Here is a 40,837-nt window from a genome sequence, read left to right as displayed (position 1 = left end):
CGACCCCTGCGCCGCCATCACCGACACCGGCGCAAAATTCTCGCTGGCAATCATCTCCAACGTCGACTCCTGCCGCTCCCGCTCCGCATCCAGCGCAGCCGCAACATCAGGATCAACCTCGGACAACGGGGCATTGAGCAGATTCGTCATGACCAGCCCTTCGGTAGCACATGGGAGCTTCGGCCACGAGACTACGGCCCACCCCTGAGGCACTGACAGACAGTGGGTGATCGTCCCAGCGGGTGGACGCCGAGGAAGGGTTCGCCGGGGCGGTCCGTTGGGGCGGACAAGGCCCCGCGCCCGCGGGAGCACGTTCCGACCTCGACAGGAGGCATCCATGGCACGTGTCGTCATCGTCGGCGGCCACGGCAAGGTCGCCCAGCAGCTCATCCACCAGCTCAGCGACCGCGGCGACACCGCGGTCGCCACCGTGCGCAACCCCGACCACGTCGCCGACGTGGAGCGGCTCGGCGGCCAGGCCGTGCAGGTCGACCTCGAGCAGGACGGTCCCGAGCGGCTGGCCGAGGTCTTCCAGGGGGCGGACGCGGTGGTGTTCTCCGCGGGCGCCGGCGCGGACGGCGAGGTCGAGCGCAAGCGGACCGTGGACCTGCAAGGGTCGCTGAAGAGCATCGCGGCCGCCGAGCAGGCCGGCGTGTCGCGGTTCGTGCAGGTGTCCGCCATCAGCGTGGACCGCCCGGTCGACCCGGGGGCCTCGGAGGTGTGGAAGGCCTACGTCGCCGCGAAGCGGGACGCCGACGCCGCGCTGCGCAGGTCGAGACTGGACTGGACGATCCTGCGACCCGGCGGGCTCACCGACGAGGAGGGGACCGGGCGGCTCCAGCTGGCCGACGAGGTCGAGCGGGGGTCGATCCCCCGCGCGGACGTGGCCGCCCTCATCGTCGCGGTGCTCGACGAGCCCACGTCGGTGGGCCGGCAGTGGGAGGCCGTCAGCGGCGACCAGCCGATCGCCGACGCCCTCGCCGCAGCCCTCGCCTGACGTCACCTCCCCCGACCGGGCACTGCTGGCGCGAGCCACCCGGCGCGCGCCGCGCCCCGCGCGCTCGCGCCAGCACTGCCCGGTTCGTCAGCGTGAGGTGAGCAGCGCGGCATACCGGTCGAGGTCGACGTTGCCACCGGAGACGATGACGCCGACCCGCTTGCCCGCCAGCTCGGGCGCGAGGTGTCGCAACGCCGCCAGCCCGAGGCACCCGGTCGGCTCGGCGACCGTCTTGAACGTCGCGGCGAGCATCCGCATCTGCTCGACCAGCTCGTCATCCGTGGCGGTCAGGATGTCGGTCACCCGCTCCCGGATGATCGCAAACGTCAGCTCGCCCAGGCTGGGGGTCTGCGCGCCGTCGGCGATCGTCTGCGGGGTCGCGATGGTGACCAGCTCGCCGCGGCGCAGAGCCTGGCGACCGTCGTCCCCGGCCTCCGGCTCGACCCCGTAGACGGCGCAGTCCGGCGCCAGGGCCCCCGCGCTGAGCAGCGAGCCGGACAGCAGCCCGCCGCCCCCGAGGGGCACGAGCAGTGCGTCGAGCGGACCGGTCTCCTCGAACAGCTCCAGGGCGGCGGTGCCCTGCCCGGCGATGATGTCCGGGTGGTCGAACGGCGGCAGCACCGTCGCGCCCCGCTCGGCGGCGATGCCGCGGCCGATCTCCGTGCGGTCCTCGGCGTAGCGGTCGTAGCTGACCACCTCGGCGCCGTAGCCCTTGGTCGCCGCCACCTTGGTCGCCGGCGCGTCCAGCGGCATGACGATAGTCGCCGGCGTCTCGTGCAGCCGGGCCGCGAGCGCCACCGCCTGGGCGTGGTTGCCGGACGACCACGCCACGACGCCCGCGCGGCGCTGCTGCGGGTCCAACCGTGAAATGGCGTTGAACGCGCCGCGGAACTTGAAGGCGCCGACCCGCTGGACGTTCTCGCACTTGAGGTAGACGTGCAGTCCCAGCTCGGCGTCCAGCCGCCGTGCGGTGAGCACGGGCGTGCGGTGGGCGTGCCCGCGGATCCGCTCTGCGGCGTCCCGGACGTCGGCGAAGGTGGGCAGGGCGATCGGCTCGGTGGACTGGGGGTCCCGCTGAGGGCCCGGCTCGGTCGGCTGGGGATCTCGCTCGGTGGGCTGGCGGTCTGGCTGGGTGGTCACGCGGCCCAGTCTGCCCGCACCGGCCCGCGCCCGGCGCCGACCCGCCACCCCGCTCGATCGTTGCCCCGCATCATCGCCGTCGATCATTGTGACCTGATGGCCGCTATGGCGTGCAGAACGTCACAATGATCGGGGGCGGTGATCACCCCGGCCACCCCGGCCGCCTCGGCCGCCCCGTCAGCCCCACACCTCGGTCGCGGTCTCGACGATCAGCGCCAGCTTCGCCTTCTCCTGGTCGATGGTGAGGTCGTTGCCCTCGACCGTGGAGGAGAAGCCGCACTGCCCGGACAGGCAGAGCTGCTCCAGCGGCACGTACTTCGCGGCCTCGTCGATGCGCCGCTTCAGCTCGTCCTTGGACTCCAGCTCCGGCCGTTTGGTGGTCACCAGGCCGAGCACCACCAGCTTGCCCTCCGGCACGTAGCGCAGCGGGGCGAAGCTGCCCGAGCGCGGGTCGTCGAACTCACAGAAGAACCCGTCCACCTCGAGCCCGCCGAACAGCGCCTCGGCGACGAAGTCGTAGCCGCCCTGCGCCGTCCACGACGAGCGGTAGTTGCCGCGACACATGTGGGTGGTCACGGTCAGGCCCTCCGGCCGCCCGGCGAGGGCGGCGTTGATCTGGCGGATGTAGCGCTCGTGCTGGTGCTCGGCGTCGGCGCCCTTCTCCTGCAGCGCCGCCCGCTGGGCCGGGTCGTTGAGGTAGGCCAGGCTCGTGTCGTCCAGCTGCAGGTAGGTGCAGCCGAGCTCGGCAACTCCCCGCACCTGCTCGGCATACGCTCCCGACAGGTCGTCCCAGAACTGCTCGTCGTCGGGGTAGACGCTGCGGTCGATCGCGGCCGGACCGCCGCGGTAGTGGACCATGCTCGGCGAGGGGATGGTCAGCTTGGGAGTCCCCGAGGTGGCCACCGACTTCAGGAACGAGAAGTCCTCGCCGAAGATCGTGTGGTCCAGGCCGACCCTGCCGTCCACCGTGAGCGCGGCCGACGTGAAGTCGAGGTCGCCGGCGGCATTGTGGAAGTGCACCTCGATCTGCTGGTCCGTCCGGTGGATGCCCTGCAGCTGGTAGATGAAGTCCATGTGCCACGAGGTCCGCCGGAACTCTCCGTCGGTGCGGGTCTGCAGGCCCAGCCCGGCCTGCATGGCCACCACGTCGCGGATCGCCTCGTCCTCGACCCGGCGCAGCTCCGCGTCGTCGATCCGGCCGGCGGCGTGGTCCTCCCGGGCGCGCAGCAGTTCCGGTGGCCGCAGCAGGCTGCCCACGTGGTCGGCGCGGAACGGCGGGGTGGTGCGGGTGGTCATCGGGGGCTCCCTTCGCTCGTGCTCACAGGTGCTCGTCTCACGACAGCTGCTCTCCCAGCAGCTCGTCGACCCAACCGGCGTCGTAGGACCGGAAGTGCTCGACGTCGTCGACACCCGGGTTGGCCGCGAACGGCCCCTCCGCGGTCCAGAAGTGCGGGCTGCCCTGGACCTGCCCGTCCCCGGCGACCGCGAGGTCGGCGAAGACGGCAGCCCGTCCCGTCCCGGCGTGCAGTGCCGCCATCAGCCGGTCGGCATCCACCCCGGCGCAGCCGCGGGCGACGTCTTCGATGACCGGCAGCATGCTCACGCACCGCTGCTCGACGAAGTATGCCCGGCGCAACGCGGCATCCAGCGCGTCCGCGGCCTGCAGGCCCTGCACCTTGGCGGCCTGCACGGCCTCCATCGCGGGCAGCGTGGTCACCGGGTAGGCCCACTCCGGCCCGGTCCAGGTCGACCACCCCAGGTCGCTGCGCACCGCGGTGATCCGCTCCACCTCCTCGTCGTGCATCGGCTTGGCGGTGGGTTCCCCGTTGAGCAGCTCCAAGGGGAAGCAGCGGTGGTCGATGCGCAGGTCGGCGCCACGCTCCGCGGCCTGCCGGTGGAGGGTCTGCAGCGCCATGGTGGCCCAGGGGCAGGCGATGTCGGACCACACCGTGACCACGCCCGGCGTCGAGTTGTTCGGTGCCATGCCAACACCCTGCCCCACCTACCGCCCGCCGCAACACCGGCCGCCCGGTGACAGCCCCGACGCCCTGCCGCGACCCCCACACGACGAAGGCCCGCCCCGGCACGTGGCCGGGACGGGCGTCCTCGGGTGTCACGCCTCACCGGGCGAGGCGGCTGGCGGTGGCGGTGGGATTTGAACCCACGGTGGACTTCCGCCCACAAACGCTTTCGAGGCGTTCTCCTTCGGCCGCTCGGACACGCCACCGCCGGGCAGGCTACTAGACGCGGTGCGCGGCGAAGAAATCGAGCAGCACCTGCCCGCACTCCTCCTCGCGCACGCCGCCGACGACCTCCACCCGGTGCGTGGCGCGCCGGTCACGCACGACGTCCCACACCGAGCCGCACGCGCCCGCCTTCGGGTCCCACGCCCCGAACACGATCCGCTGCACCCGGGCGAGCATGGCCGCCCCGGCGCACATGGCGCACGGCTCGAGCGTCACCACGAGCGTGCAGCCCTCCAGCCGCCACTCGCCCACCTCCCGCGCCGCAGCTCGTATGCCGAGCACTTCCGCGTGCGCGGTCGGGTCACCGTCCACCTCGCGCCGGTTCCAGCCGGTGCCCAGGGTCCGGCCGTCCGGCCCGACCACGAGCGCCCCGACGGGGACGTCACCGGAGGGGAGGGACTGCTCGGCGAGGGTGAGCGCTCGACCCATCCACTCGGCATACCGGTCCCGCGGGGGCACGGCACTCGAACACGACGGAGGGACGGCGGGCACACGGTAAGTTTCCCGCATGCGTGTCCACGTCGCCGACCACCCGCTCATCGCCCACAAGCTCACCACGCTGCGCGACCGGCGGACCGACTCGCCGACGTTCCGGCGGCTGGCCGACGAGCTGGTGACGTTGTTGGCGTACGAGGCCACCCGGGAGGTGCGCGTCGAGCCGGTCGACATCCAGACGCCGGTGGCGCCGACCAGCGGCATCAAGCTGGCCTCGCCGAAGCCGCTCGTGGTGCCGATCCTGCGGGCCGGGCTCGGGATGCTGGACGGGATGGTGCGGCTGCTGCCGACCGCCGAGGTGGGCTTCCTCGGCATGGTGCGCAACGACCAGACGCTGGAGGCGCACACCTACGCCAACCGGCTGCCCGACGACCTCGACAAGCGGCAGTGCTACGTGCTCGACCCGATGCTCGCGACCGGCGGAACGCTCGCGGCGGCGGTCCGCTACCTCGTCGAGCGCGGCGCCGATGACATCACCGCCATCTGCCTGCTGTCGGCGCCGGAGGGTCTCAAGCGGCTCGATCAGGAGACCGAGGACCTGCACGTGCCGGTGACTCTCGTGACCGGGGCGCTCGATGAGCGGCTGGACGAGAACGGCTACATCGTGCCGGGTCTGGGCGACGCCGGCGACCGGCTCTACGGGGTCGTCGACTGACCGTCGAACTCGACCGACCGTCGACCTCGACTGACCGTCGGACTCGACTGACCACGCCGTGTGTGGCGTTTCGCCCCGGATCCGAGGCAGGAAACGCCACACACCGGGTGGTTGGTGGCCGGTGGGCGGGCGGGTCAGGGGCGGGAGCCGCCGACCAGGCCGAGCTCGAGGCCCTTGAGCACCGCGCGGGTGCGGTCGCGCACGCCGAGCTTGAGCAGCAGGCTCGAGACGTGGTTCTTCACCGTGCCCTCGGCCAGGTGCAGTGCCGCGGCGATCTCGCGGTTGCTGTAGCCGCCGGCGAGCAGCCGCAGCACCTCTCGCTCCCGCTCGGTGAGCGGGGTCGCCGGGCCGACACGGGCCTCCTCCGCCCGTGCCGGCGCACTGGCACCGTTGACGATCCGCTGCAGCAAGCCCTCGGTGACCGCCGGCTGCACCAGCCGCCCGCCGGCGGCCAGCGTCTCGATCGCGCCGACCAGCTCGGCGAGGCTGACGTCCTTGAGCAGGTAGCCCTGCGCTCCCGAGCGCAGCGACTCCAGCACCAGCTCGTCGTCGTCGAAGGTCGTCAGCACCAGCACGGGCGGGCGGAAGTCCTTGCCCACCAACGCCTTGAGCACGCCGATGCCGTCCAGGCGGGGCATCCGCAGGTCGAGCAGGACCACGTCCGGGCGCAGCTCGGCGATCCCCGCGAGCGCCTCCTCCCCGTCGCCGGCCTCTCCCACGACCTCAAGACCTTCGGCGAGGGCGAGCAGGCTGCGGATCCCCTGCCGCACGAGCGTCTGGTCGTCGACGAGCAGCACCCGGATCGGTGCTGTCAGGGGGTCGCTCATGCCACCACCGGCAGCCGCGCCTCGACCCGGAACCCGTCGCCGCGACCACCCTCATAGCTGAGCCGTCCACCCAGCGCCGCCAGCCGCTCCTGCATTCCGGACAACCCGTTGCCCGCGGTGAACTCGCCGACGCGGTGCCCGTCGTCACGGACCCGCAGCACCGTCTCTCCATCGACCACGGCGAAGTCGATCCACAGCTGGTCGGCGTCGGAGTGCCGCATCGCGTTGGTGATCGCCTCCTGCACGCACCGCAGCAGCACCTCGCGCTGCGCGTCCGACACCTCCGGTATGCCGTCACTCACCTGGACGGACACCTGCGGCTTGGGGACGGCAGCAGCCATGTCCTGCAAGGCGGTCCGCAGATCCGGGGTGGAGTCGCGGAGCTGGCCGACCACCGTGCGCACGTCGCGCAGCAGCTCCTTGGCGATGGTGCGCGACCGCTCGACCGGCTCGACCGCGGCGCCGTCGGCGAGGTGTGCCGCCGCCTCGAGGTTGACCGCGAGCGCCGTGAGCTGGTGACCCACGAGGTCGTGCAGGTCGCGGGAGATGCGCAGCCGCTCGGCGGACCGGCTCGTCTCGGCGAGGCGGACGTGCGCCTCCGCGAGCTCCGCATTCGCCTGCTCCAGCTCCTGGTTGGCACGGCCCACCTGCCGGCGGCCGTCGACGAGCAGCGCCGCGAAGACCATCCATGCGCCGTAGAGCACCACCCCGACCAACGGCAGCATCGACGTGGTGTTGCTGAGGTAGCCGAACGCCAGGATCGCCACGAGCGTTCCGATGACCGGGAACGTGACCCGCAGCGGCGTCACGTAGGACACCACCATCGCGAACACCACCATCGGCAGCGGCGCGAGCGGGTAGTCCGGCGCGATCAGGAAGAGCGCGACCGTGGCGGCCGCGATCGGCGGGAGGAGCCACCGCACCTGTCGCAGGTTGAGCGGGGAGAACTGTGTGGTGAAGATGCAGACCCCGGCCACGACATAGCACAGCCACCACCACGGGTTGCCCCGCACACCACCGGCCATGTCCGGGGAGAGCGCCGGCGCGCCGACGACGAGCCACATCACCACGCTGGCGATGTCGAAGACCCGCTCCACCCGGCAGCTCACCCCTCGAGCGTAGGCCGTGCCAAGCCGTCTCGACAGGTGCCGGAAGTCATGGGTGGGAGTCATGACCTGCGGCACGCGCGCGGCATACGTCCTGGTTCCTACGTTCATGGGCATGCAGGTGATCGAGGCGCGCGGGTTGCGCAAGGTGTATGCCGACACGACGGCGGTCGACGACGTCGACCTGACCGTCGGGCCGGGTGAGGTCGTGGCGGTACTGGGGCCGAACGGGGCCGGGAAGACGACGACGATCGAGCTGTTGCTGGGGCTGCGACGCCCCACGGGAGGGACGGTGCGGGTGTTCGGCCAGCCGCCGGAGCACCCGGCGGTGCGCGCCCGGGTGGGGGCGATGCTGCAGGACAGCGACGCGCCCGACTCGCTGACCGTTCGCGAGCTGGTCGACCTGGTCGGGCACTACCACCCGTGGTCGCTACCCGTCGACGAGGTGCTCGAGCGGGCCGACCTGGCCGGCGCGGCGCGGCTGCGGGTCGGGCAGCTGTCGGGCGGGCGGCGGCAGCGGTTGTCGTTCGCGCTGGCGATCGTCGGCGACCCGGACCTGCTGTTCCTCGACGAGCCGACGTCGGCGCTGGATGTCGGTGCGCGACAGGCGTTCTGGGTGCAGATGCGCGAGCTCGTCGGCTACGGCAAGACGGTGCTGTTCTCGACGCACCAGCTGCACGAGGCCGACCAGCACGCCGACCGGGTGGTCCTCGTGCACCGCGGTCGGGTGGTCGTGGACGGGCCGCCGGCGCAGGTCCGGGCCACCGTCGGCGGGTCGACGGTGCGGCTGCGGACGGACGCGCCGGCCGGCTGGGTCGAGGCGATGCCCGAGGTGCGGCACGTGGCGGTCGAGGCCGTCGCCGGTCCCGGCTCCGACGGGCTGGCACGGCTGGTGGTCCGGGCGACGACCGCCGAGCCGGTGCTGGCGCGGGTGTTCTCGGGCGGGTACGCCGTCGCGGGACTCACCGTCGCCGAGGCCAGCCTCGAGGAGGCCTTCCTGCACCTGACGGGGGACGACGAACCAGGCGACCAGCCGGTTGCGGCGGCCGCCTCACGGGAGACGGGAGTGTCGGCATGAGCGCCCCGGAAAGACTCGAGATCGGTCGGGAAGTCCCGAGTTCTGCGGGAAAGTCCCGAGATCGACGACGGGGGAGCACCTGGCGGCTGCTCGGCACCCAGGTGCTCGCCGAGGTGCGCCGGTTCCGGCGGGTGCCGGAGTACGTCATCGGCGTCGTGGCGATCCCGGTGATCCTCTTCGCGATGTTCGGGCTGCCCGGCGGCCACACCCGCCTGCCCGGGGGGACGGCGGTGGGGGCGCTGACGCTGGTGTCGTTCGCCTGCTTCGGGGTGGTGAACCAGGCGCTGTTCTCCTTCGGCGCCGAGCTCGCGGGCGACCGCGGCAAGGGGTGGCTGCGGCGGCTGCGCGCGACACCGATGCCGATGTGGGTCTACTTCGCGGGGAAGCTCGCGATGAACCTCGTGTTCACGGCGGCGATCCTGGCCGGGACCGTGGCGGTGGCGCTGGTCGGGGGGATCCGGCTGGACGCGGCACGGGTGCTGCTGGTGGCGGTGGTGCTCGGGTTCGGCTGCGTGACCCTCTCGCCGATGGGCGCGGCGATCGCGTACTGGGTCCGGCCGCGGGCCGCCTCGACCATCGCGAACCTCGTGTTCCTGCCGCTGTCGTTCGCCTCCGGGCTGCTCTACCCGATCGGGGCGCTGCCCGGGCCGCTGCAGCAGTTGGCGCCGTGGCTGCCCACCTACCACCTCGGCCACCTGGCGTGGACCGCGATGGCCGCCCGGCCCGAGGACCTCGGCGTGTTCGGCGGCTCGGGGGCCGAGCACGCCGGGTCCGGTGCTGGTGCCTTGGGGATCGACGGGCTCGGCGGCACCGCCCACGTCCTGCTCGACGTGGCGGTGCTCGTCGGGTGGGCGCTGGTGTGCGCGGCGGTGACGGTGGCCGGCTACCGCCGGGACCTGGACCGCGAGCGCGACTGACCTGCGACCGGGGCGACCTGCGAGCCGGAGCGACCCGCGAGCGCGACCTGCGCGACACCGCCGCCCACCGACCTGCCCGAGGCCAACCGAACGAGACCAACAGAACGAGACCAACAGAACGAGACCAACCGAACGAGACCAAGCGCACCAGACCAACGGAAGGGGAACCGACATGTGGCACCAGCGCAGCCGCACCCGCACACGAGTGCTGACCGTCCTCGCAGCGCCGAGCGTGGCGCTCGCGGCGTGGGCGGTCGTCCGGGGGCTCGGCACGGACCTGGTGACCGACGACGGTCGGGCCGTCGGCGCCGCCTCCGTGGTCGTCGTGTCCCTCCTGGCCGCCCTCGCCGGCTGGGGCGTCGTGCGCCTGCTCGAGCGACACACCCGCCGTCCGGCCCTCGGCTGGGGCCTGGTCGCCTCGGCGACGCTGTCACTGTCGATCCTCGGGCCGAGCACCACCGCGAGCGGCGCGGCGCTGGTCGGGCTGGTGCTGCTGCACCTCGTCACGGCGGCGGTCGTGATGGGCGGGTTCAGCGCCTCGTTCGGCCCCGCGTGGCCGGCGCACCACTCCTGAACCGTCCGCTCAAACGTCGGCTCAGCTCCTGAACCACCCGCTCCCGCGCCCCCCGGATCACCGGTCGGTGCCTCGGCGCGCCTGCGCCGGGGCACCGGCCTGCTTTGGCAGCATGGTCCGGAGGTGCGGCCCGAGCTGCCCACCGCACCACCCGGCATACCGCCACCGACCGACGACACCAACCGGACCAAGGAGCCGATCGTGCACAACGTGAAGAAGGTCGTGGGCTGGCTCCTCGCTGCCTTCCTCATCTACGCGATCTTCACCTCGCCCGGCCGCGCGGGCGACATCGTGCACACCTCGTGGGAGATCGTCTCCCAGGGCTTCTCGAGCCTCGGCAGCTTCTTCGACGCCGTCCTGAACCGGGGTTAACGGGTGCGGGCGCAGGCTGCCCTCGCCGACCGCCGGGTGCTACGGCGCTACCTGCTCGACGGGGAGCACGTCATCACCGCGGTGCACCAGCACTGGGGCAAGGTGGCCGAGCCGGTCCTGACCGCCCTCGCCGCGCTCGTCGTGGTCCTGTGGCTCGACACGGTGATGCCGGGCAACCTCGGCCTGATCGTCTCCGTGCTGTGGTGGGCCTGGCTCGCCGTCGTCGCACGGATGGTCTGGCGGCTGCTGGAGTGGCGGCACGACTGGTTCGTCGCCACCGACAAGCGGCTGCTGCTCACCTACGGCCTGATCACCCAGAAGGTGGCGATGATGCCGCTGAAGAAGGTCACCGACATGACCTACAACCGGTCGCCGCTCGGCCGGCTGCTCGGCTACGGCACCTTCGTCATGGAGAGCGCCGGGCAGGACCAGGCGCTGCACCACATCAACTTCATCCCCCGTCCGGACCACACCTACCGCTCGATCTGCGCCGAGATCTTCGGCGTCGAGGACCATGACCGGGTGGACACCGAGCCGTTCGAGGAGGACGACCGCTTCGGTCACGGCAGCGGTATGCCGGGAGCCGGCTGGGCTGCCCGCGCCGACGACGTGCCCGGCCAGGGGCGTTCGAACGAGTGGCGGGCGCGCGAGTGGCACTCGACCGAGGAGGCGCACCGCTCGATCGGGCAGGACCCGTCGCAGCCGATCCCGCTGCGCCGCGAACACCCCGGGCGGTCGCTGTACCGCAGCCCGGACCCGGACAGCGGCCGGTCGCGACACCGTGACGAGGACGAGACCGGCCCCCTCCCCCAGCCGCCGTGGCCGCCCGACGAGGACCTGTAGCGGACTTTGTAGTGTCCTCGCGTGGCAGTTCGCGAGATCACCGTCGTCGGGCACAAGGCCCTCCACCAGAAGACCCGTCGCGTCAAGGAGGTCACCGACGAGCTGCGCGTGCTCGTGGATGACCTGTTCGACACGATGGAGGCCGCCGACGGGGTGGGTCTGGCCGCGAACCAGGTGGGGGTGCGGCTGCGGCTGTTCGTCTATGACCTCGAGGAGGACGGCGAGCGTCACCGCGGCCACGTGATCAACCCGGTCCTCACCACCGGCGAGCTCTCCCCCGGGCCTGCCGACCCGGACGACGACACCGAGGGGTGCCTGTCCGTGCCGGGCGAGGGCTTCCCGCTGAAGCGGGCCGACTGGGCCAAGGTCACCGGCACCGACCTCGACGGCAACCCGGTCGCGATCGAGGGCACCGGCCTGCTCGCCCGCTGCCTGCAGCACGAGACCGACCACCTCGACGGGCGGCTCTACATCGACCGGCTCGCCGGCACTTGGCGCAAGCAGGCGCAGCAGGCGATCAAGGAGCGCGGGTGGGAGCGTGACCGCATCCTGAAGTGGGACCCCTCCACGCAGAAGGCCGACCGCGTCTGACGCGACGGGCACGGCACGCGACGGGCACGGCACGCGACGGGCAGGCATACGGCTTATTGCAAACGACTTGCAACAAGGACCCTGCGTCCCTACGGTCGAACCCGTGAGTGTGCAGACAGCCCCGCGACGCACTGAGGACTCCAGCGGCGGAGGGGTCCGCTGGCACGCCACCGGCGCCGAGCGGCGCAGCCTGTTCGGCATGGGCGGGTTCATCCTGCTGCTGCACGTCCTCGGCTGGGGCGTGCTGCTCGCCTTCGTCGCCCCGCACGGCTACGACGTCGGCGGCCAGCTCTTCGGAGTGGGCCTGGGCATCACCGCCTACACCCTCGGCATGCGGCACGCCTTCGACGCCGACCACATCGCCGCGATCGACAACACCACCCGGAAGCTCGGTGCGGGCCCCGACGGCCGCGGCCTGCCGCAGGGCCGGCGCCCGATGAGCGTGGGCTTCTGGTTCAGCCTCGGCCACAGCTCGGTGGTCTTCGTCATGGTGGCGGCGCTGGCCTTCGGCGTGCGCGCGCTCGTCGGCTCGATGGAGAACGACCAGTCCGGCCTGCAGCAGGTCACCGGCGCCTGGGGCACCTCGGTGTCCGGGGTCTTCCTGATCCTCATCGGTCTGGTCAACCTCGCCGCCCTCATCGGCATCCTCAAGGTCTACCGGCAGCTGCGCCGCGGCCACTACGACGAGGCGGCCCTCGAGGAGCAGCTCGACAAGCGCGGCTTCGTCAACCGGTTCCTCGGCCGGGTCACGAAGGCGGTCGACAAGCCCTGGCACATGTATCCGGTCGGCCTGCTCTTCGGCCTCGGCTTCGACACCGTCACCGAGGTCGGGCTGCTCGTCGTCGCCGGCGGGGCCGCGGCCGCGATCCTGCCCTGGTGGGCCATCCTGACCCTGCCGATCCTCTTCGCGGCCGGCATGTCCCTGCTCGACACGATCGACGGGGCCTTCATGAGCTTCGCCTACGGCTGGGCCTTCGCCAAACCGGTCCGCAAGATCTACTACAACATCGCGATCACGTCGCTGTCGGTCGCCGTCGCGCTGATCATCGGCGGCATCGAGATCGTCTCGATCCTCACCGAGAAGCTGGGGCTGCACAACGGCCTGCTCACCGCGATCGCCTCGGTCAGCCTCGACCAGGTCGGCTACTGGATCGTCGGGCTGTTCCTGCTCACCTGGCTCGTCGCCCTCGCGTTCTGGCGCTGGGGCCGGGTGGAGGAGCGGTGGGAGGCGCGCCTCACCACCGACTGAACCACCCGGCATACGGCGGTTGCGTCAGCTGACGCCGCCGACGTCCCCGTGCGGCAGGTCGGCCGGGGAAGCGGCCGGGACCGGCTGGCCGAGCCGCCCGCCCTGGTAGTCCTCGAAGGCCTGGACCAGCTCGGCGCGGGTGTTCATGACGAACGGTCCCGCCCAGGCGACCGGCTCGCGGATCGGCGCGCCGCCGAGGATCACGACGTCGAGCCCCGAGGCGTAGCGGGCCTGCTGCGAGGCGGCCGCGGACAAGCGCAGCGCCCCGCCACTACCCGGTCCGCCCATGACGGCCAGCTGGCCGGTCCCGATCGGCGTCTGCTGCGGACCGACGAACCCGTCCCCGCTCATCACGTAGACCAGGGCGTTGAAGTCCGGCCGCCACGGCAGCTCGAGCTCCGCGCCGGGCGTGACGGTCGCGTGGATCATCGTCATCGGGGTGTGCGTGGACCCGGGCCCCTGGTGACCGGCGACGTCGCCGGCGATGACGCGCAGCAGCGATCCGCCGTCGTCGGAGGACAGCAGGGTCACCTCACCGGAGCGCAGGTCCTGGTAGCGCGGGGTGGCGAGCTTGTTGCTCTTGGGCAGGTTCACCCACAGCTGGAACCCGTGGAAGAGCCCACCGGAAACCACGAGGTGCTCCGGCGGCGCCTCGATGTGCAGGATGCCGGCGCCGGCGGTCATCCACTGGGTGTCCCCGTTGCTGATGGTGCCGCCACCGCCGAAGGAGTCCTGGTGGTCGAAGATGCCGTCGATGATGTAGGTCACGGTCTCGAACCCACGGTGCGGGTGCCACGGGGTGCCCTTGGGCTCGCCGGGGGCGTATTCCACCTCGCCCATCTCGTCCATGTGGATGAACGGGTCGAGCAGGCGCAGGTCCACGCCGGCGAAGGCCCGCTTGACGGGGAAGCCCTCGCCCTCGAACGACGACGGCGCGCTGGTGACCGACACCACGGGGCGCTGGGTCTGCTCGGCAGTGGGCAGCGGCACCCGCGGCAACACGGTCAGGTCGGTGGGGGTCACGGCAGGCATGACAACTCCTCGAAGTAGTTTCGATTTCAACTATCCGCCACAACACCAGACCTGTCAACGTCATTCCCGGCCGGCCGCCCCTACAGTGAGGCGCATGCGCGCGGAACAGGTGACCGGTCCGGTGGCCCACCACGGCGAGGGGCCCTGCTGGTGGGACGACTGGGGTGGGCTGAAGTTCGTCGACATGCTCAGCGGCGACGTGCTGTCGCTGCGCGAGGACGGGAGCGTGTGGCGCGCGCCGATCGGCCGGGTCGCCGCGGCGCTGCGCCCCCGCGTCGGCGGCGGCGCCGTGGTCGCCACCGAGCGCTCGTTCGCCCTGTGCGCCCACGACGACCTCTCCGACGTCACGCACCTGCCGGACGTCTGGAGCGAGCCGACCATCCGCTTCAACGACGGCGGCTGCGACCCGGAGGGCGCCTTCTGGTGCGGCACCATGGCGTATGACGAGAAGCCCGGTGCCGGGACCATGTATCGCCTGACCATGGGCTCGCGTGGCGAGGACCCGCACGTGGAGACGATGTGGGGTGACGTCACCGTCTCCAACGGGTTCGCCTTCTCCCCCGACGGGTCGCGGGCCTACTACAACGACACGCCGACCAAGACCATCCAGGTCTTCGACCACGACCCCGACGCGTCGGAGCAGCGGCTCACCAACCGTCGTGTGCTGGTCTCGATCGAGGACGAGCGCGCCGCCGGGCCGGACGGACTGTGCGTCGACGGCGAGGGCTGTGTCTGGTCGGCGATCTACGGCACCGGCGAGGTGCACCGCTACTCCCCCGACGGCCGGCTGGACGGAGTGGTCGAGCTCCCCGTGAGCCACGTCACCGCCTGCACCTTCGGCGGCTCCGACCTCGGCACGCTCTACATCACGACCACGGCGGAGGGCCTGGAGCCGGGCGCCGAGCCCGAGGCCGGCTCGCTCTACTCCGTCCGACCCGGCGTGACCGGCCAGCCCACCCTCCCCTTCCACGGCTGAACGACTCGGCCGGTCGGGCGAACCCCTCGGCGAAGTTGCTGGTGGGGGGCGACTCCCGAGTCGCGCACCACCAGCAACTTCTGCTCTAGGTTGGAGCAGGACGCAACCACCCGTCATACCGACTGTTGCCAACCGAGAAGGGAGCTGGACCGTGTTCGAAGCCGAGAACATCGCCGACTGGCGTGGCCGGGACGTCGTCGACAAGGGGGGCGCCAAGGTGGGAACCCTCGAGGCGCTGTACTTCGACACGGCGCGGGACGTGCCGACGTTCGCGACCGTGAAGTCGGGCTTCCTCGGCCGGCACAAGCTGATCTTCGTGCCGTTGGCCGACGCCGTCGTGTCTCCGGACTACCTGAAGGTGGCCGAGGAGAAGGACACGATCAAGAAGGCGCCCTCCATGGAGGTCGACGGCGCCCTGAGCGTGGAGGACGAGCCGGCCATCTTCGAGCACTACGGCCTGGTCTACGAACGCGGCTCCGGCGGCGAGCGCCGACTCGCCCGCCGCTGAGCGACGCCACCGCCCGCCCTCCCCAGCCCTTGTTGCTGAACAAGCGCGGTCCCCGGGAGCAGCCGACCTTCAGCAACAGTCGTCCCGTGGAGCCCCGCGTCCCCTCCCCGAGGCCGTCGGGTCAGGCGATCTCCTCGGCGGCGTGCACGACGTCGCGCTCCTCGGCGAAGTGGCACGCCGACGGGTGCGGTGAGCCGTCCCGGACCGTGAGCTCCGGCTCCCGCTCGGCGCAGACCTCCTGGGCCTTGTAGCAGCGGGTCCGGAACCGGCAGCCCGACGGCGGGTTCGCCGGGCTGGGCACGTCGCCCTCGAGCCGGATCCGTTCGCGCTTGTCGCGCACGTCCGGGTCCGGCACCGGCACGGCCGACAGCAGGCCCTGGGTGTAGGGGTGCGTCGGGTGCTCGGAGATCTCCTCGTCGGTGCCGATCTCCACCAGCTTGCCGAGGTACATCACCGCGATCCGGTCACAGATGTGCCGGACGACCGACAGGTCGTGGGCGATGAACACGTAGGACAGCCCGAATTCGTCCTGCAGGTTCTCCAGCAGGTTGATCACCTGGGCCTGCACCGAGACGTCCAGCGCGGAGACGGGCTCGTCGCACACGATGACCTCCGGGCGCAGCGCGAGCGCCCGGGCAATGCCGATCCGCTGACGCTGCCCGCCGGAGAACTGGTGCGGGTAGCGGTTGATGTGCTCCGGCGACAGGCCCACCACGTCGAGCAGCTCGCGGACCCTCTTCTTGCGGTCCCTCTTCGGCGCCACCTCGGGGTGGATCTCGAAGGGCTCCCCGACGATGTCCCCGACCGTCTGCCGCGGGTCGAGCGAGGAATAAGGGTCCTGCAGCACCATCTGGATGTTGCGCCGCGCCCGCCGCATGGCGCCGCCCTTGAGCGTGCCCATGTCCTGCCCGAGCACGTTGACCGTCCCGGAGGTCGGCTTCTCCATGCCGAGCAGCAGCCGGCCCATCGTCGACTTGCCGCAGCCCGACTCGCCCACCAGCCCGAGGGTCTCGCCGCGCTTGACCTCGAAGCTGACACCGTCGACGGCGTGCACGTGGCCGACCGTCTTCTGGAAGACCACCCCCCGGGTGAGGGGGAAGTACTTCACCAGGTCGCGGACCTCGATCACGTTCTCGGTCATGAGTCCATGACCTCCTCCCAGAAGTGGCACGCACTCCAGCGGTGCTCGGCCACGTCGTACAGCGGCGGTTCGTCCACCCGGCACTTCTCCCGCGCGTAGGGACAGCGCGGGTTGAAGGAGCACCCCGGAGGTATGTGCGCCAGGTTGGGTGGCAGCCCCTCGATCACATCCAGCGCGGTCCCCTTGCGATCAACCCGCGGTATGGAGCGCAGCAGGGCCTGCGTGTAAGGGTGCGCGGGCTGCCGGTAGATCGGGTGCACCGGCGAACGTTCGACGACCTTCCCGGCATACATCACCGCGATCTGGTCGGAGACATCGGCGACGACGCCCATGTCGTGGGTGATGAGGATGAGGCCCATCTGGCGTTCCTGCTGCAGTTCGGCGAGCAGGTCCATCACCTGCGCCTGGATCGTCACGTCCAAGGCCGTCGTGGGCTCGTCAGCGATGAGCACGTCGGGGTCGAGCGCGAGTGCCATCGCGATCATCACGCGCTGCCGCATGCCGCCGGAGAACTGGTGCGGGAAGGCGTTGACACGGTTCTTGGCGTCGGGGATCTTCACCAGGTCCAGCAGTTCGACCGCGCGCTTCTTGGCGTCCGAGCGCCGCAGGCCGCGGTGCTTGCGGAACAGCTCGCCGATCTGGAAGCCGACGGTGAAGACCGGGTTCAGCGCCGAGAGCGCGTCCTGGAACACCATCGCGATCGACTCGGCCCGCACGGCGCGCCGCTGGTCGTCCTTGAGCCTGAGCAGGTCCACCCCGCGGTAGCGCACGCTGCCCGACGCCACGCGTCCCGGCGCCGGCACGATGCCCATGATGGCCTGCGCGGTGACGCTCTTGCCCGAGCCGGATTCGCCGATCACGCCGAGGGTTTCGCCTTCGTTCACGGTGTAGCTCACGCCGTTGACCGCGCTGACCAGGCCGTCGCGGGTGTGGAACTCCACGTGCAGGTCCTCGACCTGCAGCAGCGGAGCCCTCGGGTCATAGCCCGGGAGCGTCCTGCCCTCGGGGGTGATGACCGCGGCGGTGGCGCCGTCGCCGGACCGGCCGGCGTCGTGGGTCGTTGTCATCAGGTCCTCCTCCTCAGCGCAGCTTCGGGTCGAGGGCGTCGCGGAACGCATCGCCGAGCAGGATGAAGCTCAGCACCGTGGCCACCAGGAACAGGCAGGGGTAGATCAGCAGGTGCGGGTGGCCGCTGACCGCCCACTCCTGTCCGCCGGAGATGAGCACTCCCCACGAGATCGTCGGCTGCTGCAGGCCGACGCCGAGGTAGGTCAGGGTCGCTTCGGCCGACACGTAGCCGCCGAGCGCGATCGTGGCGATGACGATCGCCGGCTGGATCGCGTTCGGCAGGATGTGCCGGAAGATGATCCGCGGGTGCTTCGCGCCCAAGATGCGGGTCGCCTCGATGTAGTCCCGGCTCTTGGCCTCCAGCACGCTGCCGCGCACGATGCGGGTCATCTGCGGCCAGCCGAAGGCGATCAGCAGGATCGAGATGGCCCACACCGAGTGCGAACCCACGATCGCCAGGAAGATCAGGCCGGCGAGGATGAACGGCAGGCCGAAGAAGATGTCGGTCAGCCGGGAGATGACCACGTCGACCCAGCCGCCGAAGTAGGCGCCGACCGTGCCGAAGAGGACGCCGAGCACCGTGGTCCCGAGGGTGCAGACCACCGCGATGATCACGTCGGGGCGCGCGCCGTAGATGACCTGCGAGTACATGTCGCAGCCGTAGACGTTGAAGCCGAACGGGTGCCCGTCGCTCGGACCCTGCTTGCTGTTGATGATGTTGCAGTCGTGCGGGTTGACGCTGGTCCACAGTTGGGGCGCGATCGCCATCGAGACGACCGCCAGCACCACGAGCATCGGGATGATGAACAGCGGGTTGCGAATCAGGTCGTGCCAGGCGTCGCTCCACAGGCTGCGCCCCGGGTCGGGTTCCCGTTTCGTGGCCTCGGGATCGGCGATCTCGGTCGCTTGCATCTCAGTCATAGCGGATCCTCGGGTCGAGCACGGCGTAGACGATGTCGACGAGCAGGTTGAAGGTCAGGAAGATCAGCACGAGGATCGTCACGATCGCGACGATCACGGGCACCTCGCCACCGAGCGCGGACTGGTAGGCCAGTCCGCCGACGCCGGGGATGTTGAAGATCCCCTCGGTGACGATCGCGCCGCTGATGAGGAAGCCGAAGTCGGCGCCGATGTAGGTTGCCACCGGGATCAGCGAGTTGCGTAGCGCGTGCACGCCGATCACGCGGCGTCGCTGCAGCCCCTTCGACTGCGCGGTGCGCACGTAGTCCGAGCTGAGGTTCTCCACCAATCCCGTGCGGGTGAGCCTGGCGATCGATGCCAACGACAGTGCGCCGAGCACCATCCCCGGCACGATCAGGCTGAGCCACGGTGCATCACCGCGGTAGGTGACGGTGAAGATGCTGTGCACCCAGTCGGGGATCCACGGCTTGCCACCGATCCACACCCCGACGTAGACGCCGATGAACAGCTGCACCAGCACCCCGAGCACGAACACCGGGATGGCGATGAGCAGCGGGGTGATGATGCGCATCGTGTTGTCGGCGAACTTGTCCTTGCGGATGCCCGCGAGGACGCCGAACAAGATGCCGAAGACCGACTCGAACACGATCGCGATGACCGTCAGCCGCGCGGTGATCGGCCACCGGCGGCTGAGCAGGTCGATGACCGACTGGTCCCGGAAGTTCGAGCCGAAGTCTCCGTGGATGTAGTCACCGAGTCGGGCGACGAAGACGTTGAAGCACGGGTTGCCCGTCTGCTTGAAGCACGGGTCAGCCAGGTGGTACTTCTTCGACAGCGCGTGGATCACCTCGGGCGGGGGCTGCTTGGGGCCGAAGAGGGCCGTGATCGGGTTGCCGGTGACCTGGATGCCCAACGCGGTCATGTAGTGGATGAGGAACATGGTCCCCACCAACACGGGGATGAACTGGAGCAACCTGCGTAGGACGTATCGGCCCATGCCGGCACTCACCTCCTGTGGCACGCGGCGGCGTGGGCCGCGGCGCCGTAGCGCCGCAGCCCAGAGCCGCCTTCGTTGGCTATGCCGTCCGTCGGGTTACTGGTTGACCGTGACCTGGGTGTAGTCGATGCCGTTGACGGCGTTGTAGTTGACGTTGCCCACGTGCTGGGACCAGATGACGAACTCCTGGCCGTACAGGATCGGGATGACCGGCATGTCCTCGATGAGCATGTCCTCGGCCTTCGAGTAGTACTTGATGGCCTCGTCGTTGCTCGAAGCCGCGCTGCCCTTCTTGATCAGCGCCTCGAACTTCGGGTTGTCGTAACCCATGTAGTTGGACGGCGCGTTCTTGAAGTAGATCGGCTTCATGTAGTTGATCATCGACGGGTAGTCCATCAGCCAGCCGAGGCGGAACGGACCGGTTGCCTTGTGGGCACCCATCGTCTTGAGGTACTCGGGCCACTCCATGGCCTTGATCTTGTAGTTCACGCCGAAGGTCTGCTTCCACATGTCGCCGACCGCCTGGACCCACTCGTCGTTGCCGGCGCCGGTGTTCACCCAGATGGTGATCGTGTTCGGCAGGCCGCCGGCCTCCTTGGCGAGTTGCTTGGCGCGCTTCGGGTCGTATTCGCAGTACTTGCAGTGGTCGCCGCCACCGCCGGGCACGACCGGGGAGACCACGGACTGTGCCGGCTTCCCGAGGCCCGCGAGCAGGTTCTTGATGAGCGCCTTGCGGTCGATCGCCAGCGACAGCGCATGCCGGATCTTCGGGTTCTTGAGGTAGTCGACGTACATCGGCAGGCCGACGTAGGTGAACGACGAGCTGGTCGCGGTGAGCTGGCGGTCGCCGGCGGCCTGCTTGGCCTGGTCCACCTGGGACGGGATCGGCGCGACGATGTCCAGGTTACCGGCCTGCCAGTCGCGGTAGGCGGTGTCCATCTTCTGGTAGAGCTTGAACGTGATCTCGTCGGCCTTGCCGGCATCCTCACCCGGGTAGCCCGGGTTCTTCTTGACCTTGATGTGGTCGTTGTGGGCCCACTGCCCATCCATCTGGTACGGGCCGTCGCCGATGGGCATCTTGCCCTCGTTGCAGGCCTTGACGTTGTCGAGGCACTTCTGGCTGACGGCCGCGAACGCCGGCTTGTAGGTCAGCATGTACGGGAACTGGCTGAACGGTGCGTCCAGGGTGACCTTGAACTCGTAGTCGTTGACCTTCTTCAGGCCGCTGAGCTTCTTGGCCTTCGGCTTGTCGCCCTGCAGGGCGTCGTAGCCCTTGACCTGGGTGAAGAAGCCGGAGGTCTGCTGGGCGTTGGGCCCGTAGGACGTGTAGTTCCACGCGCGCATGAACGCCGCGGCGTTCACCGGCTCGCCGTTGGCGAACGTGTAGCCCTTGTTGAGCTTGATGTCCCAGTGGATCTGGTCGTCGGAGGTGATGGACTTCGCCACGCGGTACTGCAGCTTGTTGTCCTTGATCTCCACCAGGCCCGCCCAGAGCGTGTCCAGAATCGCCGAGCACTCCGACTCGTAGCAGTTGCCGGGCGGGAACAGGTAGGTCGGCTCACCGCGGGCGACGGAGAAGGAGCCGCCGGCCGCGCCGCCGCCACTGGCCGACGCGCTGCTGCCGGAGCCGGAGCCACCGGTGCTGCCGGCTTCACCACCACCGCCTCCACCGCCACACGCTGCCGCGAGCAATGCGACGCTTCCCGCGATCGCCATGGTCTTCATGTGCCTACGCACGATGTGCCACCTCCTACAGGCCGAGCAGGGTGATGCCGGCCGGTTCGGTCACCAGGGGTCGTCCGTCCCCGGATGGGGAGCGGACGGGGGTTTCCAGACCTATCGGCTCGGTCAGGAGGGGGTAAACCGTTGGCAAGCCCGACATGACCCTTTGTTATGCAACCGCACCTCGACCGTTACGCGATTGGCACCTGAGGGCCCGTAACACGGAGGTGACGCGCGGCAGTCAGTGGTCGCAACGCGCGGCTCTACGGCGAGATCTGGTCGAGGTGCCGGTTGCGGGTGTGCGGGGCGAACTGCGCGATCACGGCGGCGACGACCAGGAAGGCCGAGATGAGCATCAGCGCGCCGAGCGTGGACATGTGCGGCAGGAACGGCGCGATCACGAGCACGCCGATGCCGCCGCCGATGTGGCCGACCCCGTCCACGATCGCGAACCCGGTGGTGCGCGCCCTGGTCGGGAACGACTCCGCCGACAGGGCGTAGGTGGGCGAAACCCACAAGTTGAACCCGGCGAAGACGAGGATCGAGCCGATGAAGGCGACCCCGATGCTGGTACCGGCCACGGCGATGAGGGCCGCCCCGACGAGGGTCACGACCGCGGCGATCGGCAGCCAGTGCCGGCGTTCCAGTCGCTCGACCACGAAGGTCATCACGATCGCCGCGGCGACGAAGCCGAACGTGCCGACGGCGGCGATCACGCCCGCCTCGGGCGGCGGGTACTTCAGGGCGGACAGCACGCTCGTGAAGCCGGAGGCGTAGGAGTAGACGGTGATGTAGCCGATGAACCACAACGCGAACAGCAGCAGGATCCGGCGCCGGTAGAGGGGGTTCCGGAGCAGGTCGCTGTAGGGCACCTGCGAGGGCGGCTCCACCACCTCCTCGGGCACGCGCGCCGAGGGTTCGGCGAGGGGTCCGTGCCGCTGGGCGCGCCGCTCCATGTCGGCGACGATCGCGTCCGCATCGGCGAGGCGGTGCTGCCCGATGAGCCACCGGGGGGACTCGGGCAATTCCACCCGCAGCAGCACGGCCACCAGGGCAAGAATGGCGCCGATTCCGTACATCCACCGCCACCCGGTGGTGAAGGTCGGGCTCCCCAGGGCGAACGGCAGGCCCAACGGCCACGGGGTCGGCTCGGTGGTCAGCAGGAGGCCGAGCCAGATGCCCACCAGCGCACCCAGCGCGGACATGATGAAGATCAGGGTGGTGAACTTGGCGCGGGCCCTTCGCGGCGCGACCTCGTTGATGTAGGTGTTCACGATCGCCAGGTCGGCGCCGATGCCGACACCGGTGACGATCCGCGCCGCCACGAAGTTGGGGTAGTCGGGGGCGAACGCGTTGTAGAGCGAGCCGAGCCCGGTGATCAGCATCGTGATCAGCAGCATGTTCCGCCGGCCGAACCGGTCCGCGAGCGGGCTGAGGACCAGGGTGCCGACGACGTAGCCGGCGAGGTTGAGCACGACCGGGAGGGGAAGGGAACCCAGGGCGGTCTCGGGGGTGCACCCGGGCTTGATCTCCACGCAGGTCTGGATGAAGGAGACGTTGATGTCGAAGATGTCGTAGAACGTGAAGAGGAACCCGAGTCCGATGATCGCGATGAACGAGTAGGACAGCGACCAGACTTCGAGACGCTCCAGCCGGGCGACGATCGCCGCTCCGGTCGGGGTCCTGTCCTTCAGGGGAGGTGTCGTGCTCATGGAACCGCCTCGGAGACCTCGGGTCGTTGAGCCTTGTCCTACTCCTCGGCCGGGCCGCACGCCACCGGACGCGGACGGGTCTGCTGGCGGTCGGCGCCGACGATCCCTACCGTCAGGGGCGTGAACACGGCTGACGAGGGGCGGATCGCGCCCGAGGCGTCCTCGGACCGGGCGGCTGCCACCCAGGACCAGATCAGTGCGGAGATCGCCGACCTCGCGGGCCGCCACGAGGCGGCCGGCGCGGAGCTGTTGGGGCCGCTGCTGGACTTCCCGCCCTACCGCAGCAGCATCCTGCGCCACCCCACCAAGGACCTCTGCCACGCCGATCCCGAGGAGATCGAGCTGTGGGCACCGGTCTTCGGGCCGCAGGACGTCGACCCCCTGGAGGCCGACCTGACGATCACCGAGCGGGGGGAGCCGATCGGGGAACGGATCGTGGTCAGCGGACGCGTCCTGGACGGGGACGGCCGGCCGGTGGTCGGCCAGCTCGTGGAGGTGTGGCAGGCCAACGCGGCCGGGCGCTACCTCCACAAGCGCGACCAGCACCCGGCGCCGATCGACCCGAACTTCACCGGGGTGGGCCGGTGCCTGACCGGGCCGGACGGGTCCTACGCCTTCCGGACCATCAAGCCCGGGCCCTACCCGTGGAAGAACCACCACAACGCATGGCGGCCGGCGCACATCCACTTCTCGCTGTTCGGCACCGACTTCACCCAGCGGCTGATCACCCAGATGTACTTCCCCGGCGACCCGCTGTTCGCCCTGGACCCCATCTTCCAGTCCATCCCGGATGCGGCGGCCCGCGAGCGCCTCGTCGCGGCCTACGACCACGACGTGACCCAGCCCGAGCTGCACACCGGCTACCGCTGGGACATCGTGCTCACCGGTCGCCACCAGACCCCCTTGGAGGATGTATGACGACCTCGGCACCCACCCCCGGGCAGACGGTCGGCCCCTTCTTCGGCTACGCGCTGCCGTACGCCGGGGGGAACGAGCTCGTCCCGCCCACGCACCCGGGCGCGGTCTGGCTGCACGGCACGGTGTATGACGGCGCGGGACTGCCGGTGCCCGACGCCCTGCTGGAGGTGTGGCAGCCGGATGCGACCGGGAAGGTGGTGCGCCGGCCGGGGTCGCTGCACCGGGATGGGCACACCTTCACCGGGTGGGGCCGCGCGGCCACGGACAACGCCGGCCACTACTGGTTCAGCACGGTCGAGCCCGGGCCGACGCGGCAGGGCGGCGCGCCCTTCATCGCGCTCACCGTGTTCGCCCGCGGCCTGCTCGACCGGCTGTTCACCCGCATCTACCTGCCGGACCACCCCGCGCTGAACACCGACGCCCTGTTGACCTCGGTGCCGCAGGAGCGACGCCGCACCCTGGTGGCCCACCGGGAGGACGAGGACGCCCTCCGGTTCGATGTGCACCTGCAGGGGGAGCAGGAGACCGTCTTCCTGCGCCACCCCCGCCACGTTGCGTCGTGAGGGCGGCGCGCGCCTGCGGGAGCGTGGCCCCGTGAGCGACCTGTTCTGGCCGGGAGACTCCCGTGCCGGCACGCTGCTGACGTCGGCGTCGCTCCTCGAGGCCATGACCCGGGTCGAGGCGGCTTGGTTGGCAGCCCTGGTCGCCGAGGGCGTCGCACCGGAGGTGGCCGCGGACGACCTCACCAGCCTGGTGGGCGACGGGGACCTGGCGCAGCTGGCCGGGGAGGCGGAGTCCGGCGGCAACCCCGCCATCCCCTTGGTGGCCCTGCTGCGGGAGCGGGTCGCGCCCCGGAACCGGGCGGCAGCGACGTGGCTGCACCGGGGCCTGACCAGCCAGGACACGGTCGACACCGCTCTGGCCTGCTGCCTGGTCCCGGTCCTGGACACCGTCTCCGGCGAGCTGCGCAGCCACGTCGAGGCCCTGCTCACGCTGCTGGAGGCGCACGGGAACCGGCCGATGACCGGGCGGACGCTGACCCAGCCCGCGGTGCCGATCCTGTTCGGCACCAAGATCGCCGGCTGGCTGGACGGTGTTCTGGGGGCGGCCGACCTGCTGGCCGCCGCCCGGCCGGGGCCGGCCGTGCAGCTCGGTGGGGCGGCCGGCACGATGGCCGCCGCCGCAGAGCTCGCCGCCCTGCGCGACCTGCCCGACCCGGCCCACGTCGTGGCGAGCCTGATCCGGGACACCGCCGGACAGCTCGGCCTGGCACCGGCCACCGCCTGGCACACCACCCGTGTGCGCCTCACCCGCTACGCAGACGCCCTGCTCACCTGCACCGACGCCTGGGGCCACGTCGCCAACGACGTCCTCACCCTCAGCCGACCGGAGATCGGCGAGCTCGCCGAGGGACACGGCGGCGGCTCCTCCACCATGCCGCACAAGGCAAACCCGGTGCTGTCCGTGCTGATCCGGCGGGCTGCCCTGGCCGCGCCCTCGCTGGCGGCTCAGCTGCACCTGGCCGCGGCGGAGATGGTCGAGGAGCGCGCCGGCGGCGCCTGGCACCTGGAGTGGGCCGCCCTGCGCGACCTGGGACGGCGCACCGTCGTGGCCGCGCGGCAGGCCACCGAGCTGCTCCGGGGCCTGCGCGTCCACCACGACCGCATGCGCACGAACCTCGAGGCAGCGCTGCCCGGCGTGCTCGCCGAACGGCGCACGATGGCGGGCCTGCTCGACCAGGCCGCCGACGAGGACCCGGCCACCTACCTCGGCAACAGCGCCACGGTGGTCGAGCAGGCCCGGGACCGGGCCCGGCAGTTCCTGAGCCGCCCACGGCCTTCTCGAACCCCCGAGGACCAGGAGGAGTCCGGATGAGCGTGCCCCGCGTGACGGCCGTGCAGCTGGGCGGAGGCCCCGATCTGCCCCTGCTCGTCTGCGGCCCTTCGCTGGGCACCTCGGCCACCGCGCTCTGGTCGGCCACCGCGGCCCGGCTCGCCCACACCTTCCACGTCGTCGCCTGGGACCTGCCCGGCCACGGCCGCAACACCCTCGTCGAGCCGCAGGAGCCCTTCGACCTCGCCGAACTGGCGGCCGGTGTCCTGCAGCTGGTGGACCGCGTCCAGCTGGAGCGGGGCGACCCCGGCACCAGCTTCGCCTATGCCGGTGACTCCGTCGGTGGCGCCGTCGGACTGCAGCTGCTGCTCGACACGCCCGAGCGGGTGCGCGCGGCAGCACTGCTGTGCACCGGCGCGAAGATCGGCGAGGAGTCCGGCTGGCGCGAGCGCGCGGCGACGGTGCGGGCCTCGGGCACCCCGATCATGGTGGACAGCTCGGCCCGCCGCTGGTTCTCCCCCGGCTTCCTCGACCGCGAGCCGTCCGTCGGCGCCGAGCTGCTGCGCGCCCTGCAGGAGGCCCACCGGTCCGGTTACGCCGCGGTCTGCGAGGCACTGGCCACCTTCGACGTGCGCGACCGACTCGGGCAGATCAGCGCACCGGTGCTCGCGGTCGCCGGGCACGACGACCAGGCCGCGCCGATCGCCGGGATGCGTCTGGTCGCGGACACCGTGCAGAACGGCCGGCTGGTCGTGCTGGACAACGTCGCCCACCTCGCACCGGCCGAGGCACCCGCTGAGGTCGCCCAGCTCCTGCGCGAGCACCTGAGGTGCGGCGATCCGGCATACCTCTGCGAAGGGGACCCGGTCGGCGACGCCGGCACGGCCGTCCGGCGCCAGGTCCTCGGCGACACCCACGTCGACCGCGCGCTGGCCCGCACCACCGACTTCACCCGTGACTTCCAGGACTTCATCACGCGGTACGCCTGGGGCAGCATCTGGACCCGGCCCGGCCTGGACCGTCGCAGCCGCTCGATGATCACCCTCACCGCACTGCTGGCCCGTGGCCACCACGAGGAGCTGGCGATGCACGTACGGGCCGCCCGGCGCAACGGGCTGACCAACGAGGAGATCAAGGAGGTCTTCCTCAACGCCGCCATCTACTGCGGCGTCCCGGACGCCAACAACGCCTTCCGCATCGCCCAGCCGATCCTCGACGAGATCGACGCCGGCGCCGAGGGGTCCGGGCCCGAGCGGACCTGAGGTTGGCGCCTCCGTCGGCGAGGCACTTACATGGAGGTCATGGCCGCCACACTGCGCACCCAGGTCGCCGTCGTCGGCGCCGGGCCGGCCGGCATGCTGCTCGCCCACCTGCTGGACGGCGAAGGCATCGACTGCATCGTCGTCGAGACCCGTTCGGAGGCCTACGTCGCTGCCCGGATCCGGGCGGGCATCCTGGAGAACTCCACCGTCGACCTGCTCCGATCCGTCGGTCTCGGCTCGCGGCTGGACGCCGAGGGGCACCCACACCGCGGCATCTACCTGCAGTGGCCGCACGAGCGCCACCACATCAACTTCGCCAGCCTGGTCGACCGCCATGTGTGGGTGTACGGGCAGACGCAGGTGCAGCGCGACCTGATCGAGGCGAGCAGGGCGGCCGGGCGACGGGTCATCTACGAGGTCAGCGACACCGCGATCCACGACATCGAGTCTGACCAGCCAGCGGTGACCTTCACCGACATGGATGGTCGGCAGGTGCGGATCGAGGCGGGCGTGGTCGTCGGCTGCGACGGCTCCTTCGGCCCCTGCCGGGCCGCCGTCCCCGAACGGGCGCGCGAAGTGTGGACGCGGGTCTATCCCTACTCCTGGCTCGGCGTCCTTGCCGACGTGCCGCCGTCGACCGACGAGCTCATCTATGCCTGGCACCCCGACGGGTTCGCGCTGCACTCGATGCGCTCCCCCACGGTGAGCCGCCTCTACCTGCAGGTCCCCAACGGCACCGACGCCAGCAGCTGGTCCGACGACAGGATCTGGGCAGCCCTCGCCGCGCGTCTCGGCCACGGCCAGGACGGCTGGGAACTCTACCCGGGGCCGATCGCCGAGAAGAGCGTGCTGCCGATGCACAGCTACGTGCAGTCACCGATGCGCTACGGCAACCTCTTCCTCGCCGGAGACGCCGCACACATCGTCCCGCCGACCGGCGCCAAGGGGCTGAACCTCGCGGTGGCCGACGTCGCGCTGCTCGCGCCGGCCCTGGTCGCCCTGCTGGCCAAGCACGACACGGCACTCGCGGATGCCTACTCGGACACCGCCTTGCGACGGGTCTGGCGGTGCACCCACTTCTCGTGGTGGATGACCACGATGCTGCACCAGAGCGGCGACCCCTTCGACACCCAGCTCCAGCTGTCCCAGTTGCGCTGGGTCGCCACCAGCACCGCCGGTGCCACCGGGCTCGCCGAGAACTATGCCGGCCTGCCGCTGGGATTCTGAACGATCCTGCCCTCAGTCCTCCGGCAGCGCGGCGAAGGCGTTCTTCATGTCTCGGTACCAGCCCAGTGACTTCTTCGGATGGCGCCACCGCCCCTTCATCGCATCGCGGGCCGCCTGGTGACTCGCGTCACCGGCCTTCTCCGCCTCCTTCAGGTGCTTGTCCTGCGCATTGATGACGTCGTCGGCTGTCTCGCCGTGGTGGGCCAGATCGCACGGTCCGCCGAGCTGGCGGCAGGTCATGGTCTTCATCGTCTCCCTCGCTCGGAGCTGGTGGGTATGCCGAGCGCAACAGTACGAGGACGACCACCCGTGCGCACGGAGCAGGCTCAGGTGCGCACGGCGGAGCCAGCACCGCGTCGCCGTGGTGTCAGGCTGGTCCGGTGACGAGACGGGATCGGGATTCCGGAGGAGACGTGTCGCGGGCGTCGACGGGTCGCGGACGTGCCGGCGCGATCGAAGAGCTGGAAGTGCAACTGAGTCGGCTGTTCCGCCGCGCCCGGAGCCAGTCGGCACGGATCGCCGGGGAGGTGCACCCGGACCTGGACGCGTCGGGGTATGCGCTGCTGCGGGTCCTCTACTCGCTTGACCCCTCGGGAGCGGGGGTGCGCGCGGTCGACTTGGGGGCGGCGCTGGCGCTGCACAAGTCGACGACGAGCCGGGCGGTGGCCGATCTGGAGCAGCTCGGGCTGTTGGCGCGGGTGCCGGACCCGCACGATGCGCGCGCCCGGCTGATCACCCTGACCGGGGAGGGTCGGTCGGCGTTGGAGCGCTCGCAGCAAGGGCGTCGGAACGCGATGGCGGCGGCGTTGGCACCCTGGACGGTCACCGAGCTGCGCGAGCTGGCGGCCCTGTTGAGCCGGTTCAACGACCTGGACGGAGAGGCATAGGAATCGACCGCTTGTGGGGCGCGGCGAATCGTTTGGTTGTCGCAGGCAACTAGTTGTATAGTTGCATGCAGCAACCAAACCTTTCGTCTTGGGAGTGGACATGGACCCCACCTCGGCGACGCGGCTCGCCGACGCCCTGACCAGCTTCGTGCGCACCGCCCGACTGGCCGCCACGCACGACGGTCTGCGGTCCTTGGCCGGCACCCAGGCAGGCATCCTGCGGCGCGTCGCCCACGGGGATCGGCGCCTGAGCGACCTGGCCCGCGAACTGCTCGTGGACACCTCCGTGGTCTCCCGGGCGGTCGCTGACCTGACGAAGTCCGGTTACCTCACCCGCGCCACCGACCCGGCCGACGCGCGCGCCTGCCGACTGCGGGCGACCGCGACCGGGCGGAGGGAGCTCGACCGGCACACCACCGCTCTCCAGGACCTCGTGGGACAGGCCTTCGCCGAGCTCAGCGCCGACGAGCTGGAGCAAGCCGTGAGCGTGCTGCAGCGGCTGGAGGGGCTACTGCACCGGATTCCCCAGATCCACGACGTGACGGCCAGCAGCCGCCCCTGCCCTCCCCACACTCATGGCCCTGCCGAGTCCGACGCCTCAGCGCGCCCATCCCTGACACCCGCTTCCGCCATTCCCACCTTGGAGCCGCCCGCATGAGCCTTTCCGCAACCTCGGCCGAGGGGGCCACCGACCCGCAACGGGCGCGCGCCGTCACCGGCGCAACCGCTGATGGTGAATACAGCCACGCCCAGATCCTGCGTGTGCTGACCGGACTGCTCGCCGCCCTGTTCACCGCGATGCTGTCCTCCACGATCGTGGCCACCGCCCTGCCCACGATCATGTCCGACCTGCACGGCACGCAACGCCAGTACACGTGGGTGATCACCATCTCGCTGCTGGCGATGACCGTGACCACTCCGATCTGGGGAAAGCTGGCCGACCTCTTCAGCAAGAAGCTGCTCGTCCAGCTGTCGATCGTCCTCTTCGTCGCCGGATCCGTCGGCGGTGGTCTGGCCCACAGCGTCTCGAGCCTGATGGCGGCTCGCGCCGTTCAAGGCATCGCCATGGGCGGATTGACCGCCTTGGTCCAGGCCATCATCGGCACGATGATCGCGCCCCGCCAGCGCGGCCGGTACAGCGGCTACATGGGCGCCGTCATGGCCGTCGCCACGGTCTCCGGGCCCCTGCTCGGCGGCGTGATCACCGACGCATACGGCTGGCGCTGGTGCTTCTACGTGTGCGTCCCCCTGGCTGTGGTCGCGCTGAGCCTGCTGCAAGCCACGCTGCACCTGCCCACGCTGCGCCGAACGGTCCGGATCGACTACCTCGGCGCGGTTCTGCTGGCGATCGCCGCGGCCCTGCCGATGCTGTGGGTCACGTTCGCCGGAGCCGACTACCCCTGGGTTTCCTGGCAGTCCGTCGCCTTCCTCGCCGCCTTCCTGATTGCTGCCGCTCTGGCGGTGCTCGTGGAGCTGCGCGTGGCTGAGCCGGTGGTCCCCATCCGGGTCCTGCGCAACCGCACCGCCACGCTGATGATCATCGCGGGCGTCGCGGTCGGTGTGGCCATGTTCTCCGCGTCCACCTTCATGACCCAGTACTTCCAGCTCGCCGACGGCAACTCCCCCACCAAGGCCGGCATGATGACCATCCCGCTGATCTGTGCCCAGCTGGTCTCCTCCGTCTTCGGTGGGCTCCTCGTCACACGCACCGGCCGCTACAAGCAGCTCATGCTGGCCGGCGCCGTCGCCATGGTCGTCGGCATGGCCGGACTCGGGTTCCTCAACCACACCACGCCCTACTGGCAGGTCGCCGTCTGGATGGCCGTGATGGGTTTGGGCATTGGAGCACTGCTGCAGAACATCGTGCTGGCCGTGCAGAACCAGGTCGACGTCAAGGACATCGGCGCCGCCTCTGCGACGATCTCCTTCTTCCGCTCCCTCGGCGGCGCGCTCGGGGTCGCCGCACTCGGGGCGGTCCTCGCCGACCAGGTCCAGACCAAGATCGTCGCCGGCATCAGCGCCCTGGGCCCACAGGCGGCCCACGCTGCTCAAGGCGGGGGCGCAGACCTGGACATCGCCGACCTGCCCGCCCCGATCCAGCACGTCATCCACCACGCCTACGGCGACACCTTCGGCCTCATCTTCGCCGCCGCCGCGGTCGTGGGGCTCTTCGCCCTGGGCTGCGTGATCGCGCTGCGTGAGATCCCGCTGCGCACGACCGTTTCCATGAAGGCCACGCCCTCTGAAGGGGAGGCGACCTCGCCGGCCGCGGGTGCCGCCGGCGTCGCCCAGCTCCGGGACGACGGGGACGACACCCGGCGCCAGCCCGTCGGGGCTGCCGTGCGCGCCTGACCTCCGCGACGCCGTCACGGATCTCCCCGCACGCGGATGCCTCCTAGACCGGAGGGGGAGTGACGCGCAGTCCGCTACGAACTCGCGGGCTCGAACGCGATCCTCGCACCGAAGCCCTGGCCTGGGGCGATCTCGAGGCGGTCGGGGAGCTCCTGAAAGGGAATGTGCTCCTCGGCGAGCCGTCGCGCCACCGCGCCAAGGTCGGTCACGGCGACGCTGAACCCGGTGAATCCCCTCTCGCCTGAGCTGGACTCGAGTTGGAGCCAGCCATCGCGTGCGAGACGGTACCGAAGTCCGTTGTCGGACGGCCGCGCTCCGGTGAACACCTGCAGGAAGCCGGCGTGCTCGTCCGGATGCTCGAGGTCGAGGACCACGCCGGCCACATCCGTGGCGCCGTTCTCGTGACGCTGGAGTGGTGGGCTCCAGAACGCCTCGGGGTAGTGCTGCTGGCAGACGAAGAAGGAGGCGTCGGGCAGCCGCTCATCGGCGGCGAAGGCCAGCGTGAACGCGACGTGGGTCTCACTCCCGTCCGCTGCACGTCCCGAACGCTCGAAGGAGAACGGCTCAAAGTCACCGATCCCCTGACGCGCGAAATCGGCCGCATCCTCCTGCGCGTCGGAACTGTCCAGGACGAACATCGCCAAGCCCTCACGTCTGGACAGGTAGTCGCGCACGAACGCGCCGAAGCTGAACGAGCGCGGCCCTTGCGGTGGGATCCGCTCGACGTCAGCGACCGTGATCAGTTCGAGGAACGACGAGGCGAACTGGATCACGTGGTTCTCGGTCCCCCAGGGATGACGGTTGCGTGCCCCGACCTGGAAGCCCAGCTGGGCGTAGAAGGACGCCGCGCTCGGCAAGTCGTGCACGGCGAGGACGAGGTGGTCGATGTGGCGCGAACGGGTGGCCATGCGGGTGTCCTTCACCGATCGAGGCGCCGGCGGATGTCCGTCGCGGCGAGGGCGGATGCTTCGATGGCGCCGGCGAGGTAGCCCGCCTCGTGCGGGCTCGCTTCGCTGCCGGCCAAGACGAGTCTGTCGGCCCACGGGCCGTTCACCCACGATGGTGCCGACGATGGATGTCCGCTCGACGTCGTGTCGTCGGTCGTTGCCGTCAGGGGGTCGGTGGCCCAGTCCTTGAGGATCGTGGCGGTCGGCGTCTGCGCCTCCGGTCCGAAGATCCGGGCGAACTGGGCAAGGCAGGCGTCGGTGAGGGCCTGCTCTCCCATCGATTGCCGTTCCACCGGGCCCACGCCGACGAAGCCGAAGAGGGCGGCACCGCCGGACTGTGTGGTGGCGTCGTGCATCTCGAGCATCGGCCCGACCATGCTCTGTGCCGTCCCCGACAGGGCCGCCCCCAGCCAGAACGGCGAGTCGTACAACGCGAAGAACTTCGCCTGCGCCGCCATCCACGTCGGTGTGCCGCGCCAGAGGAGGGCATTCTGCGGCGGCACCGCGGGGGCCAAACCGATCGTGGCCTCGAGAAGCCTGGGCGGCAGCGCTGCGACGACGTACTCGGCGTTGACCGACCGCTCGGACCCCGACCCGTCGCGGTAGGTCAGCCGTACCCCGCCGCCCCCGAGCTGAAGTCCCATGACGGTCGAGCTCAGACGCACCCTGTCGTGGGGAACCTTGCCTGCGAGGCCCGCGACGAGCGCGGCGGACCCTCCGACGAACCGCATCGTCTCTGGCTCCTGGCGAATCCCTGCATAACGTTGAGCGGGCTCACGCGACATGCGCTCGAAGATGACGTCGCCGTCACTGCTCTGGGGGAAGCTCGCGATCCCGAGCTCCTCGACGAGGCCGCCGATGCCCGGCTGCAGTCGCGGCCAGAACCACGATGGTCCGAGGTCATACCCGTCTTCGCTGACTGCTCCGGAGCCGTCCACGGTCAGGACGCGGCCACCGAGACGGTCTCTGGCCTCGAAGAGCTCGAACGACACGCCCCCCGCAGTGAGCAGGCGTGCCACGTTGAGCCCGGACACCCCTCCACCGACAACGGCGACCTGTGTGTTGTCCAACCTCGGTCCTTTCCACCGGTACTTCTCGTTCACCACATGGGCGCGGGCTCCTCGGTGAGGTTACCGACGGGGCCGGCGACCACGTCCGGCCGTGTCGGTGAGGTTCGACACAGCGCCGCGCGACACCCCGCAAGCGCATGGTGATTAGCCTCTGTTGTGGCCGCGGTTGACACGGGACCGACCATGGAAGGACGAAGACGTGACACCGTCCGGTGAGAAGCGAGCGATACAGGCCCTCAAGGACGCGGGCGTCGAGCACACCATCGTGCGGCACGGCCCGGTCAACTCCCTGGCCGAAGCCGCGGCTGCACGAGGCCTGGACGCCGCACAGGTCATCAAGACCCTTGTCGTGCGCCGCGGTGAGGACGACTACCTCTTCGTCTTGGTGCCCGGCGACCGGCAGATCTCGTGGCCGAAACTGCGCGCCCTCCTCGGCGTCTCCCGACTGTCGATGCCGGACGCGAACACCGCACGCGCGGTGACCGGCTACGCACGCGGCACGATCACCCCGTTCGGCTCGCTGCATGCCTGGCCTGTCATCGTCGACACCAACGTCACCGACACGGTCTCCATCGGCGCCGGCGCGCACGGCGTTTCGGCCACGCTTGCCGCCGGCGACCTCGTGCGGACTCTTACCGCAACGGTCGCCGATGTCACCGAGGCTCGGCCCTGACCTCCGCGGCGTAGCGTCGACACGTACCCGCGGCTGTATTTCCGTCCCACTGCGGACGGGGCAATCTCCCCATCCAGAACCCACTCTGGTGCCAACGGGCGAGGTGACCTACCCTTCTTGCTTATTCCATTGATCGTTGGAGGAGCAGAATGAGCCAGCCGCGAACCGGTCTGTTCGACGAGCTCGCCGTGGTGGGCAAGGCCTTCGCGAGCGCCAAGCGGTTGGAGATCATCGAGTTGCTGGCGCAGAGCCCGCACTCGGTGGAGGAGATCTCCCGGGCCACGGGGCAGGGGATGAGCACCGTGTCAGCGCACCTGCAGATCCTGCGCGCTTCCCGGCTGGTGCGCACCCATCGGGAGGGCACGCGGGTGATCTACCGGTTGGCCGGGGAGGACGTGGCGGTTCTGTTCGCCCGGCTGGGGGTGACCGCCCGCACGCATTCGCCGGACGTGGAGGCGGCTTTGGACGCCTACCTGGGCTCTGGCGGTGAGGACGTGCAGGAGGTCAGCCGCGAGGAGCTGCTCGCGCGACTGCGGACCGGCGAGGTGACGCTGCTGGATGTGCGCCCACCGGAGGAGTTCCGCGCGGGGCACATTCCCGGAGCGCTGTCGATGCCCTTGGGCGACCTGGCCGAGCACCTCTCCGAGCTGCCCGCCGGTGACCTGGTCGCCTACTGTCGAGGGGCGTACTGCGTCCTGGCCCACGATGCCGTGACCCTGTTACACACCCAGGGTCGGCCGGCCCGGCGCCTGGAGGACGGGATGCTGGAGTGGCGCCTGGCCAGGCTACCCATCGAGCAGGGTGCCTGACGTGGGCGCCCACGTCAGGTCGTTGCGCGGGTGGTCCCCGCGCCGGTGGACCGTCACCGTGCTCGTCAGCGTGACGGCCATGCTGGTCATCGCGATCCCGACCGACCTGCCCGACACGCCCCTGTTCAATCGGGACGTACCGCCGGAGTGGTGGGCTTGGCCCGCGCTCGCGGTGTCGGCCGTGCTGACCGGCTTGCTCGCCGCGACGTACGTCGCCGACCCGACGAACGAGCCGGCTGCTGCCGACACCAGCACCAACCTGTCGAGTTCGGACCAGCCGGCGCGCCAAGGGAGCTTGGCCGGGCTGCTGACCTTCTTCGCCGTGGGCTGTCCGGTCTGCAACAAGCTCGCGCTGCTCGCCCTCGGCTACTCCGGTGCCCTGGCCTGGTTCCGGTCGTTCCAGCCCGTCCTGCAGCTCGTCGCGGTCGGCCTGCTGCTCTGGGCCCTGCGCGCACGTCTGGCCGCAGCGACCGCGTGCACCGTCTCGGCCAGCTCCGAGCCGCGCCGAGTTCCGACCACCCACGAGGAGTTCTGATGCCCAGCCCCCACGACCCTGCCCCGGTGTCGCGCCGGACGGCCACGGTGCCGGTGGTGGTCGCGATCGTCGCCGCCCTCGTCGCGGCGTTCACGTTTCTGGCCGCCCGATCCTCGGATGCCGAGCCGGCGGCGTCCCAAGGCAGGACACAGACCTCGAGCCGGGCCCCAGAGCGGGCCACCTCACCGAAGGCTGCCCCGAAATCGGAGGAGGCCCCGCAGGTCCCCAGCGCGCTGGCACGACGCGCCCCAGGCGACCCGATGGCGCGAGGCGACGTCGACGCGCCCGTCGTCATGGTCAACTTCTCCGAGTTCCAGTGCCCGTTCTGCGGCAAGTTCGCGCGCGACACAGAGCCTGATCTCGTCCGCAAGTACGTCAACAACGGCACACTCCGCATCGAGTGGCGCGACTTTCCCTACCTCGGCGAGGAGTCCTACACCGCCGCCCTCGCCGGGCGCGCCGCGGCCGAGCAGGACGGCTTCTGGGAGTTCCACGACGCCATGTATGCCGAGCAGTCACCACCCAACAGCGGTGCCCTGACCGTGGACCACCTCGTGGCGGTTGCTGAGTCCGTTGGCCTGGATGGGGATCGGCTCAGAACGGACATGAGGGACCCTGCGCTCGCGGCCGGCATCAGGAAGGACTTCCAGGAGGGCCAGTCGATCGGGGTCAGCGGCACCCCGGCCTTCCTGATCAACGGCCGGCCGGTGATCGGCGCGCAGCCAGCCAAGGTCTTCCGCCAGGCCATCGAGCAGGCAGCAGCGGAGGCGTCATGACGGATGTCAGCCTGCTCGCCGCGCTGGCGGCCGGCGTCTTGGCGCTGCTGTCACCGTGCAGCGCGCTGCTGCTGCCCTCCTTCTTCGCCTACGCCTTCTCCAGCCGGCGAACCCTGGTGGCCCGCACGGGCAGCTTCTACCTCGGCCTGCTGGTGACGCTGGTCCCCTTGGGCAGCGGTGCGGCCGCGGTGTCCACACTCGTCTACGGCCACCGTCAGCAACTGATCCTGGCCGCCGGCTGGGTCATCATCGCCGTAGGTGCGCTGCAGCTGCTCGGAGGCAGTCTGCGGGTCCCGTTCGTCGCCCGGCTCCAGACCTGGTCGGCCTCTCGCGGAGCCGGCCGCGGCGGCTACCTGTCCACGTTGGCCCTCGGCGCGGTCTACGGCTTGGCTGGCTTCTGCTCCGGCCCGGTCCTGGGGGCGATCCTCACCCTCGCCGCCACACAAGCGTCGCCCGTGCTCGGCGGGGCGCTGCTGGCGGTGTACGCCCTCGGCATGGCCCTGCCCCTGTTCGTCCTCGCCTGGTTCTGGGACCGCTACCACCTCGGCCAGCGCGCGTGGGTTCGCAGTCGGCTGTTGGCCCTCGGCCCCATTCGGGTCCACAGCACCAACGCCGTCGCCGGACTGCTCTTCCTCACCATCGGCATCCTGTTCCTCCGGTTCGACGGCACCGCTGGCCTCACCGGTGTCCTCGGGCTGGGCGACACCACCGACCTGGAGACCAACGCCCAGCAGGCCGTCACCGAGCTCGCCGCCGCGGTTCCGGTGTGGCTGGTGCCTGCCACCGTCGCGCTGGTGGCTGCTGGCATCGCCTGGTCCCGCCTCCGCCGCAGCCACAATCGTTCTTGAAGGAAGGCCATGACACGCCCGAGGTCATCACCATCGAGACCCACATCCACAATGACTACCTGACTGGCGGCCTCGCGCTCGCGGAGGCGACGGGGGCGGCATACCTGGTCAACCGGGACGGCGAGGTCGACCAGGCGTTGTCGAGCGGTGTCCGGGTCACCGCCGGCATGCAGCTAGTCGTTCACGTCACGGAACTGCACGGCCAGGTCGTGCGCGTGACCTGCCGACGACACCCTCATCCACCTCCCCATCGTGGTGAGCCATCAGCCTATGAACCCGGCAGCGCCGGGCGCTCATCGTCCGGGTGCTGCTGGTGGGCGTCCAGGCCGACCAGGGCGAGCACGTCCTGGGCTGGGGTGCCGGTTCCGGTCACCAGGGTCAGCGGGTTGCCGTGGGCGGCGAGGCGGTCGCGCAGGTCGAACAGCACATGTACCCCCGCGCTGGCCAACAGGTCGACGTCGGTCAGGTCGACGGTCAGGGGGTGCACACCGCCCCGGCTGGCATGGTCCAGCTGCGCAGCCAGTTGGGCGGCGGTGCCGACGTCGACCGGGCCGCTCACCGCCAGCTCGCGCGGGGTTCCCTCGCGCAGCTGGGTGCTGAACTCTCTCATGAGTTCCTCTCTTACCGTCTGCCCGGCCGGGGCCGACCCCAGCAGCGCGGGCCGGTGCGGCCGCTGCCGCAGGGTCGCGATCGTGCCACCCGCAGTGTGGACCACATCGAGGCTCTCGACCATCGCTTGGGCCAGCCACAGGCCGCGTCCGCGCGTCGGTGTCCGGGGCGCGCCGCCAGGCTCGCGCCACGTCCCGTCATCGGCCACGTCCAGCTGGACCACGCCGTCAGCGCCGAGCGCGGCGTCCACCCGGACCTCGCCGGCTGCCCGGTCGCGGTAGGCGTGCTCGACCGCATTGGTCACCAGCTCCCCGACGGCCAGCTGCAGTGCCCGCTCATCCTCGACGCGGGGGTCGAACTGACGCACCCACACCTCCAGCGCGGCGCGCATCTCGGCCACGGCCTCGGCCCGGGCGGGCATCCGCAGGTGCAGCGGCTTAGGTGGGATCGGCCGGGACTCGACGGCCAGGGCGGTGACGTCGTCGTCGTACCCGGCTCGGGTGAGCAGTTCGACCGCCTGCTGGCACACCCGCTCGGCGGCCGAGGCCGGGGCGCCGCTGGGCAGCGCCCGGTTGGCGGCGGCGTCGCCGGCCACCTGGGCCAGCACGTCCATCCCGTCGGTCAAGGTGCGCCCCGGCCGTTCGATCAGCCCGTCGCTGTACAACAGCAGCACCTGCCCCGGCCCCAGCTTGGCCGTGGCGACCTTCACGGGTGCTCCGGTTCCCAGCGGCCCGGCGCCAGAGGCGGCCAGGTAGTGGGCTGTCCCGTCGGCAGCCAGGGCCAGGGGCGGCGGGTGCCCGCACGTGGCATACCGCAGCGTGCCGTTTGCCGGGTCCAAGATGACAAGGCACACCGTGCTGGTCCGCATCGCCGGGGTTCGGGCCGCCAACCGGTCGGCGCGGGCCAGCGCCTCGTGCACGTCGCCGGTGTCCACCAGCAGCTCATCGAGCACCGCGCGTAGGCTGGCCCATCGCCGCAGACGCGGCCACGCCGTGCCCGACGATGTCGCCGACCACCAGGGCCAAGGCGCCGCCGGGCAGCGCGACGGCGTCGAACCAGTCACCGCCGGCGGCCTGGTCGCGGGCCGCGACCAGGTACCGCGCCGCGACACTCGCCTGCGGCAGCACCGGCAACCCGGTCGGCAACAACACTTGCTGCAGTTCGGCGACCACATCACGTGCGGCCTCATAGCGGCGCTCCGCCTCGGCCGTGCGCGCCTGCTCGGCCTGCCGCTGCCGCACCCGCTCAGTCACATCAGCCTGGCTCACCAGCACCCCGCGCACCCGGCCGTCGTCCCACAACCACGGCGCCAAGGTGAAGTCCAGGAACACCTCGAACGGTTCGCCCTGCTGGGTCTGGAACTGGATGCGCCACTCGCGGGCGGTCACTGGTTCCCCCGAGGCGTACACGTTGTCAAGCAGCTCGAACAGTTGTTGCCCGGCGATGTCGGGCAGCACCTCCCGCGCCGGCTGATCCAGGAACGGGCGGTCCACCAACGTCCGCCAGACCCGGTTGGCGGCCACCAGACGGTGCTCGGGTCCCTCCAACACCGCCATCATCGTCGGCATCGCATCGAAAGCGGCCCGCACCACCTCCGCATTGCCGACCAGCGATGCCCCGCCAGACCCATTCTCATACGTGTTGTCGTCGCCCATCCCTGACATCATCACGGCACGCGCCACCTACAGCCAACCGAGCCAACGGCTCGCGCAAGAGTGGAGACCGCAGACAGGACCGCGTCCCCACGCAAGATCCGCGCCTACGAAAAGGTCGGATTCATCGAGGAAGGGGGGCCACTGCGAGGCGGCGTGGCACGACGCAGGTGGTACGACGGGACCGTCGCCGGCTGCCGTTGCCGTGTGGGTGCCACACGTGCGCGGCGAGCCGGTCCGCTATCCCAGCGTGAGCATGGCCTCTGCGACCGCGCCGGTCGCCCCGTCGGGGATCACGGTGGCGACCTCCTCGAGGACGATCAGCCGTGCACCGGGGATCTCGCGCGCAATTGCTTGGCCGTTGCCGACGGGGAAGAACCGGTCTCGGCGGCCGCGGCCCACGAGCGAAGGGACCTTGATCTCAGATGGGCGCTCGCGCCATCGGGGTCTGCAGTCAAGCTTGGAGAAGACCATGCCGAGCTGATTGGCCATGGGGATCGGGGGTGCGGTGCCGGGTGTGCGGTCCCAGATGCGCGCGGCGATCGTGCCTGCGGCGACGGGGTCGTCGCCGCGGATCTCCGCGCGAGCCTCGGCGAACTCCGCCGCTGCCTCGCGGTCGGCCCAGTCGGGCATCGGAAGCACGAACAGACGCCTCATCGTCGCCTGGTCGTGGTCGGGGAGGTAGACGTCCGGCTTGCCGGGCGCGACCGGTCGAGTACTGGCCAGGGTGAGTGCCGAGAATGCCCCGGGATGGTCGAGTGCGGCGACCTGAGCGACCATCCCGCCGACGCTGATTCCGGCGAGGTGCGCAGGGTGTAGCGAGGCGTCTCCGTGCCCGATGATGTCCTCAAGGAGGGAAGTGTCCCGTTCCTGAAACGCCCGGTTGAAGCGGTCAATGACCGCCTCGGTCGTCTTCGCAACTCCGGTGCTCTCCGTCATCGAGGCTTCCTCTTCGTCTGTGGAGGGTCTCGAACCTGCCTCGCTACGCCGACACGGCGCCGCCGAGGGCGGGTCAAGTTCAGTCATCGCACGGGTAGACCGGACCACCCGCCCGGTCTCATCGGTGTGCTCGGTTTGGCGATCGTCACGCGGAGCGTGACCAGTGCGGGATCCTGCTACGACGACGGGCGAGGCGATGGTGGCGGCGGCTCGTCTGGGTCGGGCAGCGGGGGAAGCCCCAGCCGGTCGAGAGTGGCGAGCACCCAGTCGATCTTCTTCATCGAGTACTGAGCGGGGTCGCTGGTCCCCTCGGCGACAACTCGTCGCTTGAGG

General features: G+C 70.6%; 43 protein-coding genes, 1 tRNA gene and 1 pseudogene. 24 read left to right on the top strand and 21 right to left on the bottom strand.

Annotation, left to right across the window (positions count from 1 at the left end; genetic code table 11):
• Positions 1-150, bottom strand: a pseudogene (locus VFL99_RS16115) (serine hydroxymethyltransferase); the annotation flags it as partial.
• A 187-nt stretch (positions 151-337) separates the two neighbouring features.
• On the opposite strand from VFL99_RS16115, the gene VFL99_RS16110 reads away from it, so the two are divergent.
• The gene (locus tag VFL99_RS16110) at positions 338-997 is read left to right on the top strand and encodes an SDR family oxidoreductase (RefSeq protein WP_325107372.1); all 660 of its coding nucleotides are present in this window, start codon (positions 338-340) and stop codon (positions 995-997) included.
• Positions 998-1,084: 87 nt separating this feature from the next.
• On the opposite strand, the gene VFL99_RS16105 is transcribed toward VFL99_RS16110, so the two are convergent.
• The 5 genes from VFL99_RS16105 to VFL99_RS16085 form a co-directional block, all read right to left on the bottom strand.
• Positions 1,085-2,137: a threo-3-hydroxy-L-aspartate ammonia-lyase gene (locus VFL99_RS16105; RefSeq protein WP_325107371.1), complete on the bottom strand. Its 1,053-nt coding sequence runs from the start codon at positions 2,135-2,137 to the stop codon at positions 1,085-1,087.
• Positions 2,138-2,314: 177 nt separating this feature from the next.
• The gene (locus VFL99_RS16100) at positions 2,315-3,433 is read right to left on the bottom strand and encodes a 5-methyltetrahydropteroyltriglutamate--homocysteine S-methyltransferase (protein ID WP_325107370.1); all 1,119 of its coding nucleotides are present in this window, start codon (positions 3,431-3,433) and stop codon (positions 2,315-2,317) included.
• A gap of 37 nt (positions 3,434-3,470) precedes the next feature.
• On the bottom strand, positions 3,471-4,121 hold the full coding sequence (locus VFL99_RS16095; protein WP_325107369.1) for a DsbA family oxidoreductase: 651 nt from the start codon (positions 4,119-4,121) through the stop codon (positions 3,471-3,473).
• A 153-nt stretch (positions 4,122-4,274) separates the two neighbouring features.
• Positions 4,275-4,364 (bottom strand) — tRNA-Ser (locus tag VFL99_RS16090).
• A gap of 13 nt (positions 4,365-4,377) precedes the next feature.
• Positions 4,378-4,812 carry a nucleoside deaminase gene (locus VFL99_RS16085; protein WP_325107373.1) on the bottom strand — a complete coding sequence of 145 codons (435 nt, stop codon included), beginning with the start codon at positions 4,810-4,812 and terminating at the stop codon, positions 4,378-4,380.
• 79 nt (positions 4,813-4,891) lie between these two features.
• Here VFL99_RS16085 and upp point away from each other — a divergent pair, with 79 nt between their 5' ends.
• Positions 4,892-5,533, top strand: a complete 642-nt coding sequence (upp, locus tag VFL99_RS16080; protein ID WP_325107368.1) for a uracil phosphoribosyltransferase — start codon at positions 4,892-4,894, stop codon at positions 5,531-5,533.
• A 134-nt stretch (positions 5,534-5,667) separates the two neighbouring features.
• Here the strand turns inward: upp and VFL99_RS16075 are convergent, their stop codons facing one another.
• Positions 5,668-6,360, bottom strand: a complete 693-nt coding sequence (locus VFL99_RS16075) for a response regulator transcription factor (protein WP_325107367.1) — start codon at positions 6,358-6,360, stop codon at positions 5,668-5,670.
• A complete protein-coding gene (locus VFL99_RS16070) occupies positions 6,357-7,469 on the bottom strand; it encodes a sensor histidine kinase (protein WP_325107366.1) in 1,113 nt (370 codons plus the stop codon). Before VFL99_RS16070 ends, VFL99_RS16075 begins: the two co-directional genes overlap by 4 nt.
• 61 nt (positions 7,470-7,530) lie before the next feature.
• On the opposite strand from VFL99_RS16070, the gene VFL99_RS16065 reads away from it, so the two are divergent.
• From VFL99_RS16065 to nicT, 7 genes are all read left to right on the top strand, one after another.
• Positions 7,531-8,544 (top strand): ABC transporter ATP-binding protein, encoded by a 1,014-nt coding sequence (locus tag VFL99_RS16065; protein WP_325107365.1) that lies wholly within the window; start codon positions 7,531-7,533, stop codon positions 8,542-8,544.
• Positions 8,541-9,461, top strand: coding sequence for an ABC transporter permease (locus tag VFL99_RS16060; protein WP_325107364.1), 921 nt, complete (start codon positions 8,541-8,543; stop codon positions 9,459-9,461). The genes VFL99_RS16065 and VFL99_RS16060 overlap by 4 nt, the downstream gene beginning before the upstream one ends.
• A 172-nt stretch (positions 9,462-9,633) precedes the next feature.
• Positions 9,634-10,035 (top strand): DUF6069 family protein, encoded by a 402-nt coding sequence (locus tag VFL99_RS16055; RefSeq protein ID WP_325107363.1) that lies wholly within the window; start codon positions 9,634-9,636, stop codon positions 10,033-10,035.
• A gap of 123 nt (positions 10,036-10,158) precedes the next feature.
• A complete protein-coding gene (locus VFL99_RS16050) occupies positions 10,159-10,407 on the top strand; it encodes a hypothetical protein (protein ID WP_325107362.1) in 249 nt (82 codons plus the stop codon).
• Between the two features lie 3 nt (positions 10,408-10,410).
• Positions 10,411-11,250: a PH domain-containing protein gene (locus VFL99_RS16045; protein ID WP_325107361.1), complete on the top strand. Its 840-nt coding sequence runs from the start codon at positions 10,411-10,413 to the stop codon at positions 11,248-11,250.
• A 21-nt stretch (positions 11,251-11,271) separates the two neighbouring features.
• Positions 11,272-11,841 (top strand): peptide deformylase, encoded by a 570-nt coding sequence (gene def / locus VFL99_RS16040; RefSeq protein ID WP_325107360.1) that lies wholly within the window; start codon positions 11,272-11,274, stop codon positions 11,839-11,841.
• A gap of 103 nt (positions 11,842-11,944) precedes the next feature.
• Entirely contained in the window at positions 11,945-13,090 is a 1,146-nt protein-coding gene (gene nicT, locus VFL99_RS16035; RefSeq protein WP_325107359.1) for a Nickel transporter NicT, read from the top strand.
• Positions 13,091-13,114: 24 nt separating this feature from the next.
• Here nicT and VFL99_RS16030 read toward each other — a convergent pair whose 3' ends face one another.
• Complete coding sequence (locus VFL99_RS16030; protein ID WP_325107358.1) at positions 13,115-14,122, bottom strand: pirin family protein; 1,008 nt, start codon at positions 14,120-14,122, stop codon at positions 13,115-13,117.
• 94 nt (positions 14,123-14,216) lie between these two features.
• Here VFL99_RS16030 and VFL99_RS16025 point away from each other — a divergent pair, with 94 nt between their 5' ends.
• Both VFL99_RS16025 and VFL99_RS16020 read left to right on the top strand, forming a co-directional pair.
• Complete coding sequence (locus VFL99_RS16025) at positions 14,217-15,098, top strand: SMP-30/gluconolactonase/LRE family protein (protein ID WP_325107357.1); 882 nt, start codon at positions 14,217-14,219, stop codon at positions 15,096-15,098.
• Between the two features lie 151 nt (positions 15,099-15,249).
• The gene (locus tag VFL99_RS16020) at positions 15,250-15,606 is read left to right on the top strand and encodes a PRC-barrel domain-containing protein (RefSeq protein ID WP_325107356.1); all 357 of its coding nucleotides are present in this window, start codon (positions 15,250-15,252) and stop codon (positions 15,604-15,606) included.
• A 121-nt stretch (positions 15,607-15,727) separates the two neighbouring features.
• Here the strand turns inward: VFL99_RS16020 and VFL99_RS16015 are convergent, their stop codons facing one another.
• The 6 genes from VFL99_RS16015 to VFL99_RS15990 all read right to left on the bottom strand — a co-directional run bounded on the left by VFL99_RS16015 (position 15,728) and on the right by VFL99_RS15990 (position 23,167).
• Positions 15,728-16,747, bottom strand: coding sequence for an ABC transporter ATP-binding protein (locus VFL99_RS16015; RefSeq protein ID WP_325107355.1), 1,020 nt, complete (start codon positions 16,745-16,747; stop codon positions 15,728-15,730).
• Positions 16,744-17,814, bottom strand: a complete 1,071-nt coding sequence (locus VFL99_RS16010) for an ABC transporter ATP-binding protein (RefSeq protein WP_325107354.1) — start codon at positions 17,812-17,814, stop codon at positions 16,744-16,746. The genes VFL99_RS16015 and VFL99_RS16010 overlap by 4 nt, the downstream gene beginning before the upstream one ends.
• A 13-nt stretch (positions 17,815-17,827) precedes the next feature.
• On the bottom strand, positions 17,828-18,736 hold the full coding sequence (locus tag VFL99_RS16005) for an ABC transporter permease (RefSeq protein WP_325107353.1): 909 nt from the start codon (positions 18,734-18,736) through the stop codon (positions 17,828-17,830).
• Positions 18,729-19,733, bottom strand: a complete 1,005-nt coding sequence (locus VFL99_RS16000) for an ABC transporter permease (protein WP_325107352.1) — start codon at positions 19,731-19,733, stop codon at positions 18,729-18,731. Before VFL99_RS16000 ends, VFL99_RS16005 begins: the two co-directional genes overlap by 8 nt.
• Before the next feature lie 96 nt (positions 19,734-19,829).
• Positions 19,830-21,470, bottom strand: a complete 1,641-nt coding sequence (locus VFL99_RS15995) for a peptide ABC transporter substrate-binding protein (protein WP_325107351.1) — start codon at positions 21,468-21,470, stop codon at positions 19,830-19,832.
• A 248-nt stretch (positions 21,471-21,718) separates the two neighbouring features.
• Positions 21,719-23,167, bottom strand: a complete 1,449-nt coding sequence (locus VFL99_RS15990) for an MFS transporter (protein ID WP_325107350.1) — start codon at positions 23,165-23,167, stop codon at positions 21,719-21,721.
• Positions 23,168-23,287: 120 nt separating this feature from the next.
• On the opposite strand from VFL99_RS15990, the gene pcaH reads away from it, so the two are divergent.
• From pcaH to VFL99_RS15965, 5 genes are read left to right on the top strand one after another with little or no spacing between them, the layout of a single operon-like run.
• Positions 23,288-24,085 (top strand): protocatechuate 3,4-dioxygenase subunit beta, encoded by a 798-nt coding sequence (gene pcaH / locus VFL99_RS15985; protein ID WP_325107349.1) that lies wholly within the window; start codon positions 23,288-23,290, stop codon positions 24,083-24,085.
• Complete coding sequence (pcaG, locus tag VFL99_RS15980; RefSeq protein WP_325107348.1) at positions 24,082-24,648, top strand: protocatechuate 3,4-dioxygenase subunit alpha; 567 nt, start codon at positions 24,082-24,084, stop codon at positions 24,646-24,648. The genes pcaH and pcaG overlap by 4 nt, the downstream gene beginning before the upstream one ends.
• A gap of 31 nt (positions 24,649-24,679) precedes the next feature.
• Complete coding sequence (locus tag VFL99_RS15975; protein ID WP_325107347.1) at positions 24,680-25,960, top strand: lyase family protein; 1,281 nt, start codon at positions 24,680-24,682, stop codon at positions 25,958-25,960.
• Complete coding sequence (pcaDC, locus tag VFL99_RS15970) at positions 25,957-27,180, top strand: bifunctional 3-oxoadipate enol-lactonase/4-carboxymuconolactone decarboxylase PcaDC (RefSeq protein WP_325107346.1); 1,224 nt, start codon at positions 25,957-25,959, stop codon at positions 27,178-27,180. Before VFL99_RS15975 ends, pcaDC begins: the two co-directional genes overlap by 4 nt.
• A gap of 39 nt (positions 27,181-27,219) precedes the next feature.
• Positions 27,220-28,407 carry a 4-hydroxybenzoate 3-monooxygenase gene (locus VFL99_RS15965; RefSeq protein ID WP_325107345.1) on the top strand — a complete coding sequence of 396 codons (1,188 nt, stop codon included), beginning with the start codon at positions 27,220-27,222 and terminating at the stop codon, positions 28,405-28,407.
• Positions 28,408-28,419: 12 nt separating this feature from the next.
• On the opposite strand, the gene VFL99_RS15960 is transcribed toward VFL99_RS15965, so the two are convergent.
• The gene (locus VFL99_RS15960) at positions 28,420-28,656 is read right to left on the bottom strand and encodes a hypothetical protein (protein WP_325107344.1); all 237 of its coding nucleotides are present in this window, start codon (positions 28,654-28,656) and stop codon (positions 28,420-28,422) included.
• A 218-nt stretch (positions 28,657-28,874) separates the two neighbouring features.
• Here VFL99_RS15960 and VFL99_RS15955 point away from each other — a divergent pair, with 218 nt between their 5' ends.
• The 3 genes from VFL99_RS15955 (at position 28,875) to VFL99_RS15945 (ending at position 31,646) form a co-directional block, all read left to right on the top strand.
• Positions 28,875-29,294, top strand: a complete 420-nt coding sequence (locus tag VFL99_RS15955; RefSeq protein WP_325107343.1) for a MarR family winged helix-turn-helix transcriptional regulator — start codon at positions 28,875-28,877, stop codon at positions 29,292-29,294.
• Between the two features lie 100 nt (positions 29,295-29,394).
• Positions 29,395-29,952: a MarR family winged helix-turn-helix transcriptional regulator gene (locus tag VFL99_RS15950; RefSeq protein WP_325107342.1), complete on the top strand. Its 558-nt coding sequence runs from the start codon at positions 29,395-29,397 to the stop codon at positions 29,950-29,952.
• Positions 29,949-31,646: an MDR family MFS transporter gene (locus VFL99_RS15945; protein ID WP_325107341.1), complete on the top strand. Its 1,698-nt coding sequence runs from the start codon at positions 29,949-29,951 to the stop codon at positions 31,644-31,646. Before VFL99_RS15950 ends, VFL99_RS15945 begins: the two co-directional genes overlap by 4 nt.
• Before the next feature lie 74 nt (positions 31,647-31,720).
• Here the strand turns inward: VFL99_RS15945 and VFL99_RS15940 are convergent, their stop codons facing one another.
• Positions 31,721-32,554 (bottom strand): VOC family protein, encoded by an 834-nt coding sequence (locus VFL99_RS15940; RefSeq protein WP_325107340.1) that lies wholly within the window; start codon positions 32,552-32,554, stop codon positions 31,721-31,723.
• A gap of 11 nt (positions 32,555-32,565) precedes the next feature.
• Positions 32,566-33,663 carry a flavin monoamine oxidase family protein gene (locus tag VFL99_RS15935; protein ID WP_325107339.1) on the bottom strand — a complete coding sequence of 366 codons (1,098 nt, stop codon included), beginning with the start codon at positions 33,661-33,663 and terminating at the stop codon, positions 32,566-32,568.
• A gap of 199 nt (positions 33,664-33,862) precedes the next feature.
• Between VFL99_RS15935 and VFL99_RS15930 the strand changes: the two genes are divergently transcribed.
• The 5 genes from VFL99_RS15930 (at position 33,863) to VFL99_RS15910 (ending at position 37,304) form a co-directional block, all read left to right on the top strand.
• Positions 33,863-34,336 carry an aminoacyl-tRNA deacylase gene (locus tag VFL99_RS15930; RefSeq protein WP_325107338.1) on the top strand — a complete coding sequence of 158 codons (474 nt, stop codon included), beginning with the start codon at positions 33,863-33,865 and terminating at the stop codon, positions 34,334-34,336.
• Between the two features lie 149 nt (positions 34,337-34,485).
• Entirely contained in the window at positions 34,486-35,145 is a 660-nt protein-coding gene (locus VFL99_RS15925) for an ArsR/SmtB family transcription factor (RefSeq protein WP_325107337.1), read from the top strand.
• A gap of 1 nt (position 35,146) precedes the next feature.
• Positions 35,147-35,680, top strand: coding sequence for a hypothetical protein (locus VFL99_RS15920; RefSeq protein ID WP_325107336.1), 534 nt, complete (start codon positions 35,147-35,149; stop codon positions 35,678-35,680).
• Positions 35,680-36,456: a DsbA family protein gene (locus tag VFL99_RS15915; RefSeq protein ID WP_325107335.1), complete on the top strand. Its 777-nt coding sequence runs from the start codon at positions 35,680-35,682 to the stop codon at positions 36,454-36,456. Before VFL99_RS15920 ends, VFL99_RS15915 begins: the two co-directional genes overlap by 1 nt.
• Positions 36,453-37,304 (top strand): cytochrome c biogenesis CcdA family protein, encoded by an 852-nt coding sequence (locus VFL99_RS15910; protein WP_325107334.1) that lies wholly within the window; start codon positions 36,453-36,455, stop codon positions 37,302-37,304. Before VFL99_RS15915 ends, VFL99_RS15910 begins: the two co-directional genes overlap by 4 nt.
• A gap of 268 nt (positions 37,305-37,572) precedes the next feature.
• On the opposite strand, the gene VFL99_RS15905 is transcribed toward VFL99_RS15910, so the two are convergent.
• The 3 genes from VFL99_RS15905 to VFL99_RS15895 form a co-directional block, all read right to left on the bottom strand.
• Positions 37,573-38,865 carry a SpoIIE family protein phosphatase gene (locus VFL99_RS15905; protein ID WP_325107333.1) on the bottom strand — a complete coding sequence of 431 codons (1,293 nt, stop codon included), beginning with the start codon at positions 38,863-38,865 and terminating at the stop codon, positions 37,573-37,575.
• Entirely contained in the window at positions 38,855-39,568 is a 714-nt protein-coding gene (locus VFL99_RS15900) for a PP2C family protein-serine/threonine phosphatase (protein ID WP_325107332.1), read from the bottom strand. Before VFL99_RS15900 ends, VFL99_RS15905 begins: the two co-directional genes overlap by 11 nt.
• 237 nt (positions 39,569-39,805) lie before the next feature.
• Entirely contained in the window at positions 39,806-40,504 is a 699-nt protein-coding gene (locus VFL99_RS15895; protein WP_325107331.1) for an alpha/beta fold hydrolase, read from the bottom strand.
• Positions 40,505-40,837 lie beyond the last annotated feature (333 nt).

The organism is Segeticoccus sp. (genome assembly GCF_035708005.1).
This window is presented reverse-complemented; position numbering and strand designations above follow the sequence as displayed.

Coding starts and splice junctions, on each gene's coding strand:
- VFL99_RS16110 (WP_325107372.1), top strand. CDS start 338: ATGGCACGTGTCGTCATCGTCGGCGGCCACGGCAAGGTCGCCCAGCAG.
- VFL99_RS16100 (WP_325107370.1), bottom strand. CDS start 3,433: ATGACCACCCGCACCACCCCGCCGTTCCGCGCCGACCACGTGGGCAGC.
- VFL99_RS16095 (WP_325107369.1), bottom strand. CDS start 4,121: ATGGCACCGAACAACTCGACGCCGGGCGTGGTCACGGTGTGGTCCGAC.
- VFL99_RS16085 (WP_325107373.1), bottom strand. CDS start 4,812: ATGGGTCGAGCGCTCACCCTCGCCGAGCAGTCCCTCCCCTCCGGTGAC.
- upp (WP_325107368.1), top strand. CDS start 4,892: ATGCGTGTCCACGTCGCCGACCACCCGCTCATCGCCCACAAGCTCACC.
- VFL99_RS16075 (WP_325107367.1), bottom strand. CDS start 6,360: ATGAGCGACCCCCTGACAGCACCGATCCGGGTGCTGCTCGTCGACGAC.
- VFL99_RS16065 (WP_325107365.1), top strand. CDS start 7,531: ATGACCTGCGGCACGCGCGCGGCATACGTCCTGGTTCCTACGTTCATG.
- VFL99_RS16060 (WP_325107364.1), top strand. CDS start 8,541: ATGAGCGCCCCGGAAAGACTCGAGATCGGTCGGGAAGTCCCGAGTTCT.
- VFL99_RS16055 (WP_325107363.1), top strand. CDS start 9,634: ATGTGGCACCAGCGCAGCCGCACCCGCACACGAGTGCTGACCGTCCTC.
- VFL99_RS16030 (WP_325107358.1), bottom strand. CDS start 14,122: ATGCCTGCCGTGACCCCCACCGACCTGACCGTGTTGCCGCGGGTGCCG.
- VFL99_RS16025 (WP_325107357.1), top strand. CDS start 14,217: ATGCGCGCGGAACAGGTGACCGGTCCGGTGGCCCACCACGGCGAGGGG.
- VFL99_RS16015 (WP_325107355.1), bottom strand. CDS start 16,747: ATGACCGAGAACGTGATCGAGGTCCGCGACCTGGTGAAGTACTTCCCC.
- VFL99_RS16010 (WP_325107354.1), bottom strand. CDS start 17,814: ATGACAACGACCCACGACGCCGGCCGGTCCGGCGACGGCGCCACCGCC.
- VFL99_RS16005 (WP_325107353.1), bottom strand. CDS start 18,736: ATGACTGAGATGCAAGCGACCGAGATCGCCGATCCCGAGGCCACGAAA.
- VFL99_RS16000 (WP_325107352.1), bottom strand. CDS start 19,733: ATGGGCCGATACGTCCTACGCAGGTTGCTCCAGTTCATCCCCGTGTTG.
- VFL99_RS15990 (WP_325107350.1), bottom strand. CDS start 23,167: ATGAGCACGACACCTCCCCTGAAGGACAGGACCCCGACCGGAGCGGCG.
- pcaG (WP_325107348.1), top strand. CDS start 24,082: ATGACGACCTCGGCACCCACCCCCGGGCAGACGGTCGGCCCCTTCTTC.
- pcaDC (WP_325107346.1), top strand. CDS start 25,957: ATGAGCGTGCCCCGCGTGACGGCCGTGCAGCTGGGCGGAGGCCCCGAT.
- VFL99_RS15965 (WP_325107345.1), top strand. CDS start 27,220: ATGGCCGCCACACTGCGCACCCAGGTCGCCGTCGTCGGCGCCGGGCCG.
- VFL99_RS15960 (WP_325107344.1), bottom strand. CDS start 28,656: ATGAAGACCATGACCTGCCGCCAGCTCGGCGGACCGTGCGATCTGGCC.
- VFL99_RS15950 (WP_325107342.1), top strand. CDS start 29,395: ATGGACCCCACCTCGGCGACGCGGCTCGCCGACGCCCTGACCAGCTTC.
- VFL99_RS15945 (WP_325107341.1), top strand. CDS start 29,949: ATGAGCCTTTCCGCAACCTCGGCCGAGGGGGCCACCGACCCGCAACGG.
- VFL99_RS15940 (WP_325107340.1), bottom strand. CDS start 32,554: ATGGCCACCCGTTCGCGCCACATCGACCACCTCGTCCTCGCCGTGCAC.
- VFL99_RS15925 (WP_325107337.1), top strand. CDS start 34,486: ATGAGCCAGCCGCGAACCGGTCTGTTCGACGAGCTCGCCGTGGTGGGC.
- VFL99_RS15915 (WP_325107335.1), top strand. CDS start 35,680: ATGCCCAGCCCCCACGACCCTGCCCCGGTGTCGCGCCGGACGGCCACG.
- VFL99_RS15910 (WP_325107334.1), top strand. CDS start 36,453: ATGACGGATGTCAGCCTGCTCGCCGCGCTGGCGGCCGGCGTCTTGGCG.
- VFL99_RS15900 (WP_325107332.1), bottom strand. CDS start 39,568: ATGGGCGACGACAACACGTATGAGAATGGGTCTGGCGGGGCATCGCTG.
- VFL99_RS15895 (WP_325107331.1), bottom strand. CDS start 40,504: ATGACGGAGAGCACCGGAGTTGCGAAGACGACCGAGGCGGTCATTGAC.